Origin of the sequence: Flavobacterium tegetincola DSM 22377 (assembly GCF_000425485.1) — a bacterium.
GTDB classification, from domain to species: domain Bacteria; phylum Bacteroidota; class Bacteroidia; order Flavobacteriales; family Flavobacteriaceae; genus Flavobacterium; species Flavobacterium tegetincola.
Map to the genome: position 1 here is coordinate 1 of NZ_KE384386.1, position 57,671 is coordinate 57,671.

48 protein-coding genes and 1 pseudogene (1 of these 49 running past the window's edge) are annotated in these 57,671 nt (G+C 34.4%); 27 read left to right on the forward strand and 22 right to left on the reverse strand.

Going from position 1 to position 57,671, the window contains the following annotated elements; translation table 11 throughout:
* The first annotated feature begins 285 nt into the window (after positions 1 to 285).
* The 5 genes from H602_RS0114205 to H602_RS0114230 all read left to right on the forward strand — a co-directional run bounded on the left by H602_RS0114205 (position 286) and on the right by H602_RS0114230 (position 5,329).
* A complete protein-coding gene (locus H602_RS0114205; RefSeq protein ID WP_035759730.1) occupies positions 286 to 1,290 on the forward strand; it encodes an adenine-specific methyltransferase EcoRI family protein in 1,005 nt (334 codons plus the stop codon).
* Positions 1,287 to 2,363, forward strand: coding sequence for an HNH endonuclease family protein (locus tag H602_RS0114210; RefSeq protein ID WP_026978604.1), 1,077 nt, complete (start codon positions 1,287 to 1,289; stop codon positions 2,361 to 2,363). The genes H602_RS0114205 and H602_RS0114210 overlap by 4 nt, the downstream gene beginning before the upstream one ends.
* A 111-nt stretch (positions 2,364 to 2,474) precedes the next feature.
* Positions 2,475 to 3,206, forward strand: a complete 732-nt coding sequence (locus H602_RS0114215) for a hypothetical protein (protein ID WP_026978605.1) — start codon at positions 2,475 to 2,477, stop codon at positions 3,204 to 3,206.
* Between the two features lie 590 nt (positions 3,207 to 3,796).
* On the forward strand, positions 3,797 to 4,306 hold the full coding sequence (locus tag H602_RS0114225; protein ID WP_026978606.1) for a hypothetical protein: 510 nt from the start codon (positions 3,797 to 3,799) through the stop codon (positions 4,304 to 4,306).
* A gap of 240 nt (positions 4,307 to 4,546) precedes the next feature.
* Entirely contained in the window at positions 4,547 to 5,329 is a 783-nt protein-coding gene (locus H602_RS0114230) for a hypothetical protein (protein WP_026978607.1), read from the forward strand.
* A 494-nt stretch (positions 5,330 to 5,823) separates the two neighbouring features.
* Here the strand turns inward: H602_RS0114230 and H602_RS20235 are convergent, their stop codons facing one another.
* Positions 5,824 to 6,564: a hypothetical protein gene (locus tag H602_RS20235; protein WP_211224090.1), complete on the reverse strand. Its 741-nt coding sequence runs from the start codon at positions 6,562 to 6,564 to the stop codon at positions 5,824 to 5,826.
* A gap of 35 nt (positions 6,565 to 6,599) precedes the next feature.
* Complete coding sequence (locus H602_RS0114240) at positions 6,600 to 7,166, reverse strand: DUF6515 family protein (protein WP_026978609.1); 567 nt, start codon at positions 7,164 to 7,166, stop codon at positions 6,600 to 6,602.
* An 830-nt stretch (positions 7,167 to 7,996) separates the two neighbouring features.
* Here H602_RS0114240 and H602_RS0114250 point away from each other — a divergent pair.
* From H602_RS0114250 to H602_RS18930, 8 genes are all read left to right on the forward strand, one after another.
* The gene (locus H602_RS0114250; protein WP_026978611.1) at positions 7,997 to 8,518 is read left to right on the forward strand and encodes a DUF7935 family protein; all 522 of its coding nucleotides are present in this window, start codon (positions 7,997 to 7,999) and stop codon (positions 8,516 to 8,518) included.
* Positions 8,519 to 8,569: 51 nt separating this feature from the next.
* Positions 8,570 to 8,911 carry a hypothetical protein gene (locus tag H602_RS0114255; protein WP_026978612.1) on the forward strand — a complete coding sequence of 114 codons (342 nt, stop codon included), beginning with the start codon at positions 8,570 to 8,572 and terminating at the stop codon, positions 8,909 to 8,911.
* 90 nt (positions 8,912 to 9,001) lie between these two features.
* Positions 9,002 to 9,328: a DUF6660 family protein gene (locus H602_RS19975; RefSeq protein ID WP_245574951.1), complete on the forward strand. Its 327-nt coding sequence runs from the start codon at positions 9,002 to 9,004 to the stop codon at positions 9,326 to 9,328.
* Between the two features lie 90 nt (positions 9,329 to 9,418).
* Positions 9,419 to 13,762 carry a CusA/CzcA family heavy metal efflux RND transporter gene (locus tag H602_RS0114265; protein WP_026978614.1) on the forward strand — a complete coding sequence of 1,448 codons (4,344 nt, stop codon included), beginning with the start codon at positions 9,419 to 9,421 and terminating at the stop codon, positions 13,760 to 13,762.
* Position 13,763: 1 nt separating this feature from the next.
* On the forward strand, positions 13,764 to 14,957 hold the full coding sequence (locus H602_RS0114270; protein ID WP_026978615.1) for an efflux RND transporter periplasmic adaptor subunit: 1,194 nt from the start codon (positions 13,764 to 13,766) through the stop codon (positions 14,955 to 14,957).
* 28 nt (positions 14,958 to 14,985) lie between these two features.
* Positions 14,986 to 15,261, forward strand: coding sequence for a heavy metal-binding domain-containing protein (locus H602_RS18925; protein ID WP_211224091.1), 276 nt, complete (start codon positions 14,986 to 14,988; stop codon positions 15,259 to 15,261).
* Between the two features lie 146 nt (positions 15,262 to 15,407).
* A complete protein-coding gene (gene purB / locus H602_RS0114280; protein ID WP_026978616.1) occupies positions 15,408 to 16,754 on the forward strand; it encodes an adenylosuccinate lyase in 1,347 nt (448 codons plus the stop codon).
* Positions 16,755 to 17,186: 432 nt separating this feature from the next.
* A complete protein-coding gene (locus tag H602_RS18930) occupies positions 17,187 to 19,436 on the forward strand; it encodes a cation:proton antiporter domain-containing protein (RefSeq protein WP_035759734.1) in 2,250 nt (749 codons plus the stop codon).
* Between the two features lie 581 nt (positions 19,437 to 20,017).
* Here the strand turns inward: H602_RS18930 and H602_RS19445 are convergent.
* From H602_RS19445 to H602_RS0114330, 9 genes are all read right to left on the reverse strand, one after another.
* Positions 20,018 to 20,395 carry a protease complex subunit PrcB family protein gene (locus H602_RS19445; RefSeq protein WP_051224554.1) on the reverse strand — a complete coding sequence of 126 codons (378 nt, stop codon included), beginning with the start codon at positions 20,393 to 20,395 and terminating at the stop codon, positions 20,018 to 20,020.
* Between the two features lie 50 nt (positions 20,396 to 20,445).
* Positions 20,446 to 21,582 (reverse strand): N-acetyl-alpha-D-glucosaminyl L-malate synthase BshA, encoded by a 1,137-nt coding sequence (gene bshA, locus H602_RS0114295; RefSeq protein WP_026978617.1) that lies wholly within the window; start codon positions 21,580 to 21,582, stop codon positions 20,446 to 20,448.
* 79 nt (positions 21,583 to 21,661) lie between these two features.
* Positions 21,662 to 24,568: a serine hydrolase domain-containing protein gene (locus H602_RS0114300; RefSeq protein WP_026978618.1), complete on the reverse strand. Its 2,907-nt coding sequence runs from the start codon at positions 24,566 to 24,568 to the stop codon at positions 21,662 to 21,664.
* Between the two features lie 7 nt (positions 24,569 to 24,575).
* Positions 24,576 to 25,058, reverse strand: a complete 483-nt coding sequence (locus tag H602_RS20355) for a hypothetical protein (protein ID WP_026978619.1) — start codon at positions 25,056 to 25,058, stop codon at positions 24,576 to 24,578.
* Positions 25,059 to 25,096: 38 nt separating this feature from the next.
* A complete protein-coding gene (locus H602_RS0114310) occupies positions 25,097 to 25,888 on the reverse strand; it encodes a (Fe-S)-binding protein (protein ID WP_026978620.1) in 792 nt (263 codons plus the stop codon).
* Between the two features lie 42 nt (positions 25,889 to 25,930).
* Positions 25,931 to 26,371, reverse strand: coding sequence for an LNS2 domain-containing protein (locus H602_RS0114315; RefSeq protein ID WP_026978621.1), 441 nt, complete (start codon positions 26,369 to 26,371; stop codon positions 25,931 to 25,933).
* Positions 26,372 to 26,491: 120 nt separating this feature from the next.
* On the reverse strand, positions 26,492 to 27,820 hold the full coding sequence (locus tag H602_RS0114320; protein WP_026978622.1) for a 4Fe-4S dicluster domain-containing protein: 1,329 nt from the start codon (positions 27,818 to 27,820) through the stop codon (positions 26,492 to 26,494).
* Between the two features lie 13 nt (positions 27,821 to 27,833).
* Positions 27,834 to 28,793, reverse strand: coding sequence for an MlaD family protein (locus tag H602_RS0114325; RefSeq protein WP_026978623.1), 960 nt, complete (start codon positions 28,791 to 28,793; stop codon positions 27,834 to 27,836).
* A gap of 49 nt (positions 28,794 to 28,842) precedes the next feature.
* Complete coding sequence (locus H602_RS0114330) at positions 28,843 to 30,003, reverse strand: N-acetylmuramoyl-L-alanine amidase family protein (protein WP_026978624.1); 1,161 nt, start codon at positions 30,001 to 30,003, stop codon at positions 28,843 to 28,845.
* Positions 30,004 to 30,088: 85 nt separating this feature from the next.
* On the opposite strand from H602_RS0114330, the gene H602_RS0114335 reads away from it, so the two are divergent.
* Positions 30,089 to 32,815, forward strand: a complete 2,727-nt coding sequence (locus H602_RS0114335; RefSeq protein ID WP_026978625.1) for a putative LPS assembly protein LptD — start codon at positions 30,089 to 30,091, stop codon at positions 32,813 to 32,815.
* 18 nt (positions 32,816 to 32,833) lie between these two features.
* Complete coding sequence (locus H602_RS0114340) at positions 32,834 to 33,214, forward strand: RidA family protein (protein WP_026978626.1); 381 nt, start codon at positions 32,834 to 32,836, stop codon at positions 33,212 to 33,214.
* A 64-nt stretch (positions 33,215 to 33,278) separates the two neighbouring features.
* Here the strand turns inward: H602_RS0114340 and H602_RS0114345 are convergent, their stop codons facing one another.
* A complete protein-coding gene (locus H602_RS0114345; protein ID WP_026978627.1) occupies positions 33,279 to 33,629 on the reverse strand; it encodes a 4Fe-4S dicluster domain-containing protein in 351 nt (116 codons plus the stop codon).
* A 116-nt stretch (positions 33,630 to 33,745) separates the two neighbouring features.
* Here H602_RS0114345 and H602_RS0114350 point away from each other — a divergent pair, with 116 nt between their 5' ends.
* The 5 genes from H602_RS0114350 (at position 33,746) to H602_RS20480 (ending at position 37,853) form a co-directional block, all read left to right on the forward strand.
* The gene (locus tag H602_RS0114350; protein ID WP_026978628.1) at positions 33,746 to 34,804 is read left to right on the forward strand and encodes an acyl-CoA reductase; all 1,059 of its coding nucleotides are present in this window, start codon (positions 33,746 to 33,748) and stop codon (positions 34,802 to 34,804) included.
* 111 nt (positions 34,805 to 34,915) lie between these two features.
* A complete protein-coding gene (gene serC, locus H602_RS0114355; RefSeq protein ID WP_026978629.1) occupies positions 34,916 to 35,989 on the forward strand; it encodes a 3-phosphoserine/phosphohydroxythreonine transaminase in 1,074 nt (357 codons plus the stop codon).
* Between the two features lie 21 nt (positions 35,990 to 36,010).
* Entirely contained in the window at positions 36,011 to 36,967 is a 957-nt protein-coding gene (locus H602_RS0114360; RefSeq protein ID WP_026978630.1) for a D-2-hydroxyacid dehydrogenase, read from the forward strand.
* 124 nt (positions 36,968 to 37,091) lie between these two features.
* Positions 37,092 to 37,508 carry a DUF6146 family protein gene (locus H602_RS0114365; RefSeq protein WP_026978631.1) on the forward strand — a complete coding sequence of 139 codons (417 nt, stop codon included), beginning with the start codon at positions 37,092 to 37,094 and terminating at the stop codon, positions 37,506 to 37,508.
* Positions 37,509 to 37,538: 30 nt separating this feature from the next.
* Positions 37,539 to 37,853: a DUF6787 family protein gene (locus H602_RS20480; RefSeq protein WP_026978632.1), complete on the forward strand. Its 315-nt coding sequence runs from the start codon at positions 37,539 to 37,541 to the stop codon at positions 37,851 to 37,853.
* Positions 37,854 to 37,861: 8 nt separating this feature from the next.
* Here the strand turns inward: H602_RS20480 and H602_RS0114375 are convergent, their stop codons facing one another.
* Together H602_RS0114375 and msrA are read right to left on the reverse strand one after the other, a co-directional pair.
* Positions 37,862 to 38,152 (reverse strand): hypothetical protein, encoded by a 291-nt coding sequence (locus H602_RS0114375; protein ID WP_026978633.1) that lies wholly within the window; start codon positions 38,150 to 38,152, stop codon positions 37,862 to 37,864.
* 39 nt (positions 38,153 to 38,191) lie between these two features.
* On the reverse strand, positions 38,192 to 38,767 hold the full coding sequence (msrA, locus tag H602_RS0114380) for a peptide-methionine (S)-S-oxide reductase MsrA (RefSeq protein WP_051224582.1): 576 nt from the start codon (positions 38,765 to 38,767) through the stop codon (positions 38,192 to 38,194).
* 293 nt (positions 38,768 to 39,060) lie between these two features.
* Between msrA and H602_RS0114385 the strand changes: the two genes are divergently transcribed.
* The 4 genes and pseudogenes from H602_RS0114385 (at position 39,061) to H602_RS0114400 (ending at position 42,774) form a co-directional block, all read left to right on the forward strand.
* On the forward strand, positions 39,061 to 39,723 hold the full coding sequence (locus H602_RS0114385; RefSeq protein ID WP_026978635.1) for an ABC transporter ATP-binding protein: 663 nt from the start codon (positions 39,061 to 39,063) through the stop codon (positions 39,721 to 39,723).
* A gap of 1 nt (position 39,724) precedes the next feature.
* Positions 39,725 to 41,425 carry an LIC_10190 family membrane protein gene (locus H602_RS0114390; protein ID WP_026978636.1) on the forward strand — a complete coding sequence of 567 codons (1,701 nt, stop codon included), beginning with the start codon at positions 39,725 to 39,727 and terminating at the stop codon, positions 41,423 to 41,425.
* Positions 41,418 to 41,921 (forward strand): annotated as a pseudogene (locus H602_RS18940) (DUF2400 domain-containing protein); the annotation flags it as partial. The gene H602_RS0114390 and the pseudogene H602_RS18940, both read left to right, overlap by 8 nt.
* 91 nt (positions 41,922 to 42,012) lie before the next feature.
* Positions 42,013 to 42,774: a TIGR02757 family protein gene (locus tag H602_RS0114400; protein ID WP_026978637.1), complete on the forward strand. Its 762-nt coding sequence runs from the start codon at positions 42,013 to 42,015 to the stop codon at positions 42,772 to 42,774.
* 452 nt (positions 42,775 to 43,226) lie between these two features.
* On the opposite strand, the gene H602_RS0114405 is transcribed toward H602_RS0114400, so the two are convergent.
* Positions 43,227 to 43,853: a recombinase family protein gene (locus H602_RS0114405; RefSeq protein WP_026978638.1), complete on the reverse strand. Its 627-nt coding sequence runs from the start codon at positions 43,851 to 43,853 to the stop codon at positions 43,227 to 43,229.
* 237 nt (positions 43,854 to 44,090) lie between these two features.
* Here H602_RS0114405 and H602_RS0114410 point away from each other — a divergent pair, with 237 nt between their 5' ends.
* From H602_RS0114410 to H602_RS0114420, 3 genes are all read left to right on the forward strand, one after another.
* Positions 44,091 to 44,492, forward strand: coding sequence for a hypothetical protein (locus tag H602_RS0114410; RefSeq protein ID WP_026978639.1), 402 nt, complete (start codon positions 44,091 to 44,093; stop codon positions 44,490 to 44,492).
* A gap of 249 nt (positions 44,493 to 44,741) precedes the next feature.
* Positions 44,742 to 44,954, forward strand: coding sequence for a hypothetical protein (locus H602_RS0114415; protein WP_157505089.1), 213 nt, complete (start codon positions 44,742 to 44,744; stop codon positions 44,952 to 44,954).
* Positions 44,955 to 45,107: 153 nt separating this feature from the next.
* Positions 45,108 to 45,791 carry a hypothetical protein gene (locus H602_RS0114420; protein WP_026978641.1) on the forward strand — a complete coding sequence of 228 codons (684 nt, stop codon included), beginning with the start codon at positions 45,108 to 45,110 and terminating at the stop codon, positions 45,789 to 45,791.
* An 86-nt stretch (positions 45,792 to 45,877) separates the two neighbouring features.
* Here H602_RS0114420 and H602_RS19450 read toward each other — a convergent pair whose 3' ends face one another.
* The 7 genes from H602_RS19450 to H602_RS0114455 form a co-directional block, all read right to left on the reverse strand.
* Complete coding sequence (locus tag H602_RS19450; RefSeq protein WP_051224557.1) at positions 45,878 to 46,618, reverse strand: tetratricopeptide repeat protein; 741 nt, start codon at positions 46,616 to 46,618, stop codon at positions 45,878 to 45,880.
* Positions 46,619 to 46,821: 203 nt separating this feature from the next.
* Positions 46,822 to 47,199: a hypothetical protein gene (locus tag H602_RS0114430; RefSeq protein ID WP_026978642.1), complete on the reverse strand. Its 378-nt coding sequence runs from the start codon at positions 47,197 to 47,199 to the stop codon at positions 46,822 to 46,824.
* Between the two features lie 206 nt (positions 47,200 to 47,405).
* Positions 47,406 to 49,430, reverse strand: a complete 2,025-nt coding sequence (brxL, locus tag H602_RS0114435) for a BREX system Lon protease-like protein BrxL (protein ID WP_026978643.1) — start codon at positions 49,428 to 49,430, stop codon at positions 47,406 to 47,408.
* Positions 49,431 to 49,433: 3 nt separating this feature from the next.
* A complete protein-coding gene (gene pglZ, locus H602_RS0114440; protein ID WP_051224560.1) occupies positions 49,434 to 51,929 on the reverse strand; it encodes a BREX-1 system phosphatase PglZ type A in 2,496 nt (831 codons plus the stop codon).
* Complete coding sequence (locus H602_RS0114445; RefSeq protein ID WP_026978645.1) at positions 51,929 to 52,762, reverse strand: hypothetical protein; 834 nt, start codon at positions 52,760 to 52,762, stop codon at positions 51,929 to 51,931. The genes pglZ and H602_RS0114445 overlap by 1 nt, the downstream gene beginning before the upstream one ends.
* Positions 52,755 to 57,260 (reverse strand): DEAD/DEAH box helicase, encoded by a 4,506-nt coding sequence (locus H602_RS20550; protein WP_051224563.1) that lies wholly within the window; start codon positions 57,258 to 57,260, stop codon positions 52,755 to 52,757. The genes H602_RS0114445 and H602_RS20550 overlap by 8 nt, the downstream gene beginning before the upstream one ends.
* Positions 57,261 to 57,671 carry the 3' portion of an alpha-ketoglutarate-dependent dioxygenase AlkB family protein gene (locus H602_RS0114455; protein WP_026978646.1) on the reverse strand. 207 nt of this gene lie beyond the right edge of the window, so only the last 411 of its 618 coding nucleotides appear in the window; its start codon lies off the right edge, out of view; the stop codon is at positions 57,261 to 57,263.

The following is a 57,671-nucleotide window of genomic DNA, read 5'->3' on the forward strand; positions in this document are numbered from 1 at the left end:
ACGCTACCGAAGGTTTAGTTCAACAGCGGTTTTGCGAGATTGCGAAATATGTGGTAAAATCAAGTTTATCTTTCGCAAAAAATTTTATCTTAGCAGAAAAATCTCGGTTCCGAAGTTCGCAACCTCGCAAAGCCGCGAAACGTTAGTGGCAACACTCGAGCTACACAAACCGCAAAGAAAATAGTATAAAAAAACGTACTGTATTTCAAAACATATTTTTTTCTTTAAAAGTAAAAATGGAAAAATCATTTTAAAAAACTATTTTTGTCTATCAACAATTATAAGATGAGTAAAGAAGCACAAAATAAAAATTTACATAAAGCAAAGAATAACAAAAAAGACGAGTTTTATACTCAACTTCCCGATATTGAAAATGAATTGCGACACTACAAAGAACATTTTAAAGACAAAGTAGTTTATTGTAATTGTGACGACCCAAGAGTTAGCAATTTTTTTCATTATTTCTCGTATAACTTTGAACATTTAGGTCTTAAAAAACTTATTGCAACGTGTTATAAAAATCAAGATGCTGATTTATTTAGTCAAAACGATTCTGATAAGGCAATTTATTTAGAATATGATGGAGACAAAAACGGTAACAATATTCCTGACCCAGAAGAAATTGGAATTATTGCATTAAAAGAAGATGGAGATTTTAGAAGCAAAGAAAGTATTGAACTTTTGAAACAAGCAGATATTATTGTAACAAATCCTCCTTTTTCACTTTTTCGTGAATATGTTGCACAACTTATTGAATACAATAAAAAATTCCTAATTGTAGGACACCAAAACGCAATTACTTATAAGGATATATTTAAGTTAATGAAAGAAAACAAACTTTGGCTTGGATATGGTTTTAAAGGTGGTGCAGGTCATTTTATTAATACAGAATATGAAGACTATGCAACTGCTGGCGACCATAGAGACGGGATGATTAGAGTTTCAGGAGTACATTGGTTTACTAATCTCGATATAAATAAAAGGCACGAAGATTTAATTTTATATAAACCATATACTTTAGAAGAATATCCAACCTATGATAATTATGATGCTATAAATGTTAATAAGACAAAAGATATTCCGGTAGACTATAAAGGTATTATGGGCGTTCCAATAACTTTTTTGGATAAATATAGTGTTGAACAATTTGAAATTTTAGGTTTATCGGCTTCAGCAGGCTACAGCGAAGAAATTGTTGGTATTCCTTTTTTAGGAGATAAAGACGCACGACCATTAATAAATGGAAAAAATACGTATGCAAGAATATTTGTAAAAAACAAAAAAATATGAATATTGAACTTAAAGAAATAACTGTCCGAGAATTAACAACTGGTTATAAAGATAACAATGAAAATGGCGTTGTCGGTTATAGTGGTAGATTAGATATTCGACCACCTTATCAACGTAATTTTGTATATGATGAAAAAGAAAGAAACGCAGTTTTAAATACGTTACAAAAGGACTTTCCTTTAAATGTTATGTATTGGGCTGTTCGTGAGGATGGCGATTTTGAAGTTATAGACGGACAACAAAGAACTATTTCAATTTGTCAATATGTTACAGGAGATTTTTCAATAGACGGTTTTTATTTTCATAGTCTACCAAATGACAAGAAAGAGCAAATACTTGACTATCCTTTAATGGTTTATTTTTGCTCTGGCGAGGATAGTGAAAAATTAGATTGGTTTGAAACAATCAATATTGCAGGTAAAGTTTTAACAAAGCAAGAATTAAGAAATGCAGTTTTTTCAGGCTCTTGGGTTTCTGATGCAAAACGTTATTTTTCTAAAAATAGCAGACCAAAAATCGGTGATGAATATTTAAGTGGTTCAGCAAATCGACAAGAATATTTAGAAACAGCAATAGATTGGATTTCAGATGGAAATATAAAAGAATATATGTCCAAGAACCAACACGAACCAAACGCAAATGAATTATGGCTTTATTTCCAAAGTGTAATAAGTTGGATTAAAGCAACATTTCCAAAATACAGAAAAGAAATGAATGGTTTGAAATGGGGATTTTTCTACAATGATTATAAAGACCAAAAATTTGACTCTAAAAAATTAGAAGAGCAAATAACCGAATTAATGATTGACGAAGATGTTCAAAACAAAAAAGGAATTTACTCTTACGTTTTGACAGGCAAAGAAAAGCATTTAAACATACGAGCATTCAGCGACAAACAAAAGCGAGAAGCTTACGAAAGACAAAAAGGGATTTGTACAGATTGTAAACAACATTTTGAATTAAACGAAATGGAAGCTGACCACATTGACCCTTGGCATTCTGGTGGTAAAACCATAACAGAAAATTGCCAAATGTTATGTAGAGAAGATAATAGAAGAAAATCTGGAAAATAAATTAAATAAATGGCTAACCTTACGGTTAGCCATTTATTTTAATATCAATAGTATAAGCAAATATTTTTTTTATTATTTTTGAAAGATTATTAACTCAAAACCAATTTACTTATGGCATCAACATCAGAAACAGGACACGCAAAAAACGTAGCAAACTTTCAAGATTTAATTGAGTTCGCTACAGGTTACGGGGCAACCTACAATCCATATAAAGGCAGTTTAAAACTGTCTAATTTAATTACATTAAAAGCATCTGCCGAAGGCAACTTAACAGATGTAATTTCAAAAAACACAAACTATAACAATAAAGTAAATGAACGCATAACCGCTTTCAGCGGTTTAAAAGCCTACTCTACTCGATTGGTAAATGCTTTACAAACAACCGATGCAACAGCCGAAACAGTTGGAAACGCAAAAACTTTTAACAGAAAGTTACAAGGCAAAAAAGCGTCTGCTTCGCAAACACCAACCGACCCAAACGCTCCAGCACCAACAACGATTTCTACAAGTCAACAATCATATGACCAACTTATACAACATTTGGCAGGTTTAAACTCCGTTTTAGAAGCTGAAACAAGTTACACACCAAACGAAACCGATTTACAAACGGCAACTATTCAAGCTAAAATTGCTGACCTAAACGCAAAAAATACAGCCGTTGCAACTGCATATACAAGCATAAGCAATTCAAGAATTGCAAGAAACGAAACGTTATATTCTGCAACCACAGGACTAGTTGAAACCGCCAACGAAGTAAAGAAATACGTTAAGTCAGTATTTGGAGCAAGCAGTCCTCAATTTGCACAGGTAAAAGGAATAGAATTTAAGAAACCAAAGATATAAACCTACCGAAAAAAGAAATCTTGCTACCACGAAAAGAAATAGAGCAACATCAATAAAACTTATTGCTTACGCAATAAGTTTTATTTTAACCTCTATTAGAAATATGTTAACCGCAAGTAGAAATATAACAACCACTAAAAGAATTATAGTAACCGCAGGAAGAAATATAGTAACCGACAAAAGAAATATGACAACCGTTAAAAGAAATATAGCAACCGCAGAAAGAAATCTGTTAACCTCATTGAAATAGAAATATAGCGGTGGAAAAGAAGTGCAGCCACTAACAGCAAAGGGTTCGTTGCGTTCGGAGAACGAACAATGAAACCTGTGTTGAACGGAACCGATTACATGCCGTCAACACTTATGGAGTTATCGTAAAGCGTTTTTAAGAATATCGAGAGGATTAGATGATCCTCTTTTTTTATGCAGTAAAATGGGGTTGATTTTGATAGTATTTTATGGTTTTAGGGAGATGACCCTTTTTATCTGCCGGGTTGGGATTAAATGTATATATTTGAGAACCGAAAAGATATATAAAGTTGTATAGACTTGCGTATATCTAGTAGTTGTAACTCATTTTGGAGCATATTATGGATAAAGAAGATTATAAAGAAATAAATTCATTAGTTGAAATATTAATTTTAGAAGGAGTTGTATCCGATAATAATATGAATACCAAAATATGTAATAAATCTATCAGATTTTTGAAGTCGAAAGGATGGATTAAAGAACATAACAAACGATATCAATATCATCCATGTTCAGAAATTTACGACATACATAAAGTAGGCATTGAAAAATATTTATTGAATAAACAGGCTGAAAAAGATACTGAAACTAAAATAAAACAAAAAACTTTATTCGATTTAAATAATAAGTATTTAATAAATTTTTGCTTCTTAGTATTTGGATCAATATTAGGTGTATTTATTAAAAATAATACGGAATCAAAAAACAATGCAGAAACACTAAAAAAAGAACGTAAAGAAATATTTGAAAAAAACGATTCAATAATTCATTTTCAAACTCTCCTGAACGAAAAAAACACATTAATACTTTCTTTAAAAAAAGAAATAGATTCTTTAAAAAATAAACCATAAAGTATAATTTAAAATTGTTTCCGACTTAAACGGTGCGGAAGCGAAACCGAAAAAAAAACGAGTTACAACAACGGTTTTATTCAATTGCGAGTTTAGTGGTTAAATCACGTTCACGTATCGCATAACGTTTAGTGTTGGCAGAAAATATCCAGTTACGAACTTCGCAACTGAAATAAAGCCACAGGACGTTGTATGATATTTTGAAAAAAAAATCGTAAACAAATGGAAATTAGTTAAATAATGAAAAATAATATATTAATACGTATTTCAATTTTCTCTTTTTTTTCTATAATATTAATTGGTTGTAAACAACTAAATAATGAGGCAAATGTGGAAAAAGCAATTTCAGATTTAACTAATAATTTTCCACAATTCAGAAAAGGTAAATCAAAACAAATCGAATATTACAAACTCGTTAGAAGTGTTACTTATGGAGAAAATGAATTTAAACTTCAGCTCCGTTCTGAACCTGACAGTCTGAATGATCCACAAAAAATATTAGTGTTAATTAATTCAACAAATCAGTGTTATGCTATTCCCTTTTTATCAAATACATATAGAGATTATTGGGGTTTTAAAAACGAAAAAACAATTCCAAATGTTAAAAAGACAAAAAGTAATTTTAATCAAGAATTTATTACTGCATTGAACACATTAAAATTAAATGACACATTAGGAACAGGACGTAAAGTAATTAAGGAAATGATGTTTTCTTTATTAAACTGTACAATTATTACAGAAAAAGATAGTACAGAAGTGTTAAACGGTTGGTCAAATTCAAATCACGACCTTGAAAACGAATTATTTGACCCTAAAACAAAAATAAGATTTAGAAGAAATTATCAAGAACTATCAAAAGATTGGCATAATAACGAATATAGTCCAGAACAAAATTCATACTATGATACCAAAAATTATAGAATTTATCAAATTACTAATAATGAAGGGTTTTATAAAAAACCTTTAAAATTGGTAATAAAATCGTATAGACAAAATGCAATTTTTAACCATATATCACTTTAAAAAAAACAACCGCTAACAGCAAAGGGTTCGTTGCGTTCGGAGAACGAACAATGAAACCTGTGTTGAACAGCCTGTCCCGTTTTCTCGGGAGAACCAATTACATGCCGTCAACAGGTATAGAGTTATCGTAAATCGTTTTGAAGAATATCGAGAGGATTAGATGATCCTCTTTTTTTATGTAGTAAAATGTGCGGCATTTTTTAAAAGACGGAATAATTGTTCGGAAAATGGGTTATATTTACTTCAAAATTAAGTTTAGATAGGAACTTGGAAGGGTTTTTAGACGAACTGACGTTGTGCATAACGCGTAAAATCGTACAAATTACCAAAAATTAGAACTAAAAATGCCAATACACAAACAGCCCATTCATTTTCCGCTACGCCAAATGTCAACGCTGAAAAAAATAAATGAGCTGTTTTTTTGCCAATGCTCGAAGGACGATTATAACGAATAAAAGTACTTGAATATTTAGACGTTTAGGACAGGTATGTGTTTATTGTGCATCAAACCAAAAATCAACAGTTGCTCTTTCTGCTGTTGGAGTTGATTGTTGTTCACTTTGGCCTCTCGATCCGCCGCGTCCGCCTCCGCCACCATTTCCTCTTCCGCCACCGCCACCACCACCACCACTTCTCATTCCTTGGCTTTGACCTTGCCCTCTTTCTTTATTAGCAGCACCTTCCATTTTATTGGCAACAACGCCTATAGATAATTTAGAAAAATCAGTGTTTTCTTGGGAAGCTATTTTAGCTTTAGGGGTTTTAATTGAAAATTCAAATAATTTACTCGAAGCTGTATAGTGGTTTGCAATTGCAATATCTAAACTATTTAAGTCTTTATTAAACACTTGCTTTTCTTCAAAAGAACCAAACTCTGCATCTGCCGGTAATTTTTTAATCATACTATTTAAATCAATAGCGTTGACATCAGTATTTCCAAGTGAACCTTTCTCAACAAGTCTTGATTCATTACTGTAAGGATATTTTACATACACATTCTTTTTTTCTTTTCCCTTAATGTCATAATAAATGGTAAGACCATTTCTAAGGATGGACATAGCCGCCTGTTTATCTGTGGTGCTTATATTTAGGTAAACATATTTGTCGTCTTGTGAAACTTTATATAATACGTTTTTATTGCCTATTTGAGTAGTATCTGCTGGGAAACTGCTCTTATTTGATGCGAACGAAGAGAGACTTGAAAGTGTTAAGAGTACAATTAATAAATGTTTCATTTTTTGTAATTATTTAAGTGTTAGAATTTAGTGTTTTATTGTTCAATGAAGCCTGTCACTTCGTAAGCCCTCGCTCCATCTATCTGGATTTTTTCATAAAGTACGTTGTCAAACTCATAGTAGGTATTGCCATCTACTTCAACCCGCTCGTATTCATCGGGAAGTTCATAAATTACGGTACCAATTTCTGGTTCAACTACTTCAAAGCCATCATCAACATTGTTATAAAAAACACCGTTGAACCAAAAGTAATCTCGATTTGGATGCTTTATTTTAATATATCCAACAGGCAAGGTTTTTATTCTAAAACCAATCTTTGGAGCTATTACAATATAACTTCCTCCAGAGTACGTGTAAAATCTATTATTGGAATAGTAGTAGCTAATTCCTTTGTGCTTTACTATGGTTTTATTAGATAATGTTCTTACTGCTACAACTTTTCTTGTGGGTTTTTTATAGATTACTGTTTTACTAGGAACCCGTTGGTTACTTTTTTTAACGATTACTGTCTTTTTAGAATTTCTTGAATTCTGCGCATACATAGGTTCATTCCATGTTATGAAGAATACTAATAGAAATGAAAGCTTGATAAGATTTCTCATAAGAACTATTTTTATTATGTATTAAAGACAATTCATATTTAGAATGGTTTAATTCATTATAAAATATTTAACAATTAAAGCCTGATAAATTGTGGATTCATAACTTAAGTATTATTCCTTTTAGAGTGCCCGATTTCAACTGATTGCATAATTTTTTCGCATACAGTGCATATGTTTTTTGATAGCGCTCCTTATTTCCTGTTTTCACGTCAGCTGGATTGACTAAAAGAAAATTCCTTCCTAAATTTAAGAAATATCGCACTATAGAAAATTTACAACAACCTGCTTCATAAACAAAAAAAACCTCGTGATTATAGAAATTATTAATAACATAGTACTCTTGTTTTATAGGAATCAAAACAATAAGTTTTATGATAAATATATCGGTTTGGATTGAAACTGTCCATATTTCCTTGTGTATATCCAAACCAATATATACGTATGGACTAGTAGTAATTTGAATACTCATATCATTAAACTAGTAGCAGACAGTTAAACTGTAGTGCAGTTAGTATTTATTTCGAGGATCTATTTACTGCTTTTACATGGATGCTCGTTGCGTTGGCAGAACAACAATGAAACCTGTATTGAACAGCCTGTCCTGTTTTCTCGGGAGAACCGATTACATGCCGACCATACTTATGGAGTTATCGTAAAGCGTTTTGAAGAATATCGAGTCCCGATAATTATCCTATTGTTTACGCTAACATAAATCGTGCAAAACCAGAACGGCTACAGCCGCAACCCTAAATATTCTTCTATTTTTGTTTTGCATTAAAAAACCCTTTACTTTTGAAGCAACAAATAAACACACAAACTTTATCTAAACTATGGACAGTACCAAAATTATCGAATTATTGAGTTACACTTTGCCTTCTGTTATAACTGGCGGTGTGGCATATTTTCTATTTAATTCGTATTTTAAAGACCAACAGCACACCCGAAGATGGTTGAACCAAAAGGAGACACAAAAACAAGCTCTACCGCTTCGCTTGCAGGCGTATGAAAGGCTCTCTTTGTTTTTAGAACGCATTAATCCATCGAAACTCTTGATTCGTGTAGCACCTATTTCTAATGATAAAAATGATTATGCCGATTATTTAATCGCATCCATAGATCAAGAATTTGAACACAACTTGACGCAACAAATTTACGTTTCAAGCAGTTGTTGGGGTTACGTGGTTACGGCAAAGAATGCTACCAACCAAATGATTCGAAAAGCAGCTTCAACTTCTGAAATTACTACTGCAAATGAACTTCGTGAACTTATTTTAAAAGAATTATTTGACAAGGACTCACCAAGTAACGCAGCATTGGCTTTTATTAAAGATGAGGTGAGCGATATGTGGTAAATAAGGTGGTTTTTTAAATTGTGTTCCAAATTTATTGTTTACCTTTAAGCTATGAACAAAAATCAACCACAAGAAAGTTACGGCACATTATCAGAAACCATCAATGACCTCGTGCTCATTGGTTATGTCCATGATTTTAACCTGCAAGAAGACTGCATCATTTGCCATCAGACAAAAGATGCTTTGGCGCCAGCCGATTTTCAAATTGATAAAGTCTATCGTTTTGAAGGCATTTCGAATCCCGATGACCAATCCATATTGTATGCAATTTCGTCTAAAAAATTTAGATTAAAGGGTGTTTTGGTAAACGGTTACGGCATTTCTGCAGACGATGCTACTTCTAAATTAATTGAATTATTGGAAACCAATAAAGTTAAATCAGCAAATACGTAGAAAGATATATTTTTACAGACTAAAGTAATTTAAAATTATTTTAAGTTATAAATAACCAATGGTTTGACATAATTTCATTACTATTGTATTATGAAGTGGACGCATTTTTTAATGGCATTTTACTTACTCGCTGTTTCGTTTTATCCGTGCACTGATACGGAGAACACGATTATAGCGTCACATGCTATTGAAAAGAACCACAACCATGATACTCATTCCCACAGTGACCACGAAGATACTTGTCCGCCATTTTGCGTGTGCAATTGTTGCGGTTTACAAATGCTAAACTACGTCTCCTATGTGACGATTGAATTTCCAATTCCTTTTCAAACCATTCCTCTAAAAGAATCATTTTACGTTTCCAACTTAAGGGATTCGTATTCTGGTAGCATTTGGCAACCGCCTCAAGCCGTATAATTAATTTAAAACACCCTTTATCAAGAACATCCAATTTGACGATTTTCATCCTAAAGGCTTTTCATTGTTTTCATTAATTATTCGCGTTACATGTTAGATAAAATCATTCATTTTAGCATCCATAATAAATTTATTATTGGACTGTTTACGTTTACTTTAATTCTGGTGGGAGCCTATTCTGCCTACACTTTACCCATTGATGCGCTACCTGATATCACTAATAATCAGGTACAAATTATTACTACTTCCCCTACTCTTGCTACTCAGGAAATTGAACAGTTTATAACCTATCCTATTGAACAATCGCTCAAGACAATTCCAAAAACGATTGAATTACGCTCCATAAGTAAATTTGGTTTAAGCGTAATAACGTTGGTTTTTGAAGAAGACGTTGATATTTATTGGGCACGAACGCAAGTAGCCGAACGACTAAAAGAAGCGGAAAACTCTATTCCTTCCGACATGGGAGTTCCTGAAATTGCACCAGTTTCAACGGGATTGGGCGAAATTTACCAATACATTGTGCATCCTAAAAAGGGATTTGAAGAAAAGTTCAATCCTACAGAATTGCGTAGCATCCAAGATTGGATCATCAAACCTCAATTGATGGGCATCAAAGGAATTGCGGAAGTCAATACGCTTGGCGGTCATTTAAAGCAGTACGAGATTGCCATTCAGCCTGATCGTTTGAACAGCATGAATACTTCGGTTACGGAGGTTTTTGAAGCGCTTTCGCAAAATAACGAAAATACCGGAGGTGCTTACATTGACAAAAAACCGTACGCTTACTTTATTCGAGGTATTGGTATGGTAAAAAGCATTAATGATATTGAAAAAATAGTCGTTAAATCCAATGACGGTATTCCGATTTTAATTCGGGATGTAGCCACTGTACAAATTGGAAGTAGCATACGCTTTGGAGCCGTTACCAAAGACGGTGAAGGCGAAGATGTTTCGGGAATGGTAATGATGCTTAAAGGCGAAAATGGCGGCGAAGTTACAAAGCGGGTCAAAGAAAAAATGGAGCAAATTAAAAAGTCTTTGCCGGAAGGTGTTGACATTACTGCTTTTCTAGACCGCTCCATGTTAGTGGATCGAACCATCAGCACGGTTGAAAAAAACCTGATAGAAGGCGCTTTGATCGTGGTTTTCGTATTGGTATTATTATTAGGAAATTGGCGCGCTGGATTGGTCGTTGCTTCAGTAATTCCATTATCCTTACTGTTTGCCATCTCAATGATGCGGCTTTTTGGCGTCAGCGGAAATTTAATGAGTCTTGGTGCTATTGACTTCGGATTGATCGTGGATGGCGCTATTATTATTGTAGAATCCATCATCCACCGACTGAAATTAGGCAATAAAACCAAACTTACTGCTATGGAAATGAACGATGAAGTATATCAAGCTTCGTCTAAAATCAGGACCAGTGCTGCATTTGGAGAAATCATCATTTTGATCGTTTATCTACCCATTTTAGCATTGGTAGGAATTGAGGGTAAAATGTTTGGACCGATGGCACAGACGGTTTCATTTGCAATTTTAGGCGCGTTCCTGCTTTCGTTGACGTATGTTCCCATGATGACGTCGCTTGCTTTAAGCAGAACAATCGATCGCAAGCGCAATTTCAGCGATAAAATTATTGATAAATTGAATGCGCTTTACCAACCTATTTTAGACAAAGCTTTAGAAATAAAAGGTTTGATAATTGGCATTTCTGTGGGATTATTAGCCATTTCGCTTTTTATATTTTCAAATTTAGGTGGTGAATTTATACCAAATTTAGACGAAGGTGATATTGCCACGCACATTATTATTGCTTCGGGAAGTTCGCTTTCGCAAGAAATTGAAACCACTACCAAGGCAGAGAAATTATTGAAAGCCCAATTTCCAGAAATCAAAATGATTGTTTCCAAAATTGGTTCAGCAGAAATCCCAACAGATCCAATGCCAATGGAAGCCGCGGATTTGATAATTATATTAAAAGACAAACGCGAATGGAGGTCAGGAAAAACCAAAGAAGTACTGACAAAAGAAATGGAAAAAGCTTTGGATGATATTCCGGGCGTTACTACAGAATTTTCACAACCGATACAGATGCGTTTCAATGAGTTGATGACAGGCGTGAGAAGTGATGTGGCAGTTAAGATTTTTGGCGACGATATTGATTTATTGGTCAGTAAAGGCGAAGAAGTTTTAAAAAAAATTGGTGGGATTTCAGGCGTTGCAGATGCCGAATTGGAACGCGTAGCTGGACTGCCACAAATTACCATCCGATACAATTCCAATAAAATGGCAGCATACGGCTTGAAAGTAAACGACTTGAATCGCGTGATAAAAATGGGCTTTGCAGGCGAGAAAGCAGGCGTAGTATACGAAGGCGAAAAACGTTTTGACCTTGTAGTTCGATTGGATAATTCAAGCCGCCAAGATTTAAGTAATCTTGAAAACTTATACATTTCTTTGCCTTCAGGCAATCAAATTCCGCTGAACCAAGTAGCCGATATTGCCATGGAAAATGGACCGATGCAAATTTCCCGTGAAGAAGGGAAACGCAGGATTGTAGTAGGTTTTAACGTTCGAGATCGCGATGTAAAAAGTGTGGTGGAAGAAATCCAAACTAAATTAGATAAAGAATTAAAGCTTCCCGACGGTTATTATGTAACCTATGGCGGCCAATTTGAAAACTTAATTCAAGCGAGTACTCGTCTGATGATTGCTGTTCCGATAGCGCTGGGATTGATCTTGATTCTACTTTATTTTACATTTAATTCGATCCGACAATCACTACTGATTTTTACTGCGATTCCACTTTCGGCTATCGGAGGAATCTTTGCTTTGTGGCTGCGCGACATGCCGTTTAGTATTTCAGCTGGAGTGGGTTTCATTGCGCTATTTGGCGTGGCCGTTCTAAACGGAATTGTATTGATCGGTTACATGAATCAATTAAAAGCAGAAGGAATTTCAGATGTCGTTTCGCGAATAAAAATGGGTACAGCAACGCGTTTACGTCCCATTATTATGACTGCTGCGGTAGCATCATTGGGATTTTTACCAATGGCATTGAGTACTTCTGCAGGTGCTGAAGTGCAAAAACCATTGGCAACCGTAGTTATTGGTGGCTTACTTACAGCTACTCTTTTAACTTTAATTGTACTTCCCATATTATACTATTATTTAGAAACTGGTTTTAAAAAATCCATAAAAATGAATACAACTGCACTAACTTTATTGATTTTTATTTCAGGAATCAACATGGTACAATCGCAAGAGGTAACACTACTCAATCAACAGCAAGCCATTACATTGGGTTTAAAGAATAATTTAAAAATTCAAGCAACTGAATTAGACTTTCAAAGAAATAAAGAGTTAACCCATTCGGCTTGGGAACTTCCTAAGACTGAAATTAGCGGTGCTTTTGGTCAATTAAATTCAATTGAAAGCGATAGAAATTTTGAAATCAGTCAGCGTTTCAATCCGTTTGAAATTGGCGCTCGAAAAAAAGTATTGCAGATGAACAGCTCAGTGAGCGAAACCAATTTGGCAAAAGCCAAGCAAGAGTTGGTGTTTTCAATTCGGCAGTCGTGGAACAGCATGTTGTTTTATCAATCGCAAAGCAAAGTATTGCAAGAACAAAATGTCATTTTATTGAAATTTGCCGATGCCGCTACAAAACGGTACAATGCTGGCGAAACCAATGCTTTGGAAAAAAATATTGCCGTAGTAAAACAAATGGAATTGCAACAAAAAATCAATCAGAATACCGCATTGATTGAAATTGAAAAAAGTAAATTGATGCATTTTATGCAATTGGACGCTGATTTTATACCTTCAGAAAACGAATTAACTGTTCTGATTTATGATGCTTCGCAAAGTTCTGTCGATCAAAATTTAGAACTACAAAATGCACAAAATCAAGTTAATTTGGCACAAGCCAGCCATAAATTGCAAAGAGCAGCATTATATCCTGAAGTATCTGTGGGCTATTTTATGCAATCCATGAACGGTGCTGCAATGGGACAAAGTACGGACAAGTTTTACGACAGTAGTTTAGATTTTACTGGCATTTCGGTCGGTATTGCGTTACCTATTTTTGCAGGAAGCACAATTTCAAAAGTGAAAGCGGCAAAGATCCAGACTGAAGTAGGAGAAAAAAATAGTCTGTTTGTGCGAAGTCAACTAAACGCCGCATTTGATCAAGAAAAAAAACAATTGGAAACAGCAAATGCACTACAGCAATATTACGAGAACGTGGCTTTGCCTAATGCAAAGGAAATCAATACTAACGCAGATAAGAGTTTTAAAAATGGCGCCATATCGTATATTGAATTTGTAAACAGTATTGAAACTGCTTTTCAAATTCGCTTGAATGCCAATGAATCTGTCTATAAATACAATCAGAACATCATTAATCTGTATTATTTAACCAATCAATAAAATGAAAAAATCCACTATATACATAAGCTTTTTACTAATAATGGTTCTGGGTTTGCTGCTTTACATACAATTTGGCAACAATCCAGCTGACGACCACGACCATGCCGCAGAAGAAGTAGAAAATCATACCGATGAAAATGAAGTACATCTAAATGCTGCGCAATTTAAAGCGGCTGCAATTACCTTAGGTACTTTTTCAAAGAAAAACATGAATGATGTTGTTTCGTCAAATGGCTATACTAAATTACCTCCGCAGAACCAAGCAGATGTTTCCATTCACGCTAACGGTATTATCAAAAGTATTTTGATTGAAGAAGGTGCAAAAGTAAAAAAGGGGCAAGTATTGGCTACCGTTGAAAGTCCTGAATTTGCCAAATTAAAAGAAGCGTATTTACTTTCCAAAAGTCATTTAACTTTTCTAAAAGCAGATTATGAACGCCAAAAAACGCTTGATGAAGACGCCGTAAACGCTAAAAAAACGTTTCAAAAAGCAAAATCAGATTATGAAATGGAACAAGCGCGTTATGCATCGCTACAAAAACAACTTCAACTATTAAACATCAATTTATCTGAAAATGCAACGGCTACAGCTCCAGTTTTAGCGCCAATAGGAGGTTATGTGACGGAAATTAATATCCGAATTGGAAGTGCAGTTGCTCCAGGAACTTCTATGCTCAACATTGTGGACAATTCAAAATTACACGTAGATTTATTGGTGTATGAAAAAGATTTGTACAAAATAAAAAAGGGACAAAAGGTACGGTTCATCTTAACCAATCAAGGTCAAAATGAAGTGGTGGGAACGGTGTTTAATATTGGAAAAGCTTTTGAAAATGATACAAAAGCAGTTGCCATTCACGCGGAAATTGAAAACAAAGACGAGCAATTAATTTCAGGAATGTACGTTAATGCAATGATAGATCTTGGATCAAATGCCGTTTTTGCCTTACCTTTAGAGTCGGTTGTAAAAGCGGATGGTCGGTCGTTTATATTTGTTTTAGAGAAAAATGATACGGTTGACGAAGAAATGCATTTCAAGCGTGTAGAAGTTAATGAACGAACCGCACAACTCGGTTTTGTGCAAATTGATTTGCTGCAAAAAATAGATAAAGACGCTCAAATTGCTTTAAAAGGCGCGTATTATATCCAAAGTCATTTGGCCAAAAGCCAAGGCGGCGGCGGTCATGCACATTAAATTTACCTAATTTAAAAATAAGAATCCTATGAAAAAAACCATTTTAATGTTTGCTTTTGCGGTTTGTACTTTGTCTATGACATCGTGTAAGTCAGAACCTAAAACAGAAACCACAACAGAGACGAGTACAGAAACAACTACCTCTGCAGCAGAAGTTGCCTATGTATGTCCAATGGATTGTGAAAAAGGAAAGACGTATACTGAAGCAGGAAAATGTCCTGTTTGTGAAATGGACTTGGTAGCGGCAAACGATGCAACGGAAAGTCATGAAGGCCATGACGATCACGAAGGCCACAACCACTAAATTAAAATTTCCCCTACTCATAAACTTGAAAAGGGGATTTTTTTTGTCAGAAAATGACGTAAAAATTAGCAGTATACGATTGCGATTCATGGTTTGTGATTTGACTCTAAAAATGTATCTTTGCTTTCTTACAAAACACAACTACCATGAATCTTTTGAACGAATTAAATGCTGTATCGCCGATTGACGGAAGATACAGAAATAGAACAATGAGTCTTTCGCCATATTTCTCGGAAGAAGCATTGATCAAATACCGCGTTTTAGTCGAAATCGAGTATTTTATTGCCTTGTGCGAAATTCCATTGCCACAAGTTAAAAACGTAGATACCGCAGTTTTTGAACAATTGCGTGACATTTATAGAAATTTTTCTTCAGCAGATGCACAAGCCATCAAGGATATTGAAAAAACAACAAATCATGATGTAAAAGCGGTGGAATATTTCATCAAAACTGCTTTTGATCAATTGAATTTGTCCGAATATAAAGAATTTATCCATTTTGGATTGACTTCGCAAGACATTAACAATACTGCTATTCCACTTTCAACAAAAGAGGCCTTTGAAAATGTATATTTAAAGAGTTTGGTAGCTCTAATCAGTAAGTTAAAAGAGTTGAGTACCGAATGGAACGATGTTCCGATGTTGGCTAGAACCCACGGACAGCCTGCTTCCCCTACCCGATTGGGAAAAGAAATTGCTGTTTTTGTAGAGCGTTTAGAAGAGCAAATGCGCAGCTTATTTTCCATTCCTTTTGCGGCAAAATTTGGTGGCGCAACTGGAAATTATAATGCACATCATGTAGCATATCCACAGACGGATTGGAAGAAATTTGGAACTGATTTTGTAGTCGGAAAACTGGGATTGCACCACTCATTTCCTACAACACAAATTGAGCATTACGATCATTTCGCAGCCTTTTTTGATGCTTTAAAACGTATTAATACGATCATAATTGATTTAGACCGAGACATTTGGACGTATGTTTCAATGGATTATTTTAAGCAAAAAATTAAAGAAGGAGAAATTGGGTCATCGGCTATGCCGCATAAAGTAAATCCGATTGATTTTGAAAATTCTGAAGGAAATTTAGGAATGGCAAATGCTATTTTTGAGCACCTTTCGGCAAAATTACCTTTGTCCAGATTGCAACGGGATTTAACAGACAGTACCGTTTTGAGAAATATTGGCGTTCCCATAGGACATACGCTAATTGCTTTTGAAGCAACATTGAAAGGGTTGAATAAACTATTGCTTAACGAACCTAAATTTGCCGAAGATTTAGAGAAAAACTGGGCCGTAGTTGCCGAAGCCATTCAAACAATCTTAAGACGTGAAGGCTATCCGAATCCGTACGAAGCCTTAAAAGGTTTGACAAGAACAAATGCTGCAATTACAAAAGAATCCATTCATGCGTTTATTGGAACTTTAGATGTTTCGGAAGCGATTAAAAATGAATTATTGGTCATTTCGCCTAGTACCTATTTAGGAGTGTAAACCATTCATAATTTTATAATCAATCCCTTTCCTAATTTTTTTGGGAGAGGGATTTTTTGATAATAAAAATAATGCTTTGGGATCATTTCTTTTATATTATAAGTTCTTTAGTTAAGGCAAGTATAAAAAAAGAACTGCTTTTTTATTAAATTATACTTTTTAAGTATATAAATTGTTCTTTAAAAGAGCACAAGACGTGGTATTCTACTTCAAGGAAGCAAGGTCGATAGAGTTAGAGAACGAAACAAACGGAACTTACCATAAAATAGCTACGGTACAACAAAGTAAATGATTAGTAGCTTATACTTTTAAATAAATTTGTCGCCTCTCTGTTAAATCAAGTATTCAAAATGTAGCATTTTATTTTCTTTTTTTTTATCTTTCCACACACCTAAAATTTTACACGTGATTCACTTCTTTTCCTTCTTTTTAATGACGGCCTCAGCTACTTCGCATTTAAAACCTTTAATCAGTGATTTGGGTTTAATTCTGATGACTGCTGCAATTGCCGTGCTATTATTTAAGAAAATCAAGCAACCTTTGGTATTGGGTTATTTGGTAGCAGGATTTTTAGCTGGAAATAATTTCGACTTCTTTCCCTCTGTTACTGATAAAGCGGGAGTAGAAGTTTGGGCTGAAATTGGTATTATATTTTTACTATTTAGTCTTGGTTTGGAATTCAGTTTTAAGAAATTAATGAAAGTGGGCGGTTCGGCCTCCATTACGGCAACCACTCAAATCATTACCATGGTAATTTTAGGCTATTTTGTGGGTGTTGCAATGGGTTGGGGAAAAATGGACAGTATTTTTTTAGGAGCAATTCTGGCGATTTCGTCCACTACAATCATTCTTAAAACCTTTGATGAATTGGGTGTCAAGACGCAGAAGTTTGCTGGAATCGTACTTGGTTCATTGATTGTACAAGACATTGTAGCTATTTTGATGTTGGTTTTGCTGTCTACAGTTGCTGTAAGTCAGCAGTTTTCCGGTGGCGAATTACTGCAATCTATACTTAGATTAATATTCTTTTTGACGCTATGGTTTATTGGTGGCATCTTTTTTATTCCAACACTACTTCGGAAAGCAAAAAGTTTATTGACCGACGAAATGACCTTAATTATCTCCATTGCCTTGTGTTTAATGATGGTAATTTTAGCATCAAATGTAGGCTTTTCTCCTGCTTTGGGAGCATTTATTATGGGTTCTATTATAGCAGAAACCACGCAAGCAGAACATGTAGAACATCTGGTTAAACCTGTAAAAGATCTTTTTGGCGCTGTGTTCTTCGTATCTGTTGGAATGTTAATTGATCCAGATACTTTGATTGAATATGCTGTTCCAGTGGCAATACTCACGCTTGTTACAATTTTCGGACAATCCATAAGTTCCACAATTGGTGCTTTAATTTCGGGTCAGCCGCTCAAGCAATCCATTCAAACCGGGATGAGTTTGTCCCAAATTGGAGAATTTTCGTTCATCATTGCTACGCTCGGAATGACGCTTAATGTTACGAGTGATTTTTTATACCCGATGGTCGTTGCGGTTTCAGCTGTAACTACGTTTACAACTCCTTACATGATTAAGGCTGCCGTCCCTTTTTCTGTTTTTATTGAAAGAAAAATTCCTCGAAAATGGGCGAAAAAGATAGATCGATACAGCTCAAATTCTGAGTCTATTAAATCTGCAAGTAATTGGCAAATAGTAATTAAAGCATACCTAGTTCAAGTAATAATTCATTCGGTTATCATCGTAGCTATTATTTTACTTTCTTCTGGATATGTATTGCCATTGGTGGAAGATTCACGCTTTGGAAACGCACTTGCCGCGTTAATTACATTGATCGTTTTATCGCCTTTTTTCTATGCGCTTTCCTTAAAACGAGTGGCAAAGGAGCAAGTGGATGCTTTAATGAAAATTAGAAAATACCGCGGCCCGATTATCATGTTGGTTCTTCTAAGAATGCTTTTAACTTTATTCTTTTTAGGATTTTTACTTAACAGCTTTTTCTCACCGGTTGTTGCATTGATTGCATTAATCGTAGCAATTGGAGCTTATGTATTATTTCCAAAAAAATTGAACGAGCAGTATCACAAAATTGAACGTCGTTTTGTAGAAAATTTAAATGCCCGAGAAATCATTCAAGCCAGTAAAAGTAGAAGTGACTTGACCCCGTGGGACGGTCACATGACGACTTTCGATATTGCCAAAGAATCCAATATTGCCGGTAAAACATTAGATGAACTGCAACTGCGGGAAACTTTAGGAATTAATGTAGCTTTCATTCGTCGTGGCGAAATTACTATCGATATTCCGAACAAGATGGAACGCCTATTCCCGGGTGATGAAATTTGCGTAATTGGTACAGATGATCAAATTACGAAATTCCAAAATTATTTGGATCAACACGAGTTTGACATTCCAGAAAAACTGATTAATAACGATATCATTTTAAAGCAATTGGAACTGAACAACGAGCTTTTTATTGGAAAAACCATTCGAGATTCACAGATTAGAGAGAAGACACGAGCGATGGTTGTAGGTATCGAACGTGATGGAAAACGTTTTTTAAACCCTGAGTCAAATTTGGTGTTGCAAGAAAATGACATTCTCTGGATCGTTGGAAGTAAAAAAATGTTGCAAGAATTTTTTGATGATAAGCGTGCTAAAAATTTAGCGCTGTAGTTGACTACAGCTTAAAAGGTTACTACTCATATCGCTATGAAAATTGCCACAGGGAATAGTGCTTACCGTTATACCATTACAATGAATCTATTGCCTGAGGCATCATTCAGTTATAAAGTAAGAGAAATAAGAGTAGCACTATTTTCAAAATATCCAATCAAGAAAGTAGTGCACACATTAATGATAAGACATCACTAAGCTTTGTTAGGTACTGATTTTGAAGACTTGGTAGTGTACGGTGCAATTGTTGGCATTACTAGAAATAAAGATCGCATTTTAAGTCAGACTTTGGAAAACACATCGTAGACCTACAACAATATTCAAAAATAGCTACTTTTCGTTTTGTTGGAGATCTTAATCTGTCGCTTTTTGACCCTTAGTACTTTTCGCAGTTTGGTCGCCATTATTACAATGCAGCTTTCAAAAGCAGTGATTTGTTAAACAGCGTATTTAAAAGTAAATATTGATCCAGTTGTAATAGCACACGATTATATGCCACCTTTAACTCCGCAGCCTAAAGAATGCAAGACGTACAAAAATGGTCGACACACTAAATTATTGCTGTTTTATTTCAGTAATAATTACTTAATTATAATTTCTTTCGTACTATGAATTTCAACAATTACAAAGGGATTTGTTAACGCGGTTGTAACCATGTCACCTTGTGGAGTGGTAATTTTTTTGTGGATACTAATTTGATTGTTAACTTCCTCCACTCGCTCAACAGTAATTCCATAACCACCCGTTCTTTTTGTTCCTAAAAAAAGTGCTACAACTTGATTTTTTTTGAAGTCAATTTCTGGCACATTCTCTATTCCTACCGACTCATATAAAACGGACAATGCTTCTGAATCCCGAATTACACTAGTCGATTCTTCATCCTTACCTTGATTTTCGGAAGTATAAAGTACGGTGTAAAGTTCAGGTTTACCGGTTTTATTGACGGTTATATCGCTCATTGGTTTGCACGAGATTATTAAAAATAGGATGGGAATTAAATATACTTTTTTCATACTGTAACTTTACCTAATGCCTTTTCATAAAGTGCTTCATAAAGTGGCAAAATATTTTTGATGTCAAATTTCTTTGCAATTTCTAAAGCGTTCTTTTTAAACAGACATAAATTATCATCGTCTTCCAATATAGAGATGGCTTTCGCAGCCATATCATCCGTATCTCCTACGTTACTTAAATAGCCGGAAATACCTTCAAAATTGACTTCAGGCAAACCCCCTGAATTGCTAGAAATAACCGGAACGCCCCATGCCATTGCTTCCAAAGCGGCTAAACCAAAGCTTTCCGTTTCTGATGGAAGTAAAAATAAATCGGTATAACTTAAGATCTGATCAACCTCGTTGCTGTTTCCAAAAAAGATAACTTTACTTGAGATGCCTAACTTTTCACAAAGTAGTTCGGCTTGTTCTTTTTCAGGACCATCGCCCACCATCATTAATTTTACGTCTAACTTCTGCTGGACTTTATAAAAAATATCAATCACGTCAGGAATGCGTTTCACCTTTCTGAAATTACTGATGTGTGTCAAAATTCTTTGATTGGATTTTGCCATTACCGATCTGCGACAAGGAATACTCGAATCTTCGTGATTTTTTTCTAATTCAATAAAATTAGGAATTACCTGAATTTCATTTTTTATATTAAAGAGCTTCAAAGTGTCTTGCTTCAAACTTTCCGAAACAGAAGTCACATAGTCCGATTTATTTATGCTAAAAGTTACCGCTGATTTATAAAACGGATGGCTTCCCACTAACGTAATATCAGTTCCGTGAAGCGTGGTGACCATTGGAATATCAATTCCTTCGTCTTTCAACATTTGCTTTGCCATATAACCCGCATACGCATGAGGAATGGCGTAATGCACGTGCATTAGTTCAATTTTATACAATTTAACCATGTCAACCAATTTGCTGGAAAGTGCCAGTTCATAAGGTTGATAATGGAAAAGTGCGTATTCAGGAACATTTACTTCGTGGTAAAAGACATTGGGATTTAACAATGCCAAGCGGACAGGTTGTCGGTAAGTAATAAAATGGATTTCGTGGCCTCTTCTGGCTAATTCCAGACCTAATTCAGTAGCTACTACTCCACTACCTCCAAAAGTTGGATAACAAACAATTGCAATTTTCATTCGTAAATTTTAGTCTAACGAATGTACAAAATTACGACCGAGTTCTCTTTTTTTTAAATAACTTTAACGTGTGTCTGTGCTATTTTTCGATAGCGTCGTAAATCACTTTTTGGATATCTTCTCTAATATTTGCCCTTGAAAGTTCGTTTGGCATATTAGAATCTGGAAAAGTTCGGTTGGATAAGAATATATAAACGAGGTTATGTTCCGCATCTGCCCAAGCCATTGTTCCTGTAAAACCTGTGTGTCCAAAACTACTAGCTGAAGTACATCCACAAGTGGGTCCTGAAGTTCCCGGCAATTGCTCTTTATCAAAGCCCAATCCGCGACGGCTTCCTGTGGCTTCAAAGTATCGGGTATTAAAAGTGTTGAACGTCCTTTCAGAAAAGTACGTTTTATTAGCATAATTTCCTTTTTGCAAAAACATTTGCATCAATTTAGCCACATCCATACTGTTGGAAAAAATTCCCGCGTGGCCTGCTACTCCACCTTCCATGGCCGCTTCCATATCGTGTACATATCCTTGTAGCTTTTGATATCTAAAATAAGTATCAATTTCCGTTGGAATAATTTTGCTCTTAGGAAATTTATTTAAAGGGTTATACAACGTGCTGTTCATTCCCAACGGATGAAAGAAACGGTCGTAGGCTAAAATGTTTAATTTCTGATGTGTAGCTCGTTCTAAATATTCCTTTAATAAAATAAAAGTAAAATCGCTGTACTTGTATTCTTTTTTAGGCAACAATTCACTGTCTTTAATAAAATTTAGAATTGTATCTTGATAGTCATTTTTAATAAACAAACTGTCGGCTACTTGCTTGGAAAATTGTTCGTCAAATGATTTTCTGTAATACATCTCACTTGGTTTCCCCTGCTCATTTAAGGTAGCTTTATAAAACGGTTCCCACGGCTTTAATTGTGCTTGATGCGAAAGTAAATCTGTAAATGAAATAGCCGCTTTATTTGAATTTTTAAATTCTGGTAACATCTGCCCTAAGGTGGAAAGAATATTCAATCGTCCGTTATCAAACTCTTGCATAACAACAGGCAAAGTGGCCATGATCTTGGTAAGCGACGCTACATCGTATAAATCGGTGTTATTTACTTTTACTTTGTTTTCATAAGTGGGTGATCCAAATGCTTTCTGATAAATAATTTTCCCGTCTTTGGCGATCAAGACTTGTGCTCCAGGCGTCATTTTAGCTTTTATTGCTTTTTGAACTAATAAGTCAATTGCTGCTAATTTAGTAGAACTGACATTGACATTTTCAGGTGCTGTAAAACCTAAAACGTTTAGTTGCTTTGTTTCCAAACCATGATTTACAGGATAGAAATTATTGATAGATACGGGTAATTTTCCTTTAGAACCAATAGCTCCAAAAATGATTTCACTTGAAACAACTTGAGATACCTCTGTATTTTGATATGAAACTATCAATGCATCATAATCTTGAAAATCGGCTATTGGAAGCAGTGCGTAAGGTTTTGCAAACACATCCAAAATAATGTGTTTGTATTTTGCAATAGTATCCAATTTTGCTAGTTCACTTGCCTTGAAATCATGATTTTTCCAAGCGCCATCAGCTTTGTGAAATCCAATAATTACTTTGGTAAACGGCTGTAACTTGACCATCAACGAGTCAATATTATCTTCTTTAACTTCTGTGACTTCAGTATAATTCTGTAAAGTAGTTAAAAATGTAGTATGTACGTCATCGCCAATTTTTACATAAGCAATTTTCTCTTTTTCATAATTTTTGATGGGTAAAGTTTGATCACGATTACGCACTACCGTTACTGCATTTTCATACAGTTTGTATTGCAACGCGGCATCCTTAGCAGGATTCAAATCTTTTATTAAATTGAGCGTATCGATTGGTTTGTAATTATTCAAACCTGATTTAAACTTATAAGTCAAAATTTTCTTAACCGATTGTTGTAAACGTTCCTCAGAAATCACTGAATCTTGATAGGCCTCACAAATTTTTTCCAAAGCCAAAGGTACATTTTCAGCAAAAAGTAAAATGTCATTTCCAGCCATGAAAGCGGCTAAATCAATTTCACCTGGCTTTTTAAAATTACTCGCGCCTTTCATATTCAAGGCGTCAGTAAATATCAGACCTTTAAACCCTAGTTGATTTTGCAAAACATTGGTCACAATGTTATAAGATAGCGAAGAAGGGAAATTTTCTCTTGGTTCCAAACTCGGTACATTCAAATGCGCCACCATAACCGACGCCATTCCTTCCGAAAATAGTTTTTTGTATGGATACAATTCTACTTCGTCAATATGTTCCTTGGAGAAGTCAATAGTTGGAAGTGAATAATGCGAATCTGTTGAAGTCGCACCGTGTCCGGGAAAATGCTTTCCTGTTGCAAAAACACCATTATTCTGGATGCCTTTCATCATTGCCAAAGCACTTTTGGTCACGTTTTCTTTATTTTCACCAAAAGAACGGTTGCCAATAATCGGGTTTTTAGGATTGGTGTTGATGTCTAAAACGGGAGCAAAATTAAATTGAATCCCCAATCTCTTACTTTGATTGGCATAGGCCTCACCTACTTTTTCAATTAAACTCATATCTTGAATCGCACCCAGAGTCATGTTCCAAGGAAAACGAGCTACCGAGTCCAATCGCATGGCTAAACCCCACTCTGCATCGATACCAACGAATAAGGGAAGTTTTGACTTTTTCTGATACCTGTTTGTTAAATTCGCTTGACGCTTTGGACCTCCTTGAAAAAAAATAAGTCCGCCGATTTTATATTGTGAAACTAATTTTTCAATAGAATTGACGTGCGCTGAATCTTTATTTGAGTACGCTGCAACCATAAAAAGTTGACCAATGCGTTCATCCAAAGACATTTGATTGTATACACTGTCCACCCATTTTATCTGCAATTCAGAAGATGGAGCTGCAATTGAATTGGTTTGAGAAAAAGAAAGCTGACTTATAAAAATCAGCATCAAAAGAAATTTGTTCATATAAATATTAAAAGAATCGACTGTGCCAACTTTCGTCAGCTGGAGTTTCCCAGGATTCGTTAAATTCGGCGATGTTATTGACTAAATTATTAAAGACAATTGTGTCGCCTGTAACTGCTTTATCTTTAGCCATTTTTTTAAAATCAATCAAGGTTTTGTGCGCTACATGTTCGCCTACCTTGAAGGTCACGTTCATCTTGTCCAATAAATCAACTGTGTATTTTTGTTCTAAACTTTGAATAAAGGCAACCGATGCATCTATCGAACAACCCGTAGCCATTTGGTCTTCTTGATTTACCGCCAAAATAATAAAACGATTGTATTTCAATAGATAGGACGCTGTTAAACTAGTTCCATGAGCTGCCCAATTTTCTATAAATTCTTTTAAATCTGATTCAATATCAGTCATTTCAGCATCCGAAAATTTTCGGTTGGATTGGTAAATCCAAATTTTGGATTCTTCCGGTAGAGTATCAAAGGGAACGTACATTTTATTTCTTTTTTAAATTAAGAATAGAAAATCTAAACTTATAAATCTTGCGCATTAGCAATTAATTCAGCGATGTCCATTACTTTAACTTCGCTTTCTTTTTCTTTATTTTTAACGCCATCCGTCATCATGGTATTGCAAAATGGGCAACCTGCAGCAATGATGTCTGGTTTTACTTCCAATGCATCTTCGGTACGTTCTATGTTAATTTCTTTGTTTCCAGGTTCTGCATCTTTAAACATCTGTGCGCCACCTGCTCCACAGCACAAACCATTTGCTTTAGAACGTTTCATTTCTAATAATTCAGCATCCAATTTCATGATTAAATCACGTGGCGCTTCATAAATATTATTGGCGCGACCGAGGTAACATGGATCGTGAAAAGTAATGCGTTTTCCTTTAAACTGTCCGCCTTCAATTGTCAGTCGGTCATCGTCCAAAAGTGATTTTAGAAATTGCGTATGATGCACCACCTCGTATTGCCCGCCTAATTCAGGATATTCATTTTTCAACGTATTGAAACAATGTGGACAAGCCGTTACAATTTTCTTAGCTTCATACGCATTTAAAACCTCGATATTCATCATGGCTTGCATTTGAAACAAGAATTCATTACCCGCTCTTTTTGCAGGATCTCCCGTACAACTTTCTTCAGCACCTAAAACTGCAAAAGACACGTTGGCACGGTTTAAAATTTTGACAAATGCTTTGGTGATTTTTTTGGCTCTGTCGTCAAAACTTCCAGCACAACCCACCCAAAAAAGAACTTCAGGTTGTTTGCCTTGTGCCAACATTTCCGCCATTGTAGGTACCACTAAATTTTCTGACATTGTACTCTTTTTATTATGTTATAATCGGTTATTTACAACCATTTAATCTTCTTCCTTGAAAACTTCGATGTTTACATTCTTCTTTACTAAATCTGTAAACTTTCCCTTGTACTGTGTGGCTCGCACAATATGATTGTCAATCCAATGGTAATTTCCGCCTCGTGGTTTACCCATTACCATTCCGTGGTACTTGAAACCATGGTTTTTCAACCAACGTTCTGTATATTCACGATGTGCCTCAGTTCGAGACGTAAAAAAGGTAATGATGTGTCCTTCTTCATACCACTTGTTGATAATGTGTAATGCTTCCGGATAGACCTCTGCCGTTAACATGCGTTCGGGTTCTTCATTTGGAATATCATCGCAAATGGTTCCGTCAATATCAATTAAGTAATTCTTAATTCCTTCTGACAAAACAGGACTTATTACTTGTCCATTTTCAACGGTCTTAACCAACTTCTGTTCTACATCCTGTGTTTTCATATTAATTGTTTTTACTGTTTACAATAATAAAAAACACTCTTAACCTCACATTATAAGAGAATTTTTATTTCTTTTTCTATAATCTATGCTTTCTATTCTAAACTCTATGCTTTCCAAAAATTAATTTTCATCTTTCCAATTCAAACGATCTTGTTGACTGTATTGCCAAGGCGCTCCATTGTTCTCAATATTTGTCATCATAGCATTCAATGGCATTGGTGCGGCACTTTGTTCCATAACCAAATACTGACGCATCTCCATAATGATAGAAAGTGGACTAATATTAACCGGACATTCTTCTACACAAGCATTGCAAGTGGTACATGCCCAAAGTTCTTCAGCCGTAATATAATCGTTTAATAATGTTTTATTATCTGGAATAAAAACGCCTTTGTTCGCATCAATATTTTTTCCCACTTCTTCCATTCGGTCGCGGGTGTCCATCATGATTTTACGAGGCGATAATTTTTTACCTGTTTGATTGGCTGGACAAGCACTTGTACAACGTCCACATTCTGTACAAGTATATGCATTAAGCAATTGCACCCAATTTAAATCTTGTACATCTGATGCTCCAAATTTAGTTGGAACTGCATCCGCTGGAGCTGCTGCATAAGGATCTGCATTTGGATCCATCATCAACTTAACTTCATTTGTCACCGCTTCTAAATTCTCAAATTGCCCCTTTGGATTTAAATCCGCAAAATACGTATTTGGAAATGCCAATAGAATGTGCAAATGTTTTGAGAAATATAAATAATTTAAGAAAACCAAGATTCCTGCGATGTGCAACCACCAAGCTGCACGCTCAATTACATAAACGGTTGCATTTGGAACTCCTTCAAAGAGAACAGCGATATATTGACTTATAGGAAATGAACCTGCAGTGTGAAAATGCATAAATCCACCACTTACGTTTTGCAAGTGAAAATCTGCCGCATTCATCGTTAAGAATAAAGTCATCAAGACTACTTCAAAGTACAAGATGATATTACCATCTGATTTTGGCCAGCCTTTTAAATCTGAATGCACAAATCGTTTCAAGTTGATAATATTTCTACGGATGTAAAAAATTATAACAGCAACTAAAACCAAGAATGCTAGAATTTCAAACGAGCCAATCAAAACGTTATAGACCGGTCCTAGAAATGAGAACACCCGATGCGTTCCAAAAAGGCCATCGATAATAATCTCTAATACTTCAATGTTAATTACAACGAAACCAACATATACAATGATGTGTAAAATTCCAGCAACAGGACGCTTGACCATTTTGGATTGTCCCAAAGCAATCATTGCCATGTTTTTCCATCGGTCGCCTTTGCGGTCAGAACGGTTGACTTCCTTACCAAGTCTAATGTTACGCAGGATTTTTTTACAATTAAGCGTAAAATAACCAACTCCTAATAATAGTAAAATTGCAAATAAAATATTATCTAAATAATGCATGAGTAATCAGCCGTTAGTTTGAAATTGAATCTTGAGGTTTTGGCGCAACGTAAGGTTTATTCTTTTTTCCGAATAAAGAAACGTTTATGTACCGCGTTGGATTTAAGCGTAAATCTTGTAAAAGCAATTCTAACTCCGTTGAAGTAGAATTTAAATTTTTATACAATTGATCATCGGTCAAAAGTTTACCCATTGTACCTTTACCTTGCTCCAAATTAGACATCATTTTGTCGACACTTTTTAAAGATTGTTCAAAATGATTTATGGCTTGACCTATTTTAGCTTTCGCCAAAGTATCTGAAATTTTAGAAAAATTTGCAGTCGTTTTATTTAGATTAGCAAGTGATCCATCTATATTCGCTTGATTTTTATCAATAATTTGATTGACACTTTTACTTGCTTTTCCAAATTCGTCCATCAAACTATTTAGTTTTGCAATGCTCTCTCTTAAATTAGCTTTAGATTTAGCATCTAAAACGTCATTTAAATTTGTCAAAAGCACATCTGCACTTAATGCCACTTTCTCTATTTTTTCTTGCAAAGGAGTAAGTTTTTCACCAACTAAACCTGTAAGTCCCGGTACAATACGTCCTTTAAATGTATACCCAGATTCTGCTAATTGTGTGTCTTGCAGATTTGGTACAATTTGAATTTGCTTTCCGCCAATTAAACCTGGTTCGTAAATATCAACGGTACTTGATTTAGAAATTGGAAAATCACTTTTTACTTGGATTTCCACTTGCAATTTACCCGTAGCTGGAATTAATTCGATTTTAGTAATACGACCCACTGTCAATCCATTGATAGTAACAGGTGCTGAACTGGACAGTCCTTCCACATTCTCATACTGAACATAAAACATTCGATACGAACTCAATAAGTCGCGACCTTGCAGAAAACTATAGCCCCAAATAAATAATAATATGGAAGCAATGACAAGTATTGCCGTTTTAATTTCTCTTGTAATTTTCAAAATATAGCGTTTTTAAAGACAAATTTATAACAAAAAAATGGAAGAACGCCTATTTCAATGCTTCTTGAAGACTTATTTTCTTGCCATCTTTCAATGCAATGATGTAAGCACCTTCAAATCCTTTTGATTTTGCTTCCGCTAAATTCTGTTTTATTTCATTGTAATCGCTAGAATTTCCATACATGTATTTGTATAAATTTCCACCATCGGAACTTACAGAAAGATTATTTAAGCCTTTAAAATTACTTGGCGTTAAATCCAGTTTAGTACCACTTGCAGCAATCTGCACTTTAAAAACAATACCACTTTTTACAGCATCTGCTTCAGGTGCTGCAGTCTTTACCTCTTTAATCACCTCTTTTACCGCTACAATTTCTTTCGCTGGTTGTTTTTCAGGCGTAGAAGGAACGTATTTTTCAATTTGCGGCTCATTTTTACCACTTCCGTAAAATTCATTTTTATAACTAATAATCGCTCCGGCAATTCCTGTAGCAATTTCATTTTGACCAGCATCTGAATTCATATAATTCCCTTCTCTAGCATTGGATATGAATCCCATCTCAATCAAAATTCGGGGCATATAAATTTCTCGTAAAACTAGAAACCCTGCCTGTTTTACTCTTCTATCTTTTCTTCCAAAGTTTGTAGCCATTCCGTCCTGAACTCTACTTGCTAAGGTGATACTATTGTCCATGTACTCTTCCTGCATTAACGTAGTACCAATTGCTGTTTCAGGAGATTTTGGGTCATAACCGTTGTACTTCAATTTGTAGTCTTTTTCCATGGTAACAACTTCATTCTCCAATTTTGCTACTTCTAGATTGGAAGCATTTCGGTGCATTCCCATTACATAAGTTTCATATCCTTCAGCAGAGGTGTTTTTATTTGCATTACAATGAATGGAAACAAAAATAGATGCTTTATTTTCATTGGCAATTTGAGCACGTTTGTTCAATTCTATGAAAACATCTGAATTTCTTGTATAAATTACTTCCACATTAGGATTTTTCTCAAGAATCTTTCCCACTTTTTGGGTTATACTTAAAGCAATGGATTTTTCATGTAGACCATTGTACGAAGCTCCAAAATCATTTCCACCATGACCCGCATCTAGTACTACTTTAAATTTAGTTGCTTGTGCTGAACTAGTGAGCGAAAAAGTACATAACAAAATAAGAATAAGACAGTTATACTGATTGAATCGTCGCATAGGTATAGGAAAAGTTAATTTAATTAAAAACACTACTGTTATAATTTACAAAAACGCGTATTTTGATGAAAAAATTATAGTAAGTTTGACACATCAAAGAGCACGCCATATTTTTACAAAAATAGCATTTAAACTTTTGCATACAAACTTATTTCATATCGTTTTCTTATCTATTTTCTTGACCGTTGGAACTTCACAACTGTACTCTCAAGAAAACCCAAAGAAACTGACTGTTCCGGTACCTGTAAAAAACGAGCAACCGTCAGACAGCCTTGTCGTACAGTCACTTCCCAAACTTAATAAGGAAATTGACAGTACTAAAACGGATACCGTTAAAAAGAAAAAATCAGTTCTAGAGGGAATTGTAAAACGAACTGCAGTAGATTACGAACGCATTGATCAGAAGAAAAAACGCATTACTTTATACAATAAAGCCGAACTTTATTATTTAGATGTCGTTTTAAAATCAGGCGTAATTGTAATGGATTATGCCAAAAATGAAGTTTATGCAGGTCGAATAAAAGATTCTGCTGGAAATTTTACGCAACGACCCGTATTTACGCAAGGCACAAATGTAATCGAACCCGATTCCATTCGGTTTAATTTTAAAACCAAAAAAGTCCTAATTTGGAATTCAAGAAGCAAACAAGGAGAATTGAATTTTATTGCCGAACGCGCAAAAAAAGAAAATGATTCAGTGTATTTTATGGAAAACGTAAAATTTACTACCGCCGAAGATATTGATGATCCTGAGTACTATTTTTTAGCTAGAAAAGCCAAATTTGTTCCCAAGAAGAAAGTAGTAGTTGGATTGACTAATATGTATATTGCAGATGTTCCTACACCAATTGGACTTCCGTTTGCGTTTTTTCCAATGACAGAAAGCAGTCAATCAGGAGTAATTTTACCCACCTTCAATGACACACGAAGTCAAGGATATTCGTTACAAAACGGTGGATATTATTTTGCATTAAGTGATAATTATGATTTGACCTTTTTAGGTGATTACTATACCAATGGGAGTTACGCCATGCGATTTGAATCGAGTTATGCCAGTCGCTACCGTTTTCGTGGAAATCTAAATCTTCGTTTTGAAAACCAAATTACAAGTGAACGTGGTTTTCCTGACTATGCAAAAAGTAACATTTACAACATTCAATGGTCGCATTCACAAGATACAAAATCAAATCCAAATTCGCGATTTTCGGCCTCTGTCAATTTAGGAAGTAGCACATACTTTCAGAATTCATTGAATCAAGTTAATGTTGGCTCACGTTTAAACAATACCTTGAGTTCATCTATTTCTTATGCTAAAACATTTAATACGGTTCCATCCGTAAATTTATCTTTAACAGCAACGCATTCTCAAAATACGCAAACAGAAGAAATTAATATGACACTTCCTACATTACAACTTAGTGTAGATCGTGTATTTCCATTTGCTTCCGAAGATGAGCCGAAAAAGGGTTTTATTAAAAACATCAACTTTCAATACAATCTAAGAGGAGAAAACCAGATTAGAACCACAGATTCACTTTTCTTTACCACCGAAATGTTTAAAGATGCAAAGGTTGGTTTTCAACATTCCATTCCTTTAAGCACCAATTTTAAAGTTTTCAAACACTTCAGCGTTTCAACAGGAATGAACTATAATGAAGTGTGGTATTTAAAAACCATAAGACGAAATTTTGATGAAGATCAAGGTAGTGTTGTGGAAAGTGAGGTTGACAAATTTGACGCTTTTAGAACTTACTCTTTTTCCAGTAGTATTGGAACAACGGTTTATGGAACCTTTGATTTTGGCGAAAGCAAAAAAATTCAAGCCATCCGACACGTGATGCGTCCATCCGTTTCTTATAATTATACTCCTAGTTTTGAGAAATATTATGATACGTATGCCACAGATGCAAGTGGAACCATGCTTACCGACTATACCCGATTTGAGGGCGGTATATTTGGTTCACCCGGTCAAACGTACTCCAATAATGTTGGAATTAGTTTAAACAATACACTAGAAGCAAAAGTTAGCAGTAAAGATTCAACTGCTACAGAGCCTAAAAAAGTGATGTTGCTTAACAATCTTAATTTTTCTACTAGTTATAACATTGCCGCAGATTCTCTAGCTTGGTCGCCAGTCCGTGTGAGTGGGGGAACTTTATTGTTCAAGGATAAAATGAACGTCAACTTTGGAGCTACTTTAGATCCTTATACGGTAGATAATAGTGGAAAAAGAATTGAAAAATATAATATTGACAATGGCGGTAGTTTATTTAGAATGACGAGTGCCAATATGACCATTAACTATTCTCTAAGCAGTACAGGAAGTAGTAAAGACGATGATAAAAACAGTCAAGGTGCTCGAAATGGTGGACGTGAAGATGATTTATTTGGATCAAATATTGATTTTAGTGATCGAAGAGACAGCCAGTTTGACGATGAAGAAAAGGAAAAGGAACCGTCAGAATTTTTTAAAACAGATATTCCTTGGGATTTCACCTTTGCCTATTCGCTGACGTACGGAAACGCAAACCGTCAGAATGAAATTATTGGAAATTCGGTGATGGTTTCTGGAAATGTAGACATCAGTCCAAAGTGGAAAATAGGTGTTTCAACCGGTTATGATTTTGTACAAAATGGAGTGACTTTTACACAACTTCGCTTTGAACGCGATTTATTAAGTTGGCGTATGGATTTTAACTGGACTCCTTTTGGTGAAAGTGCATCTTGGGGATTCTTCATTGGAATTAAATCGGGTATGTTGAGCGACATCAAATGGGATAAAAGAACACAACCGGAACGAATCATCAAATAACTTTAAACTATTTTATTTATGAAAAAAATAATTTTTACAGACAAAGCTCCGGCACCGATTGGACCTTACAATCAGGCCGTTTTAGCAGGAAATACTTTATATACATCAGGACAAATTGCATTGAATCCACTTACTATGAAACTTGTAACGGACACGATTGAAGTGGAGACCAAACAAGTAATGGAAAACATGAAAGCCGTTTTAGAAGCTGCTGGAATGACTTTTGAAAATGTAGTAAAAAGCACAATATTTATTATGAATATGGGCGATTTTGCAAAAATAAATAGTGTTTACGAAACTTATTTTGATGAAAAAACCGCTCCTGCGAGAGAAACGGTTCAAGTGGCTTGCTTACCTAAAAATGTAAATATTGAAATTTCTATGATTGCACTACTATAAAAAAAGAAATAAATTATTCTTTAAAAAAAAAAGAGATGGTCTAAATTAGATCATCTCTTTTTTTTTATTCGTTATGTAAAAATGCTTGCTTGTTCAATAAGGTTTCGTCGCTTTCAACATGTTCTCCATCGGGAACACAGCAGTCAACCGGACAAACTGCAGCACATTGAGGTTCATCGTGGAACCCTTTACATTCGGTACATTTACTAGGAACGATGTAGTAATATTCATCAGAAATAGGAGTTTGAACTGCTTCTGCATCCACTTCCGTTCCATCTGGAAGTACCACTTTACCATTTAATTTTGTCCCATCTTTATACCTCCAGTCGTCTGCACCTTCATAGATCGCAGTGTTTGGACATTCGGGTTCACATGCACCACAATTGATGCATTCATCAGTTATTATGATTGCCATTTTTTTTATTTTGAAACTCAGTTTAAGCCTTTAGAAAAACTTCGTATTGCCTAATGCTTAAAAAAGGTTTATTTTTGTGCAAAATTACGCCCAAAACATCACATAAGCAAATCAATATGACTTTAGAATATAAAAAAAATACTTTAATCGAATTGGGAAAATTTCTTGCTCAATTTCAATTGGAAAATAGCAGTCCTCATCCAGAAGTATTGAAGAATGATTTGTTTTACACGGCATTTCTGGATTTAATTGAATTGTCGCAATCACACAACGGTTGGTACACTCAAGAAAATGTATATTTTGCTATAAACTCTTGGGCAAAAGCATTGACGAAAGCGAATTTAGAGCAATGGCTTACCACTTATAATTTTGAAAACATTGAACCTAAAACAGTTGGTTTAGTTTTAGCGGGAAATATTCCCTTGGTAGGTTTTCACGATTTCATCTGTGTCTTACTTTCTGGTCATAACGTACAGGTAAAAACTTCGTCTAACGACCAAATGCTATTGCCTTTTTTGGCAAATTACCTTACTTCTGTAGCACCAGCATTATTGAATTGTATCCATTTTTCTGAAGGGAAATTAACTGATTTTGATGCCGTAATTGCAACAGGTAGTAATAATACAGCTCGGTATTTTGAATATTATTTTAAAGACAAACCTTCCATCATTCGTAAAAACAGAAATTCAGTTGCCGTTTTAAATGGTTCGGAAACCAAAGCAGATTTTGAAGCTTTGGGCGAGGATATTTTCAGGTATTTTGGATTGGGTTGTAGAAATGTCAGCAAACTATTTGTGCCTAGAAATTATATTTTTGATTCGTTTTTTGAAGGTATTTTCAAATTTCAAGATGTGATTCATTACGAAAAGTACGCCAACAATTATGATTACAATAAAGCTGTATTTTTAATGAGCAATTTTAAGCTTTTGGATAACGGATTTTTGACAATTAAAGAAGACACAAGTTACGCCTCTCCTATCTCAAGTGTTTTTTACGAATTCTATGATGACTTAGAGGATTTGAAATTAAAATTAGCATCGGAAAACGAGCAAATTCAATGTATTGTTTCTAATCAACTGGTTCCAACAAGTATACCTTTCGGTGAAACACAAATGCCTGAACTTTGGGATTATGCCGATAATGTAGACACCATGATGTTTTTACAACAAATATAATTTTTACTATTACGTTATTGTTAATAGAATGTAACTTTTGTAACGTTTAAAAACTGCATTTTAAAATACTTTTATTGAAATTTGTAGTCTTACATCCAAAATTTCAATTTCATGAAAAAACATAATTTTAGTGCAGGTCCTTGTATTTTACCACAAGAAGTTTTTGAGAAAGCAGCCCAAGCCGTCTTAAATTTGGATGACTCGGGCTTGTCTATCTTAGAAATTTCCCACCGAAGTGAAGCGTTTATAGCAGTTATGGAGGAAGCACGGGCACTCGTTTTAGAGCTAATGGAATTAGATTCTAAGCAGTATGAAGTATTATTTCTTCAAGGTGGAGCAAGTATGGAGTTTTTAAGGGTTCCGTATAATTTATTGGCAAAGAACCAAACTGCTGCCTATTTAGAAACTGGAAACTGGGCATCCCTTGCCATTGCAGAAGCACGTGCTTTTGGGACCGTTGCAATTGTAGGTTCTTCTAAAAACCATAACTACAATTACATTCCCAAGGACTATGCTATTCCTGACGATGCCGCTTATTTTCATTGCACGTCTAACAATACCATTTATGGCACTCAAATGCACGAATTTCCAGCAACGACTATTCCTGTGGTTTGTGATATGAGTTCGGATATTTTTTCTAGAGTGATGGACTACTCCAATTTTGATTTAATATATGCGGGAGCTCAAAAAAATATGGGACCAGCGGGAGTTACTTTAATTGTTGTGAAAAAAGATATATTAGGCAAAACCAATCGTAAAATACCAAATATTTTAAATTACGAGCAGCATATCGCAGCAAAAAGCATGTATAATACGCCTGCTGTTTTTCCTATTTACACCTCCTTATTAAACTTAAAGTGGTTAAAGAACAAAGGCGGACTTGCTCAAATGGAAAAAGAAAACCAGGAGAAAGCGGCTTTACTTTATGCTGAAATTGATAACAACCCACTTTTTGAAGGCACTGCAAAAAAAGAAGATCGGTCATTGATGAATGTGACTTTTGTATTAAAAAACAATGCTCAAACTGAAAAATTTTCGGAAATTTGCAACAACAAAGGCATTTCTGGAATTATTGGTCACAGAAGTGTGGGAGGTTACCGCGCTTCTATCTACAACGCAATGCCTGTTGAAAGCGTGCAAATTTTGGTAGACGCCATGCAAGAATTACAAGTACTATATAAATAGAAATTTCTATATTTAAAATAAATGAAAGTATTAGCTAACGATGGGATTTCACCAAGCGGAATCAAACTTTTAGAATCAAATGGATTTGAAGTAATTACTACAAAAGTAGCGCAAGAGCAAGTCGCTTCTTACATCAACAAAAATGATATTGATGTGTTACTTGTGCGAAGTGCCACAAAAGTAAACAAAGAGATAATAGATCATTGTCCATCGCTAAAAGTCATTGGTCGTGGTGGCGTAGGAATGGATAATATTGAGGTTGATTATGCTCGTTCTCAAGGAAAAAATGTCATCAGTACTCCTGCATCTTCTTCCGAATCGGTTGCAGAATTAGTGTTTGCACACTTATTTTCTGGTGTTCGTTTTTTGCACGATGCCAATAGAACCATGCCATTGGAAGGTGATTCTAATTTTAATGGTTTGAAAAAAGCATATGCAAATGGAATTGAATTGCGTGGAAAAACACTTGGCATCATCGGATTTGGTCGAATTGGAAGAGAAGTAGCCCGAATCGGTTTAGGATTGGGAATGCGCGTTATTGCTGCAGATAAATTTATTGGCTATGCGGAAATTAAAGTAGATTTTTACAACGGCCAATTTATAAATGTCAAAATTGATACCGAACCTATAGAAGATGTTTTAAAACATGCTGATTTTATTACACTTCACGTTCCAGCTCAAGAAAATGGCTACGTCATTGATGAGCCAGAATTTGATTTAATGAAAAAAAATGTAGGAATTATTAATGCTTCTCGAGGCGGTATTATTAATGAAGTCGCTTTGTTAAAAGCGCTTGATAGTGAAAAAGTGCTATTTGCTGGATTAGATGTTTTTGAAGAAGAACCAACTCCAGCTGTACAAGTACTTATGCACCCAAAAGTTTCGTTAACACCTCATATTGGAGCTGCTACAATGGAAGCACAAGACCGCATCGGAATTGAACTTGCTGAGCAAATTATAGGTCTTTTAAAATCATAAATTTTAGAATCCATTTGCAATGAATTGCAAAGCCAAATGTAAGAGTTTGGCTTTTTTTGTTAAATGACATCAAATGAGATGCAAAAGCAGTCAAAAATTTGTATTTTTATGCAAATTCAATGTTATGAAAAAATATTACTTATTTGCGCTCGTGCTCCTTGTCGTTTTTGCATGTGTACCTAAAAAAAACACGTCGTTTAATTCAGCAACAGGTACTAATGATACCATTCGGATTGCAAATGAGGAATTGGAATATGAAGTAATAATCATTGATCCTGGATTTAATTCTTGGTTGGCAACTTACGGCAAAAGCAGAAATTTTTACAGCCAAGACTATATGGAGCAACGAAATCGGGTTTGGGTTTCGCAGTGGAATCAAAATGTAATTTCCGGACCTTATACGCATTTATTTGAAATGAGTATCGATTACAATAATAACACGGATTACGGATATGAAGTAAACTATTTGATCTACAATTATTTGACTTATTTTCAACTTACGAATAACATCCAATTGGGCGGTTTCAAAGCCCGATTGTAAAAAGCCTTTTTTACCTATTTCTATTTCCAAATGAATAAGCTCAAGACCCGATGGGGAATAACCTCTAATTTTCAGCTCGCGATTATTTTTGTTGTCTTTGCAATAAATGGTTCATTGTCTGCCAAAATATCATCATTTTTTCTGGATGAAATGGGAATAACAAAAGATAATACAAACCTACTTTTATACTACGTTATATTACTTGTTCTAGTGCTTCCACTCTACCCTTTTATGCTAATGTTTTTTGGATGGCTCTTTGGTCAATCTTCCTTTTTTACACCATTTGCAAAGAGAATGATTCGCAGTATGAAAATGGGATTTCTGTTACCAAAAGAAAAAAGCTAGAATTTCTTCTAGCTCTTTTTGATAAAATAAGTATAAAACCACATTAGGGTAAATGATGGTACAATATCTGTAGCTGGAAGAATTTCTTCAATAAAAGAAACTACACCTGCTACTTTACCCATCGTTCCTTTGTACATCCAAACCATGATGATGCCAGATATTGGTGCCCAAACCACATCAGCAAACTCGCCAATGAATGGAATTGAAAAAGACATCATCCCTATGGCATCAAATAAGAGACTTAAAAAAAAATCCCTCGTTTTGTTTCCCTGTTTAGAAGGTTGATCAATTTGTTTCATAATGAATTTAAAACAAAAACAATGCCTAAATTTTCTGGCTTACTTTTTCAGTTTATCTTGAAAATAGGCTTTAAGTTTGTCCATTTTTGGTGTAATCACATAGGTACAATACGATTGATCGGAATTCCGGTTGTAGTAATTTTTATGGTAATCTTCAGCTACATAAAATGTTGATGCTTGAGAAGTTGCTGTTACTATCGGTTTGCCAAAAGCATTTTCACTGTTCAAAAATGAGATGAATTCCTCCGTAATTTGCTTTTGTTCATCAGTGTGGTAAAAAACTTCACTTCTATATTGCGTTCCCACATCCGCTCCTTGGCGGTTCAAAGTAGTAGGATCATGTGTGGCGAAAAACACTTCCAACAATTCTCCATAACTTATTAAATTTGAATCAAAAACAATCTCAATTGCTTCTGCATGACCCGTTCTTCCTGTGGTGACTTCTTGATAAGTAGGATTTGATACTTCTCCGCCAATGTAACCAGGCGAAACGGATTGAACTCCTTCAATTTTTAAAAAAACCGCTTCGGTACACCAAAAACAACCGCCGGCAAAAGTGGCAATCTCTAAATTATCTTGTTTTTGAAACTCATTCGCTGCATTAAATGCTGTCATATATTTTTTATTTAGATTGACGTACGTTAATGTAGTACGCCAATACAATTGCTACTAATTTATTCGTGTACAAATCGTCCTTTTATTATCAAAAAGCGTTTGCATATGGTTTTAAAATCACTTGAAAATGATTACAAATGCCGAAAACCATCTTATAATTGTTGAACAAAATTAACTATTTACTAAACAGAAATAGGTTGCATTAACGCAATTTTATAATATCGCTTGCAAAGAAAAAAAGGGTATAGATCTAGTTTTCCAAAAAACTTTGTTACTTTGTAAAAAAATAAATTATGATTGAGGCAGTCAATATTCAGAAGCATTATGATGACTTGCAAGTACTAAAAGGAGTGTACTTGCATATCAAAAAAGGTGAAATTGTTTCTATTGTAGGTGCTTCAGGCGCTGGAAAAACCACATTACTTCAAATTTTGGGCACATTGGATGTTCCTTCAGCCGCTTCATTGACCTCCTTAATTATAAACGGTCAAAACGTACTCGAAATTTCAGACAAAGCACTTTCTAAATTTAGAAATCTTAATTTGGGATTCATATTCCAGTTTCACCAATTGTTGCCAGAATTTACAGCAATGGAAAATGTATGCATTCCTGCATTTATTGCTAAGAAAGATAAAAAAGAAACAGAGCAAGAAGCCATTCGGTTATTGGAATATTTAGGTTTAGGTCATCGCATCAACCACAAGCCAAGTGAACTTTCTGGTGGCGAACAACAGCGTGTGGCTGTTGCAAGAGCTTTAATAAACAAACCTGCCATCATTTTTGCAGATGAACCTTCAGGAAATTTGGACACCGTTTCTGCAGAAAATTTGCACCAATTGTTTTTTGATTTACGAGATGAGTTTGGACAAACTTTTGTCATCGTGACGCACAACGAAGATTTTGCAAATATGGCCGATCGGAAATTAGTAATGGTGGACGGATTAATCGCTCAGTAAGATGTTTTTAATTTTTTTATCATGGATTTATATTGTCTTTACGTCCGTAAATTGTGGCGTATGGACGGAAAAAATTCTTGGTTTAAAAAATAGAAATACAGTTGTAACTTCAATTTTAGGGCTTTTTTCAATCACACTAATCGCAAGTATTTGGGCTGTTTTTGGACGAATAAATATAGAATTTCATGTAGTTTTATTACTTTTTAATTTAGTCATTTATTACAAATTCAGAAGGGCGATTAATACATCTTACAATTTATTTTGGCAGCACATTTTGGCATTATCAGGAGCGTTACAAACATTTTTAGTGCTAATTACTTTATTGATCTTAGCTCAATGCAGCACACTTCCTTATGTAATTGATAACGAATCGTATTACATTCAAACCATTAAATGGTTAAATGAATATGGTTTTGTAAAAGGTTTGGCAAATTTACACCTCTATTTAGGTCAATTCAGCGGATGGCACATCACTCAAAGTGTTTTCAATCTTTCTTTTTTATATCCAAATTTTAATGACTTGAGTGGCTATTGTTTACTTTTAGGTGTACTTTTTTCAATAGAAAAACTGCAGCTTTACTATAAAAACAGAACACTTATTTTCCTCATTACAGGAGTATTTACATTTGGTAGTATTTATTACTTTCAGTTCATTAGCGCTCCATCACCCGATATTGCTATATACGTTTTGACGTTCATAATTTTATTTTATTTTATCGAAAATTACAAAAATTGTTCATCTGAAGTTTTTAATTTGATCGTCGCGTTAGTGCTCTTTATGCTGTATATTAAAAGCACTTCGATTGTTTTTGCGATTCTTCCACTGGTACTTTTTCTTCAGAATTTCAAAAATTTAATCAAAAATTTAATTATTCCGTCTCTACTAGCGGGAATTGTTTTAGTTCTTTTTATTACAAAAAACATGATTGTGAGTGGTTCGGTATTTTTTCCGTCAAAATTATTCGAGTCTTTCGCCGCCGACTACAGCATACCGAAGACAATTGAAAGTAACTATTATGATGCGATTCGCTATTTTGGATATCGTGTTAATGCAAATCAATTTCAGGAAATGTCTACCATTGAATTGCTCATAAACTGGCTTTCAATGCCAAAATTAAATGGGGTATTTAATAAGATAGGCCTATCAATAATAGCAATTGTACCCTTTTTTATTTATAAATACCAAAATAAAAAAAGTTTTTGGATCGTTTACTTACTAATGGTTTTTCAGATGGCGCTACTTTTTGCAACCTCGCCTCAGTACCGATTTTTCATGAATTTTGTACTGTTTTTTAGCTTTTTTTGCTTCGTCTGTCTGATTCGTAATCAGAAAGTAATCATAACCCTTTTGTACTTCTCTTTAGTTCCAATTGGTTTCACTCTATTTATACCAATGCAATTATCGTATTTTACGTCTAATACTTTTATGTCAAAAACAAATACATTTCCATTAAAGGCACTTCTTTTTCCGCTTGAAAATACCAAATTAGGAAATGATTTTGAAGTTTTTGAACTTGGAAATTTAAAATATAATTCTCCCCTTGATAATGATTTTTTCTATGGAACGGGAAATGGAGCATTACCTTGCGTCAATAAAAAACAAATAGATTATTATCAAAGAAATTACGATATTATTCCGCAAATGCGAACAAATGATATTAAAGATGGATTCTATTCCAAAAATTTACTGAAAAATGAATAAATCTGAACTTAAAGATTTTTTGGACGAAAAAGTTATTTTTTACAATAATCCCACGTTCATTGAAACTGATCCGATACAAATTCCCCATCGATTTTCTAGAAAAGAGGATATTGAAATTGCTGGTTTTTTAAGCGCCACTATTGCATGGGGAAATCGAACAATGATTATCCGAAACGCATCAAAAATGATGGACTTAATGGGTAATTCTCCCTATGATTTTGTGATGTCGCATACACCGGAGCAGTTGGAACGATTTGACGATTTTGTGCATCGTACCTTTAATGCAGCAGATGTCAAAATGTTTATGCTTGGATTAAGACATATTTACAAAAATCACAACGGTTTAGAAGGTGTTTTTCAAAAAGTGGAAAATAACTCGCTACAGCAAAACATAAGTGAATTTAAAAAGAAGTTTTTTGAAATTGAGCACGAAAAGCGTACACAAAAACACATCTCCGATCCGTTAAATAATTCGGCAGCAAAACGGATCAATATGTAAGTACGGGTAATTAAGGTAGTATAAAAAAAATTTATTACGTTATCTTTGTCAGGAATATTTTGCTCTAAATTTAAAGAAAAAGATGGTTATCCCTAAAGACGAATTAAAGGAATTTCTTGAATCAAAAGTAATTCAGTACAATACTGTAGCATTCATTGAGCCAGACCCAGTTAGTGTTCCTCATAGATACTCTTTAAAAGAAGACATTGAAATTGCTGGATTTTTAAGTGCTACGATTGCGTGGGGAAACAGAACTATGATTACTAAAAACGGACATCGAATGATGGATTTGATGGGTAGTTCACCGTATGATTTTGTCATGAATCATCAGGAATATCATTTAGAACGGTTAGAGGGTTTCGTCCATCGAACATTTAATTCCGATGATTTTAAACATTTCATCACCGCTTTAAAACATATCTATATTAATCATGAAGGACTAGAAGGAATTTTTCAAAAGTATCAGACAGAAGATTCTTTACAGCCAGCTATTTTTGAATTGCATCAAGCGTTCTTTGAGATTCCGCATGAGAATAGAAGTCGGAAACATGTTGCAAATCCCAGTAAAGGTTCCGTTTCGAAGAGACTGAATATGTACTTAAGGTGGATGATTAGGCAAGATAATTCAGGTGTTGATTTTGGAATTTGGAACATTAATCCATCCAAACTATCGTGTCCTCTAGATGTTCACAGTGGAAATGTTGCTCGGAAACTTGGATTGATAAATCGCAAGCAGAATGACGTAAAAGCTTTAACTGAACTAGATAATAATTTAAGAGCTCTTGATGTCAATGACCCAGTCAAATATGATTTTGCATTATTTGGTTTAGGAATATTTGAAGGATTCTAATAAGATGACTTATTTTTTTTTAGTAAAAAAATTCCCAGGAAAATTTTTGAACGTCTCATCATACCCCCATATACGAACCAAAACCACCCCCTCCCATGGGGTGGGTAACGGGGGGAAGGACTCCACGGGGGGAAGGGTTGGTAGCTAAATTAGTTTAAACAGAAATTTAAATCTGGCTTAAACTTTTGCTCTGGTCTATGGAACTGAACAATTAGCGAAACCTTTCCTTTCTCTGAAAGAAGAAAATAGTTATATACACAAATGTGTCTCTCGAATTGTCGATGTAAACGTCTTACATCAGCCTTTCTATTAACGTCAATATAAAAATTTATCATTATTTCATCAGGACAATTAGGACGACTATTATGTGTAGCGAAAACTTCGAAGCTTCGACAATTGTACAGCACCATTAGTGTTTTATAAATCTTAAAAATGTTTATGTTTCCCATTGATTATATCATTTTACGGTTAGACATTACTTTTTTTACCTTAATAATAGTTGCTGATGATGCTCCAGTAATTTCAGAAACTTCACGAATCGTTAGTCCTTTGACAAGTTTCTTCTGAATGGTTTGGTGTCGCTGCAATAACTTTTCATCGGACTGTGTGCTTCCAAGCTTTCTTCCAGTGAACTTCCCTAATGCTTTTCCTATTGCAACACCTTCAGCGGTTCTAATCTTGATTCGGTTACGCTCCATTTCGCCAATGCTAGCCATAACAGAAATGACCAACTTGGCCATTGGATTTTCTTCACCGTTATCCAATAGCGTAGTGAATCCTTCTTTGAGAGATTTCAAATTTATTCCGTTTTTTGTAAATGTTTCGATGGTGTTTAGAATATCTAAAAGATTTCTCCCAAGACGGTCAATTGAATCAACGATGACCATACCACATTCTTTAGCATCCGTCATCTCGTCAAACATTCGATTTGCCTCTGGTCTTTCAAAGAAGGGAACGTTTCCTTGAATCTTTTCCACAAATACATTTTTGACATCGTAGCCAACATGATTTTTGAAGTTTTCTAGTTGTCGACTTGAATTTTGTTGGGCCGTTGAAATTCGAGAGTAGAAGTAATACATAGGATGGAAATTTAGATGATTATTGCTTTAGTTTTAGGCTCTCAATTTTAATGAAACATATCTACAGCTGTTATTGGGTTGGTTGATATTAAGGTGATTCATTATAAGGTTATAGTCTAAAACTAAAACCTTTCACAAATATTCAAGATATATTTTTCACGTGCAAGTAAATGTATTAATATCCTGGTTCACAAGTGTTTATTCTTTATTTTAGCTTTTTATCTATAAACACACAAAATGGAAGACGCTACTACCATATCAAAAGACGGATATAAATTACACATATTGGGTCTTCAAGTTAGAGAAACTTACCTTGGCAATATTTTGGCTGGGCAGCCTAATTTAGAAGACAGACAAAATCTTTTAAAAGAACTGTGTTGTCCAAAAGAATGGCTAGCGAAAAAATGTATTTACAATGAAAACGATTTTGATTTAGATAAACCGTGGAGAAAATATACAGTTTGGATACTTGCGGAATGTTACGAAGAATTAAGTAATAGTGAGAATATATTAGCCTATAGTCAGCTGGCAGTTGCATTTACTTTAGACAATATGTTGGACTATAACATCAAAGAACTAATTAATATTGGTTTTGATAATATTGATTGGGAGATGAACGCATACGAACTTCTGATATAGTTTATGTTGTAGGCTTTTAACTGTAAATTGAACATTGCTTAAAAAGCTTTAACTTTCATATTAATTAGTAATAAATTGTATCTTGGTTACTCATTTCAACACTGGAAGAAAATAAGGTCAGTTGAAATGTGAGGCATTTGATATTTATCACTAAAAATAATTACGATGACAAAAACAAAAAAGGTTAATTTGAAGGAAATAGTTGACGAACTAAATATACACTTGCTTGAAAAGTATAATTCTTTAGAAATGAGAAATATATTTATTGAATTTGGCAATGAGGACAGTCAAGACCTTTTCATTTTAGAACCGCCCCATTATAACGTTATAGATATAACATTTCGTGGAATAGAGATTTATACTACGAATCATGAAGATTTGGTGACAAGGGAAGAAATAACGGATTATATAAAAGAGTGGTTCAACATTTATATTGAGGCCTTGCAACATTTGAAGTTTTAAAAGAGTGAAAAAGTTAATTTAAAATGGCAGTTCGATAATGCGAATTAGTCTTTTATTTTATTTGGATTTGTTAGAATTTCCTAAATAAAAGAAAATAGTTATTCCGATTGTATAGCTAATCATTGGAAGTCAATTTGCTCTAAACTTAAGTGTATGAAATTTCTAAAATCATTATTCAAAAATAACGCAAATACTGAAGTGAAAGTTACTGTTGTAGCACAAGAAAGTAGTGGTGATATTGTTAAAGTTAATACCGATGACGATAAAGAAAAGCTTGAAGATATTCTCTTCGAAGATAAATATCGGGATATGACTGTCGATGAAATATACACCATTATTGAAAAAAAGGATTTGTATGGAGAAGAATTGTCACATGCCGAACAAAAGTTTTTTGAAGATAATGGTTGGAGTCAATTATTATTAATGATACATAGAGAGCATACTCTCGGTCGGTCCTTGGCAATAAGAGGCTTACTGGATGGAAATTATCAGCAATTACTAAATGAGAGTGGAAATCCTTTTAAAGAATTTGTGAATTTTGCGATAGAGTATTTTAAAAAATTAAGTACGGCCAATCCTGAGGAAGCTCAGGCAAGATTGCTCCATTACTTTCCACTAATGCATCCATACATAAAAAACCATATTATAAAGAACACTGGTGAAATATTAGTCAATGTGGATTGTGACCATGCAGAGGCATTTGATGAATTTTTAATCTTTTCCAAAGCCTTCTTTCTCCAATCTTACCCTATTAAGAAAAAGCGAGATGCTGAAATAAACCAACATTTTATAAGAATGAGTGGTGAATTAATTAACTTCATCGAAAGCGATACTTAAAAAATTAAGGTTTGAAATTAACAGATTTACCAATCAATTGAATATCAAACCCAAATTTTATAATTGCATAACAACTGTTTTACTTTTTACCTTAGATAATCTAGTCTCCTTTGCATTTCATCAACTTTCATTTGATTTCCATTTCTTCCGTAACATATTATTAGATTTTTTAGAGCATCATCATTGTTAGGCATTAATTTTATAGCTTGTTCAAAAAATGAAATAGCACTTGTTATATCATCATTTCTATAGGCATTTGCTCCACGATTATTAACTTCATCACTTTGTCCTGCTATTTGCATTTTCTCTGGCATTGACATAGTTGTATTCCAACGTTGGATAAAATTTTTAAAATTGTCAAATTCTGAATATTCGTTTAGAGCTTCAGAATGTTTTACATCTTGCGCCTTTTTATACTCTATGTCAACATTTCTGTCATGCATGTGCAAAGTAACACTATCAATAATATTGTTAGATTTATGAAGAGTTAAACCGTAATCAGAAAATGAAGCTCCCATAGCGTCAGTTCCAAAACCACGGAGAACGATTTTTGAATTGTTGTTCTCGATTATTTTCATACGTTTTTCCGCCATTTGAATGTTATCACCCCATACTGGATGATTGCCATTCATGTTGTACATTGTCACATTGAAAATTTTATTATCAGTAGTTTTTACTCTGATTCCTCGCCACGCTCCTTTATTGGTTGCATTGGTTGGTTTCCCATTTTCTATTCTAATGTGGTCGTCAGATAGAAATTTAAAATCCGTCAAATCAATCTTGGATTCCTTCTTGTCGCTCGATTTAAAAAAGTCAAATAATCCCATTTTTTTTCGTTTTTTTAATATTTTGTTTCGTTTTTTTTAGTCAAGTTGATGCTGATTTTATTGACCTATATAGTCATGAAGTAATAATTTGACTTTCACTATTATATTAAAATTATCATCAATCCCTGCAGATTATTATATTCAACTTAATAAGTTAGTAATCTAGAATTTTACGATGGTGTGCATAATACGTTTCTATAATCTTAAAATAATTTTAAGTCCTGTTTATAATCTTCTCGCAAACCTTCTTGAATATATTTATCTACTTCATACTTTAAGTTTTCATCAAGCATCATGTCTCCCATCATTTCGTAAACTTGAAAGTATTTAAGAACTATAGTGTTGAGATATCCTGCTGGAATATGCTCATTCCTTTGCTTTGATGCTTCTCTAAATGCGGAACCGACCCTTTGATAAATTTCAATGATTTTTTGGTCGGATGTTTTAGAAGTAGGTGCCATATTATTCGCAGCAGCAATGCTACGATAACCATTAACTATTAGCGGTCCACCTAATGCTTGAGCTTGTTCAAGTAGCGTTTTTGGTTGTTGTTTCTTTTTGAAAAAGTCAAATAATCCCATTTTTATTACTTTTTATTAGTTGTTTTTTATTTTTTGTAATATTAGTTTATGTTGACTTTCTTGAAATCGACATTGACAAAGAGTAAAATTAAATATTGACTCAATCGTTGCAGATTCTGCCAATTAACTTACTATTATTTATTGTCAGAAATTAACATTAATAACGTTGTGAAACTCGACAGTTATGCACATAAATCATTTCTTAATTAATACTTTAAAAAAGTCACTTCACAAGCCTTACAAATTCTCTTTTCTTGAATGTACTCATTGACATCATACCAGCCACCAGTTTTCTGCCAAATGTCTAAACCTCTTCCGAGTACTATTTTCCAACCGTTATCCATCACAATAGAACGGTCGTGAATGTTGTCATCGAACTCATAACTAAAAATAATTCCGATAGATTCTAACGAATATGTCATTTGTTCAAATGCTTCTTTTGCACCATCAATATAGTCTTCATTGTTACTCGTAACAAGGTGAAGTTTCACTTCTGTGTCTGGGTCTTTCTTTTCCGAAATAAGTTTCGCCAGTTCCATGAAATTTCTCAATTGGTATGGTAGTCTAATGTATGGGTCAATTATTTTGTAGTCAGTAGCGTTGATAAAATATGCTCCAAAAAGCATGTCATATGAAATACCAGATTGGTTATCTCGTATTAACTTTTGCCCACCTTGTAATTCAATCTGTGGTTCTTTAAGTAGTTTTTTAGGAATTGAAGACTGCAATACTTGTTCTGGACTATCTGAAATAAAGGTAGTTTCTTGCACTGGTGTTAGGTGCTCCAAAACTTCCAAAGTTTCAACGGTAATTTTTTTGCCATTACTTTTGATGGTGTAACTGAAATCAACTTCTTCAAAAGTTTCATCCATATTCTGAAGTTGAAGTTTCACTCTTTTTCTGCATTCGATTGCAAAATCAAGCAACTCTTGCATATCCTCTTCTGATAATTCGCCATGCGGATAAATCACTTTGGCCAATCCAGCGAAGGTCTTAATTATCGATGTTTTATCCCTTGTAGTAATGGTGTCGGACAATTCAAAATACTTGGCGTATTCGTTCGTACGGTCCTCTTTTCTTAGCTCTTTTAAAATTTCTGCCAAATAGTCAACGATAAACCCATAGTCAGAAGTAAACATGTCGTTTCTCAACTTTTGAACTTCCCATCCAGGCAAGTACGCATGTATTCTGTCTAAAAAAGCAGTATCATAGTAGTCTTTTGGTAAAGCTTCAAACAAATTGCTATGCTTAAGCATATACGGAACGCTGTGGTCCGTGTTTCCTACAAATACCATAGAAGCTGAAGCACCGTAGACTTGCGTCCCTCTAGAGAAGGATTTGTTAGCCATGTAGTTTTTCATGATGTCAACAAGTCCTCTGTCCGTATTTTTTGTTTTTCCAGCAAATTCATCGTAAGCAACAACATCCCAATAACCAACCAAACCAATCTCACCAGAACTATTATTTACAAATAGTTTTGCCTTTGAAACTTCACCACCAGAAATCAACATTCCGTGTGGTGAAAGCTCAGAAAATATGTGTGATTTTCCTGTTCCTTTCGGACCAAGTTCAATCAAATTATAATTGTTTTCCACAAATGGAACAAGGCGAGTAAGTTGAAGCAATTTGGAACGAAAAGTAAACTCTTCAGGATTCAATCCCATAGTTTGTAGCAGAACATCAATCCATTCTTCCTTACTAAATGCTTTTCTTCCTTCTTTAAATTCATCCAAATCGCTGATTGAAATCTGGATGGGTTTGATACTTTCAATAATCCATGGTGAAGTTCCTCGTTCGTCCGTTGAAACGTAACCTAGGGTAAGAATACACCAAACACCTGTAGATAATAATTTTTGATGTTCTCTAATTACTGAATCTGCTATTGGAATTGCTTTAAGTCCGAGGTTTGCAAAGTAGGCTTCGTACTGGTCTTCTTTGTCATTCAGTTTTACTGAAATTTTGTCAATTATTCTGTGCGAACCTTTTTCACGCACCGTAGACTTTATTATCTGAGCTTCGTCACGATGTACAAAGTGTTTGGATATAATTGTCTTTACTGTTTCAACGCCTTGAATGATTGTTTCTTCATCGCTAGTTGCACAGTATTGTCCGAGTAAGTATTCCAAAACATAGATTGGTACGATGGCGTTTCCTTTAACCAATTTGGTTAAATCTTTTCGTACTACTTTGCCCCCAAAATATTCGTTTAATTTTAAATCTAGTTCCTTCATGGCTTAAAATTCATCAAAATCGTTAGTGAATGAAATGTTTAGTGTATAAAAGTATTCTTTATAAGTCTTCCACTTTGACGAGCCTTCGACAGGTTCTTCTAAGATTAATTTTACTCGTTGATTCTTGTATTTTCCACTTGCTTTCGAACTGAGCTGGAATCTGTGCTTAACTTCTCTTTGGCGTTCACTACCATCTTCAATATCAAAATTATATTTAAACTGGTCGCTTAATTCTTCACCATCTTCAGCCTTTATCGTTGTTCTCAAAATTCGAGGTAAAACTTGGTCACTTACTAAATTCGTTTGAATAAATGAAACTGCAAGAATATTAGTCGTAATTCTGTCCAACGATTTAATAATGTCGATTTCAACTTGTGTAGTTGTGTCTTGTCTTGTCTTGGTAATTTTTATTACAGGAATAACGATTTCCTGAAGTGAAGCTCCACCATGAATAAAACGAGAGCCTGCACCTTTAACTCGAAGTCGATTGATTGATTTAGGAACTAGGACATCGATATCATTTGACAGACCCAATTGAGTTCCAGTGAAGGATTTTGTAGCGTTATCTGACTTCAAATCTTTGCCAATAACAAATCTTCTGTTGTCTTTCCATATTTCACCGCTGTGCTTTGAATCGCTAAAATCACTTTCATCAAGTTCGTTATGTTGGTAGATAAAGCCATGGTCAGAAGTAACAATCATATTGTAACCATTCATATTGTTGATTTTTTTCAACATTTCGAATAGGAATGTGAATTCGTCCTCTACAGCATCAAATACTTTTTCTTCAGTAGTTTTATCATCACCCGTTTTGTCAATTCGATTATGATAAATGTAAATCACATCATAATTCTTTACAAAATCTCTACCTTCTTTTGATGAATTCATTTTCATAAACTCTTCTGCCTTAATTGCAGTCGCCCTAGGTCCTAAATTAGCTTCTAAAATCTTTGTGCGACCTTGGATGCCACTAGTAGATTTCCCATCAGCTAGAACCAAGTCAGTTCCTTCCTGAATAGAAAGTTCTTTGTGAGGAAGAAGCGAAGCCATCCCAAGCTGTGTGTAAGATGGCAAACTCGAAACCAAATGCGATATTGAAGCCTCAAATCTATTTTCTGATTGAAGTCTTTTTGTAAATTCCACACCACATTCATATCTAAATGCGTCCGAAATTATAATAAATATACGTTGTTTTTTATCTGCAATAGGCTTGACATGGATGTCAAAAAAATTTCGCTGAGCAACATCTGAATCTTTAGTCCAACTGCTCAATCCGTCAACTACAGTTTGCCAATTGTTATTATAATTCAACAGCCAATCATTAGAATATACTTTTTCAATCTTAACCGCTAAGTCTGCTAATATTTTGTTTTGGCTGGTTTTTCTATAGTTCCAGATAAATTTTCTGTAAAGCAGGTCAACCTCATAAAGATTTGATGCATAATCAGCTGTTCCCTCTTCAAAAGAAGTATACTTTGTATGAGAGTGTTTACGAATTGCCGAGATTAAATCCGAAGCGAAAAGGATACTGTCATAGAAAAATTCTACTTCAGAATACCAATACTTATTTTCTCTTTGCTTCACATATTGAGCTATCTTCTCGCTAGAAATCTGTTCTGAAATTATCAGTTCAATTAATTCGTGAATAACCTTTTTATCAATTAACTTAAAAATATCATCGTCAACAATTGCATCGATTGAACTACTGTATAATTTGTTTTCAACGTCAATATCTAAAGCTATTTTAGAGGATAGTCTACCAAAACTTTCACGGTATTGAATGGTATCTTTCCACAATGAAAGTAACAACCTCGATTCCTTTGCAATCCCAGTATTTTGCCCCAGTGAGAAGTTATTGTTGAACACTTCTAATAAGAAATCGTAAATAGATGGATTCTCATTGAGGTAATTGTACTTACGCTTAATTTCTCCCCAATAAAATGATGATAAATTATAGCGTTCAAGGTCCTTGTCAAACTTTTCATTGCCGTCTATATAAGAAAAACCATGAGCATGAATATAAGTAACCAAGCTAACGTTTTCTGTTCCAAGTGTGATGGCCAGCATCTTGTATTTTATTTCTTGAAAATCATCTCCGTCACCTAAGTATTCTTTTAGTTTCAACCTGCGTTCTTTTGCTTTAAAGAATTCAATATGATTTCCAACAAAGTCCTTTAAATGGTAACCCAATCCCATCTCTTGGAGAAACATTGCCTCTTGGTCCGTATGAAATACATGATGTGCTAATTCTAAATCCAATAACCAATTATCTTCATTCGCAGGTTTTTCACCAGTGAAATAAAGTAAAAACTTTTCTTTTGGCTGTTTTTTACAAACGGCATGCTTCACCTCAAATTCATTATGTTGCACATGAATCTTAGTGACATGCTCCAGTTCCAATGACTGGAACTGGTCTGTCAACTCTTCCTTTTCATCGTACCAAAAAACAATACGGTGCTTGTTGAATAACTTTGTTAATGCTTCAGCTATTTTGCTCATTATTTTACGAAAAATACTATGATTATTATTATCGCAAGTACAATATTTACGATTAGACTTTGTTTATGCTTTGCATCGATTTTATCAGAAAGAAGTTTAAACTCTTTGGCAAAATCAAGTTCTGAAATTTCACTTTGCAAACTTTTCAAACTGCTGTCAAATGAAATTAATCCACTTTTTACGTTGTTAATTTCGCTTATCAATTCTTGATTAGATGTTTTTAGCAACGATGTTTGTTCATCTAAAGTTGATAGCAAAGTGCTTTTAAGAGTTTCTACTGTCGATTCAAAATCTTTAAGACTTGATTCTAGACCTTCTTGAAAATGAACTTGATTTGTTTTTAATTTATCTTCTAATTCTTTAATTCTTAAACCAGATTGATTCGAAACCTGTTCTAATTCTTTACCCAAGCTTTGATTTGACGCAGTTAGTGAACTCAACTGTTCATTTGACTTTGACTCAAAGCTAGCGACTAGTTTTTTAATTGAAGATTCAAAACTCTTTATGTATCCTTGCAAATCCTTTTGGAAACCAACTTGGTTCTCTTGCAATTTGGAATCTACTTCTTGAATCCTAGAATCTGATTGATTTGAAATCTTTTTCAAATCTGCTCCAAAAGTTTTGAAACTTTTGTCAATGTTTTCCTTAATTGCTTCTTTATCTATACCTACACCATCTGAAATTGTTTCGATACTTCGTAGAACATTTGTGAAGGAATTAATTAGCTGTTCACTCTTTTCTGCTATAGTATTGACCTGTGTACGAGCTGATTCTATTTTTGCTAAGCTATCTTGTAATTCTACAAGTGTTTGTTGTATTGCTGGATTATTCATTGATTTCTAGGTATTTATTTTTTATCGTACGTAATTGATTAGCGTGTATTAAAAAAGTCGTTTCATCGATTAAAGTTTTTAAATCATTTTTCTTAATATGGCTTTTGATAAAAGTATTAAAACTTTTAAATAGTGTCCAGAAACTCTCTTGAGAATCCATTCGAGATGAAAACTCAGTCATTCCTTCCGAATATCTAGAGACTAATTGCTCTTGTAGGCCTTTGTTGTTTTTCATTCCCATATAAGCTAGACAGAAGACTTCTAATAGATATAACGCTGGATTACTATCCGTTAATGACCTACTAATTAATCTCACAGCACCGTATAAATGTTTAATATTATCTAGAGGTGTACCGACACCAACTATATCATCATCAATTACACGTGTATATTTAAACAAAATTTCTTCACTAGAAATTTTACCACCATCGGTGTCGATTACTAATGAAAAAGCTTCACCATTATCTGCAACGTAATCACTTTTCGCATATTTCGAATTGAAGTAATAGTAGATAAAATCTTTTAAACTCTCATTTCTTTCAACCCATGTAACACTTTCGTCAACACCTTCCATGCAAAAATTTCGCATGTCGTCTATAGCTCTCTTTCTTTTTTCTGAAATCTTATCGTAAACGAATTCGGTCAAGTAAGCAAGACACTTATAAATTTCTTTAGAAAGTTCATCTATATCTTCAGATTTAAGGACTATTTCTGTAACTTTAACTAATTCTGCATCTGCTCGTTCGTCCGTGTAATATCGTAATAAAAACCGCTTTAAACCTTGATAATATTGGCCTAACTCTTTTCGCTTTGTAACAATTCTGAATTGTCTTGTAGAATAGTTTTGAGTAAAATCTTCTATTAACTCGATGCACACCATTCTATAAATGGCTTTTGACAAATCTGTAGAGTTTGTTTCATTATAAGGTATAAAAACTACTATTTCTTCATCTATTGAAGCACTTAAAACTGTGGAGAGAAAACCTGTTTTTTCAGTTAGAGTTGTACTTTCCCCATCTTTGGTTTCAATAAAAAGCTGATTGGTATTTAAAAGTTGATGCATAAACCTTTTTTCAATGTTGTCCCCTTTGAAGGATTCGTTGAAGAAATACATTACGGTTTGATAATCAGCATTTAGATATTGGAAATATTTTTTACTTAAATTAAGATTTTTTGCTTTTAAATCTTGAATTAATTCAACTTCCGATTTCCAGCCTCGACTTTCATTAGTAGCTTTTCTTAAATTACATCTTGTAAATTCAGTACAAACTTCACTACAATTATTAAAGCCAAACATCACATTATCTTTCGGACAAAAAAGCTTTACAATATCTTTATTTGGTGTTGCATATTGCCAAAATTGCTCTGGAACTGTTATTGCATAATGTGATAATATTTCCTTTAAATCCTCTTTCCTAAACCATTTACCTTTAATAAGTGGTATAGGAAAAACAGGCGACAAATATTTTCGACTGACTTGAGCTAGGGAATAATCTGAAACGAGAATAGTAGACAACGCAATCTTTTTATCTCTACCAGCCCTTCCAGCTTCTTGTACGAATGACTCAAGAGAACTTGAATAATTCATGTTTACAGTAAATCGAACGTTAGGCTTGTCAATTCCCATCCCAAAAGCTTTAGTCGCTACCATTAAAGGGCTCCCATTTTTTCTAAACGTTTCTAGATTTGCCATCGAAAGATTGTCATTATCTCTACCTGAAAAAGAAGCAACATCCGTAAAGCCTTCCTGTCTTAAGTTAGTTGTATTCACTTGTACAGATAGTCCAGTTCCTTGGACATGAGGACAAAAAACAATACCAGCTTCCTCATACACTTCTTTTTCAGCATAATAATCAGATGTGATAGGAATTTGAAGATTTGCATCAATTCCCTCATCGTTATTCTGCCTCTCGACAAACCTACTTTTTATGTAGTCGACATTGGCTACTGATTGAATTTCATTCAAATAATCTGGGATTTTCTTGGTGTAATCCTTCAGGAAATTCGATTTTGAATCAAATGCTTTCCAGTGATTAGTTATATTTAGTGCTTTGGCAAGATGAGGAGCAAGTTGATGATTCGGGTCAAAGAAACCATCGTCTTCAAAATCAACTTCAACCTTTTCCACCTTGTATTGTAATTCCAGTCTATTGGTGTTCTCGTAGCGAACAATAACATCGGCATCTAGGACAAATGAACCATTACCTGAAAGCTCTCTCTCAACGTCAGCTAGAACGTCAAAAGATGCAGTCGCTGTTAAACCAAACAATGATATCTCTTTGTCTTTTCCTTTAACGTAATTGTATAAATTTCTCCCTAGGTGTAAATATGAAAATCTAAAATCGTGTCCCCATTCTGAAACACAATGCACCTCGTCAATCACACCATAGGAGAAGTATACATTGTAATCGTGCATATTTTTTAGTCGCTCTCTAAAGCTCGCAATCGCAAGTCGTTCTGGCGATAGAAATATAATCTGTACTTGTGAAGACTCTAGCTGTCTTTCTCGAGATTTTCGTTCTGAAGTGGTCAAACTTGAGTTGAGATAAGTCACACAATCTATTCCACTGCTAATAAGTCCATCATACTGGTCCTTCATCAAGGATTTAAGTGGGTCAATTACCATCGTGATTCCTGGCTGTAGTAGTGCAGAAATTTGATAAGTAAGTGACTTACCACCACCAGTTGGAAGTAATCCTATAACAGGAAGATTCTGTAAAGCTCTATCTAAAATAGGAAGCTGTCCTGCACGGAAAGCATCTTTTCTGAAGAACAATTGAAGAAAATAAGTTAAATTTTCTTTTGCTCGAGCGTTCTCTATAAAAACTCCTTGAGAAGTTTTCTCAACTAAGTTTTTATACTTTATAACATTTGATGTGTAAATCCCTCTTGCGGTACGTTTAGATTCTATAGAACGGATATTAAAGTAGCAATTGTTTTTTACTGTATACTCGCTGAATGATTCAATATCGATTGATGTAGTTTTTAATATAGCGTGAGTAACCACCATGTCAAAAGCCATTGACCGCAATTCGTTCGTAGTATTTCTATAAACTTTTCTACAGTGTAATTTTGATTCAAAAAACGAATTATTACTAATTACAAACAGCTCTATTTCTGGCAATCTATAATCGTTATATTCTTCTGAAAGCTGGATTAAATTATCAAATGTGGATTTGAAATCTTCAATCGCAAGATTTGCAAAGGGAACATCTTTTTCCTCAACTAGTATTTTCCAACTACCCGTATCCATGGGAAGATGTCCAGTTATTATTGCTTCTACAATAACTTTCTGAAACCTAGCAATGGCTATTGGAGTAAAAAGTAATTGAAGCTGAACTAAATCTGCTGAATCAATTTCAAGCTCGTTATCTAAATATTTCTCAAATATCTCAAAATCTATATCGAATTCTGAATCAGGTTTTAGATTGAATTTAATTTCGCCATATTTGATATCTCTTTGAGTTAATTCAAATGCACTTTGAAATTGCTCTTCAATGTAAACGCTGGTTTTAGTTGGTAGGCCTCGACAAATAATGTTGTTCAACACTGCTAACACAGGATGAACATCGTCATAAACACTAGCACCTAAATCGAATGGAACTGCTACTTCAAAACTTTGCAAATTACTGCTAAACTCGATTTGCTTTTGACCTCTATTGTTGCGAAGCATATCCAACTCATAAGCAGAATGAAATTGTACAGTTGGATAGTATTCGATAGGAATAAGATGTCCTCTTTCATTACGTTCAAGTTTATAAATTCTACCCTTGTAAGTCCAGTTTCTGTTTTTAAAATTCGTTTCCTCGAATTCGTATAAGTTATCAATTAAATCGTCATCAAAATATCTAAAAAAAGCATCAATTCTCTGATTCGTTGGATTTAAAGGCCCAACGCAAACCAAAAAATTATCTGAAATAACCGTATTATCAATAAGGTTGGCCAAATGTTTTAAATCAATTTGAGCAACATCCAAAATATTTGAAAATATGTGAATCACAATCCGTTCAGAATTCGATGATATTTCATCTGCTGTAATATCTTCGAAAAAATGTGGAATTGTAATTAACTCAACTGACGCATCAACTAAACTATTGACGTGAATCCGAGCTCGCTCAAGAGCTACCGCTGAAGGCTCAATTAAAGTGATTTTTTTTATATTGGAAGTAGCGTCTTTCTCATTTAAGAAATCAATGAAATTTATCGTACCCATTGCTTGTCCGCAACCCCAATCTATGATTTCAATCTGTCTCTCGTACGCAACTGATGGAAGTTGTTGAAAAGCGTCCATTAATTTAGCTTGGTGCATATTACCATACGAGAACAAGTACTGACACATCTGCTCATGAGTCTGCAAAAGTGCCGTTCCTCTATCGAGCTCTTCCCACAGTTTGTCCCTTTGAAATCTGCTCAAATGTGAAAGCTCATCTGATGCAATGTTTCGGATTGCACTAAATGAAGGATTGATTAAGGCGTGTAAATTTCTTTCGTAACTCATTTATTTTATCACCCTAAAAGTTAAATTAATACGCTCTTTAGTAATGTTTTTTTGCTTTGGAACTTGGTGCTTCCAGAAATGCTGTAGTTCTCCTTTCATTAAAAGTAGACTTCCATGTTTCAACACAATTTCATGTTTCTCTTGAGTATCGTTATGTTTCAATTGAAATTTGCGTTCAGCTCCAAAGTTTACCGAGGCGATGATTGGATTTCTACCAAGCTCTTTTTCAGCATCTGTGTGCCATGAAATTGAATCGTTTCCATCTCGGTATCGATTAAGTAAAACACTATTAAACTCAACCTCACTAATGGGTTCTATCAATGATTTGATTTGCAAAAGTTCTTCCGACCAAGCATGCGGATTTAAAGTGATTCCAGAAAAAGAGTACGCTTTATCATTTTCACCATACCA

Coding starts and splice junctions, on each gene's coding strand:
- H602_RS0114205 (WP_035759730.1), top strand. CDS start 286: ATGAGTAAAGAAGCACAAAATAAAAATTTACATAAAGCAAAGAATAAC.
- H602_RS0114210 (WP_026978604.1), top strand. CDS start 1,287: ATGAATATTGAACTTAAAGAAATAACTGTCCGAGAATTAACAACTGGT.
- H602_RS0114215 (WP_026978605.1), top strand. CDS start 2,475: ATGGCATCAACATCAGAAACAGGACACGCAAAAAACGTAGCAAACTTT.
- H602_RS0114225 (WP_026978606.1), top strand. CDS start 3,797: ATGGATAAAGAAGATTATAAAGAAATAAATTCATTAGTTGAAATATTA.
- H602_RS0114230 (WP_026978607.1), top strand. CDS start 4,547: ATGAAAAATAATATATTAATACGTATTTCAATTTTCTCTTTTTTTTCT.
- H602_RS20235 (WP_211224090.1), bottom strand. CDS start 6,564: ATGAAACATTTATTAATTGTACTCTTAACACTTTCAAGTCTCTCTTCG.
- H602_RS0114240 (WP_026978609.1), bottom strand. CDS start 7,166: ATGAGAAATCTTATCAAGCTTTCATTTCTATTAGTATTCTTCATAACA.
- H602_RS0114250 (WP_026978611.1), top strand. CDS start 7,997: ATGGACAGTACCAAAATTATCGAATTATTGAGTTACACTTTGCCTTCT.
- H602_RS0114255 (WP_026978612.1), top strand. CDS start 8,570: ATGAACAAAAATCAACCACAAGAAAGTTACGGCACATTATCAGAAACC.
- H602_RS19975 (WP_245574951.1), top strand. CDS start 9,002: ATGAAGTGGACGCATTTTTTAATGGCATTTTACTTACTCGCTGTTTCG.
- H602_RS0114265 (WP_026978614.1), top strand. CDS start 9,419: ATGTTAGATAAAATCATTCATTTTAGCATCCATAATAAATTTATTATT.
- H602_RS0114270 (WP_026978615.1), top strand. CDS start 13,764: ATGAAAAAATCCACTATATACATAAGCTTTTTACTAATAATGGTTCTG.
- H602_RS18925 (WP_211224091.1), top strand. CDS start 14,986: ATGAAAAAAACCATTTTAATGTTTGCTTTTGCGGTTTGTACTTTGTCT.
- purB (WP_026978616.1), top strand. CDS start 15,408: ATGAATCTTTTGAACGAATTAAATGCTGTATCGCCGATTGACGGAAGA.
- H602_RS18930 (WP_035759734.1), top strand. CDS start 17,187: ATGACGGCCTCAGCTACTTCGCATTTAAAACCTTTAATCAGTGATTTG.
- H602_RS19445 (WP_051224554.1), bottom strand. CDS start 20,395: ATGAGCGATATAACCGTCAATAAAACCGGTAAACCTGAACTTTACACC.
- bshA (WP_026978617.1), bottom strand. CDS start 21,582: ATGAAAATTGCAATTGTTTGTTATCCAACTTTTGGAGGTAGTGGAGTA.
- H602_RS0114300 (WP_026978618.1), bottom strand. CDS start 24,568: ATGAACAAATTTCTTTTGATGCTGATTTTTATAAGTCAGCTTTCTTTT.
- H602_RS20355 (WP_026978619.1), bottom strand. CDS start 25,058: ATGTACGTTCCCTTTGATACTCTACCGGAAGAATCCAAAATTTGGATT.
- H602_RS0114310 (WP_026978620.1), bottom strand. CDS start 25,888: ATGTCAGAAAATTTAGTGGTACCTACAATGGCGGAAATGTTGGCACAA.
- H602_RS0114315 (WP_026978621.1), bottom strand. CDS start 26,371: ATGAAAACACAGGATGTAGAACAGAAGTTGGTTAAGACCGTTGAAAAT.
- H602_RS0114320 (WP_026978622.1), bottom strand. CDS start 27,820: ATGCATTATTTAGATAATATTTTATTTGCAATTTTACTATTATTAGGA.
- H602_RS0114330 (WP_026978624.1), bottom strand. CDS start 30,003: ATGCGACGATTCAATCAGTATAACTGTCTTATTCTTATTTTGTTATGT.
- H602_RS0114340 (WP_026978626.1), top strand. CDS start 32,834: ATGAAAAAAATAATTTTTACAGACAAAGCTCCGGCACCGATTGGACCT.
- H602_RS0114345 (WP_026978627.1), bottom strand. CDS start 33,629: ATGGCAATCATAATAACTGATGAATGCATCAATTGTGGTGCATGTGAA.
- H602_RS0114350 (WP_026978628.1), top strand. CDS start 33,746: ATGACTTTAGAATATAAAAAAAATACTTTAATCGAATTGGGAAAATTT.
- serC (WP_026978629.1), top strand. CDS start 34,916: ATGAAAAAACATAATTTTAGTGCAGGTCCTTGTATTTTACCACAAGAA.
- H602_RS0114360 (WP_026978630.1), top strand. CDS start 36,011: ATGAAAGTATTAGCTAACGATGGGATTTCACCAAGCGGAATCAAACTT.
- H602_RS0114365 (WP_026978631.1), top strand. CDS start 37,092: ATGAAAAAATATTACTTATTTGCGCTCGTGCTCCTTGTCGTTTTTGCA.
- H602_RS20480 (WP_026978632.1), top strand. CDS start 37,539: ATGAATAAGCTCAAGACCCGATGGGGAATAACCTCTAATTTTCAGCTC.
- H602_RS0114375 (WP_026978633.1), bottom strand. CDS start 38,152: ATGAAACAAATTGATCAACCTTCTAAACAGGGAAACAAAACGAGGGAT.
- msrA (WP_051224582.1), bottom strand. CDS start 38,767: ATGACAGCATTTAATGCAGCGAATGAGTTTCAAAAACAAGATAATTTA.
- H602_RS0114385 (WP_026978635.1), top strand. CDS start 39,061: ATGATTGAGGCAGTCAATATTCAGAAGCATTATGATGACTTGCAAGTA.
- H602_RS0114390 (WP_026978636.1), top strand. CDS start 39,725: ATGTTTTTAATTTTTTTATCATGGATTTATATTGTCTTTACGTCCGTA.
- H602_RS0114405 (WP_026978638.1), bottom strand. CDS start 43,853: ATGTATTACTTCTACTCTCGAATTTCAACGGCCCAACAAAATTCAAGT.
- H602_RS0114410 (WP_026978639.1), top strand. CDS start 44,091: ATGGAAGACGCTACTACCATATCAAAAGACGGATATAAATTACACATA.
- H602_RS0114415 (WP_157505089.1), top strand. CDS start 44,742: ATGAGAAATATATTTATTGAATTTGGCAATGAGGACAGTCAAGACCTT.
- H602_RS0114420 (WP_026978641.1), top strand. CDS start 45,108: ATGAAATTTCTAAAATCATTATTCAAAAATAACGCAAATACTGAAGTG.
- H602_RS19450 (WP_051224557.1), bottom strand. CDS start 46,618: ATGGGATTATTTGACTTTTTTAAATCGAGCGACAAGAAGGAATCCAAG.
- H602_RS0114430 (WP_026978642.1), bottom strand. CDS start 47,199: ATGGGATTATTTGACTTTTTCAAAAAGAAACAACAACCAAAAACGCTA.
- brxL (WP_026978643.1), bottom strand. CDS start 49,430: ATGAAGGAACTAGATTTAAAATTAAACGAATATTTTGGGGGCAAAGTA.
- pglZ (WP_051224560.1), bottom strand. CDS start 51,929: ATGAGCAAAATAGCTGAAGCATTAACAAAGTTATTCAACAAGCACCGT.
- H602_RS0114445 (WP_026978645.1), bottom strand. CDS start 52,762: ATGAATAATCCAGCAATACAACAAACACTTGTAGAATTACAAGATAGC.
- H602_RS20550 (WP_051224563.1), bottom strand. CDS start 57,260: ATGAGTTACGAAAGAAATTTACACGCCTTAATCAATCCTTCATTTAGT.